The 47112-nt window shown below is 54.1% G+C and carries 33 protein-coding genes and 1 pseudogene; 16 read left to right on the top strand and 18 right to left on the bottom strand.

The features are described from left to right. Window positions 1-598: 598 nt before the first annotated feature. From ACZ1HK_RS00005 to ACZ1HK_RS00035, 7 genes are all read right to left on the bottom strand, one after another. Window positions 599-856 carry a hypothetical protein gene (locus ACZ1HK_RS00005; RefSeq protein WP_472626925.1) on the bottom strand — a complete coding sequence of 86 codons (258 nt, stop codon included), beginning with the start codon at window positions 854-856 and terminating at the stop codon, window positions 599-601. Window positions 857-868: 12 nt separating this feature from the next. Beyond that, the gene (locus ACZ1HK_RS00010) at window positions 869-1069 is read right to left on the bottom strand and encodes a hypothetical protein (RefSeq protein WP_472626926.1); all 201 of its coding nucleotides are present in this window, start codon (window positions 1067-1069) and stop codon (window positions 869-871) included. A 52-nt stretch (window positions 1070-1121) separates the two neighbouring features. After that, entirely contained in the window at window positions 1122-1466 is a 345-nt protein-coding gene (locus ACZ1HK_RS00015) for a hypothetical protein (RefSeq protein WP_472626927.1), read from the bottom strand. Between the two features lie 286 nt (window positions 1467-1752). Then, window positions 1753-2034, bottom strand: coding sequence for a hypothetical protein (locus ACZ1HK_RS00020; protein ID WP_472626928.1), 282 nt, complete (start codon window positions 2032-2034; stop codon window positions 1753-1755). A 477-nt stretch (window positions 2035-2511) separates the two neighbouring features. Continuing rightward, a complete protein-coding gene (locus tag ACZ1HK_RS00025; RefSeq protein ID WP_472626929.1) occupies window positions 2512-4047 on the bottom strand; it encodes a recombinase family protein in 1536 nt (511 codons plus the stop codon). 164 nt (window positions 4048-4211) lie between these two features. Continuing rightward, window positions 4212-5366, bottom strand: a complete 1155-nt coding sequence (locus tag ACZ1HK_RS00030) for a type IV secretory system conjugative DNA transfer family protein (protein WP_472626930.1) — start codon at window positions 5364-5366, stop codon at window positions 4212-4214. A gap of 177 nt (window positions 5367-5543) precedes the next feature. After that, on the bottom strand, window positions 5544-6125 hold the full coding sequence (locus tag ACZ1HK_RS00035) for a tyrosine-type recombinase/integrase (RefSeq protein ID WP_472626931.1): 582 nt from the start codon (window positions 6123-6125) through the stop codon (window positions 5544-5546). A 480-nt stretch (window positions 6126-6605) separates the two neighbouring features. Here ACZ1HK_RS00035 and ACZ1HK_RS00040 point away from each other — a divergent pair, with 480 nt between their 5' ends. The 3 genes from ACZ1HK_RS00040 to ACZ1HK_RS00050 all read left to right on the top strand — a co-directional run bounded on the left by ACZ1HK_RS00040 (window position 6606) and on the right by ACZ1HK_RS00050 (window position 7806). Then, window positions 6606-6953: a helix-turn-helix transcriptional regulator gene (locus tag ACZ1HK_RS00040; protein ID WP_472626932.1), complete on the top strand. Its 348-nt coding sequence runs from the start codon at window positions 6606-6608 to the stop codon at window positions 6951-6953. Next, window positions 6934-7386 (top strand): hypothetical protein, encoded by a 453-nt coding sequence (locus tag ACZ1HK_RS00045; protein WP_472626933.1) that lies wholly within the window; start codon window positions 6934-6936, stop codon window positions 7384-7386. Before ACZ1HK_RS00040 ends, ACZ1HK_RS00045 begins: the two co-directional genes overlap by 20 nt. Before the next feature lie 75 nt (window positions 7387-7461). Continuing rightward, window positions 7462-7806 (top strand): DUF3768 domain-containing protein, encoded by a 345-nt coding sequence (locus tag ACZ1HK_RS00050; protein ID WP_472626934.1) that lies wholly within the window; start codon window positions 7462-7464, stop codon window positions 7804-7806. A gap of 490 nt (window positions 7807-8296) precedes the next feature. Here ACZ1HK_RS00050 and ACZ1HK_RS00055 read toward each other — a convergent pair whose 3' ends face one another. Then, window positions 8297-8683: a hypothetical protein gene (locus tag ACZ1HK_RS00055; RefSeq protein WP_472626935.1), complete on the bottom strand. Its 387-nt coding sequence runs from the start codon at window positions 8681-8683 to the stop codon at window positions 8297-8299. A gap of 260 nt (window positions 8684-8943) precedes the next feature. Between ACZ1HK_RS00055 and ACZ1HK_RS00060 the strand changes: the two genes are divergently transcribed. The 6 genes from ACZ1HK_RS00060 (at window position 8944) to ACZ1HK_RS00085 (ending at window position 25740) form a co-directional block, all read left to right on the top strand. Beyond that, a complete protein-coding gene (locus ACZ1HK_RS00060) occupies window positions 8944-9564 on the top strand; it encodes a tyrosine-type recombinase/integrase (RefSeq protein ID WP_472626936.1) in 621 nt (206 codons plus the stop codon). Between the two features lie 558 nt (window positions 9565-10122). After that, a complete protein-coding gene (locus tag ACZ1HK_RS00065) occupies window positions 10123-10566 on the top strand; it encodes a hypothetical protein (RefSeq protein ID WP_472626937.1) in 444 nt (147 codons plus the stop codon). Between the two features lie 248 nt (window positions 10567-10814). Further along, window positions 10815-12554, top strand: a complete 1740-nt coding sequence (locus tag ACZ1HK_RS00070) for an EF-hand domain-containing protein (RefSeq protein ID WP_472626938.1) — start codon at window positions 10815-10817, stop codon at window positions 12552-12554. Window positions 12555-12904: 350 nt separating this feature from the next. Then, the gene (locus tag ACZ1HK_RS00075) at window positions 12905-22690 is read left to right on the top strand and encodes a calcium-binding protein (RefSeq protein WP_472626939.1); all 9786 of its coding nucleotides are present in this window, start codon (window positions 12905-12907) and stop codon (window positions 22688-22690) included. A 15-nt stretch (window positions 22691-22705) separates the two neighbouring features. Next, window positions 22706-24439, top strand: a complete 1734-nt coding sequence (locus tag ACZ1HK_RS00080) for a type I secretion system permease/ATPase (protein WP_472626940.1) — start codon at window positions 22706-22708, stop codon at window positions 24437-24439. Next, window positions 24436-25740 carry an HlyD family type I secretion periplasmic adaptor subunit gene (locus tag ACZ1HK_RS00085; protein ID WP_472626941.1) on the top strand — a complete coding sequence of 435 codons (1305 nt, stop codon included), beginning with the start codon at window positions 24436-24438 and terminating at the stop codon, window positions 25738-25740. The genes ACZ1HK_RS00080 and ACZ1HK_RS00085 overlap by 4 nt, the downstream gene beginning before the upstream one ends. A gap of 65 nt (window positions 25741-25805) precedes the next feature. Here the strand turns inward: ACZ1HK_RS00085 and ACZ1HK_RS00090 are convergent, their stop codons facing one another. Then, the gene (locus ACZ1HK_RS00090) at window positions 25806-26120 is read right to left on the bottom strand and encodes an H-NS histone family protein (RefSeq protein WP_472626942.1); all 315 of its coding nucleotides are present in this window, start codon (window positions 26118-26120) and stop codon (window positions 25806-25808) included. A 214-nt stretch (window positions 26121-26334) separates the two neighbouring features. Between ACZ1HK_RS00090 and ACZ1HK_RS00095 the strand changes: the two genes are divergently transcribed. The 4 genes from ACZ1HK_RS00095 (at window position 26335) to ACZ1HK_RS00110 (ending at window position 30469) form a co-directional block, all read left to right on the top strand. Further along, complete coding sequence (locus ACZ1HK_RS00095) at window positions 26335-26985, top strand: hypothetical protein (protein WP_472626943.1); 651 nt, start codon at window positions 26335-26337, stop codon at window positions 26983-26985. 199 nt (window positions 26986-27184) lie between these two features. Continuing rightward, window positions 27185-27544, top strand: coding sequence for a hypothetical protein (locus ACZ1HK_RS00100; protein WP_472626944.1), 360 nt, complete (start codon window positions 27185-27187; stop codon window positions 27542-27544). After that, window positions 27544-29628: a type IV secretory system conjugative DNA transfer family protein gene (locus ACZ1HK_RS00105; protein WP_472626945.1), complete on the top strand. Its 2085-nt coding sequence runs from the start codon at window positions 27544-27546 to the stop codon at window positions 29626-29628. The genes ACZ1HK_RS00100 and ACZ1HK_RS00105 overlap by 1 nt, the downstream gene beginning before the upstream one ends. A gap of 19 nt (window positions 29629-29647) precedes the next feature. Further along, window positions 29648-30469, top strand: a complete 822-nt coding sequence (locus tag ACZ1HK_RS00110; protein WP_472626946.1) for a replication-relaxation family protein — start codon at window positions 29648-29650, stop codon at window positions 30467-30469. A gap of 137 nt (window positions 30470-30606) precedes the next feature. Here ACZ1HK_RS00110 and ACZ1HK_RS00115 read toward each other — a convergent pair whose 3' ends face one another. Next, complete coding sequence (locus tag ACZ1HK_RS00115; protein ID WP_472626947.1) at window positions 30607-33708, bottom strand: metallophosphoesterase; 3102 nt, start codon at window positions 33706-33708, stop codon at window positions 30607-30609. Window positions 33709-34477: 769 nt separating this feature from the next. Here ACZ1HK_RS00115 and ACZ1HK_RS00120 point away from each other — a divergent pair. Then, the gene (locus ACZ1HK_RS00120; RefSeq protein WP_472626948.1) at window positions 34478-35620 is read left to right on the top strand and encodes a hypothetical protein; all 1143 of its coding nucleotides are present in this window, start codon (window positions 34478-34480) and stop codon (window positions 35618-35620) included. On the opposite strand, the gene ACZ1HK_RS00125 is transcribed toward ACZ1HK_RS00120, so the two are convergent. After that, window positions 35598-35885 carry a hypothetical protein gene (locus tag ACZ1HK_RS00125; protein WP_472626949.1) on the bottom strand — a complete coding sequence of 96 codons (288 nt, stop codon included), beginning with the start codon at window positions 35883-35885 and terminating at the stop codon, window positions 35598-35600. The two genes, ACZ1HK_RS00120 and ACZ1HK_RS00125, sit on opposite strands and share 23 nt — an antisense overlap. 6 nt (window positions 35886-35891) lie before the next feature. On the opposite strand from ACZ1HK_RS00125, the gene ACZ1HK_RS00130 reads away from it, so the two are divergent. Further along, window positions 35892-37484, top strand: coding sequence for a cell wall hydrolase (locus tag ACZ1HK_RS00130; protein ID WP_472626950.1), 1593 nt, complete (start codon window positions 35892-35894; stop codon window positions 37482-37484). A 177-nt stretch (window positions 37485-37661) separates the two neighbouring features. On the opposite strand, the pseudogene ACZ1HK_RS00135 reads toward ACZ1HK_RS00130, so the two are convergent. Then, window positions 37662-37796: pseudogene (locus tag ACZ1HK_RS00135) on the bottom strand (transposase); the annotation flags it as partial. A gap of 443 nt (window positions 37797-38239) precedes the next feature. Next, entirely contained in the window at window positions 38240-39394 is a 1155-nt protein-coding gene (locus tag ACZ1HK_RS00140; RefSeq protein WP_472626951.1) for a hypothetical protein, read from the bottom strand. A gap of 1132 nt (window positions 39395-40526) precedes the next feature. On the opposite strand from ACZ1HK_RS00140, the gene ACZ1HK_RS00145 reads away from it, so the two are divergent. Then, window positions 40527-41444 carry a hypothetical protein gene (locus tag ACZ1HK_RS00145; RefSeq protein ID WP_472626952.1) on the top strand — a complete coding sequence of 306 codons (918 nt, stop codon included), beginning with the start codon at window positions 40527-40529 and terminating at the stop codon, window positions 41442-41444. A gap of 819 nt (window positions 41445-42263) precedes the next feature. On the opposite strand, the gene ACZ1HK_RS00150 is transcribed toward ACZ1HK_RS00145, so the two are convergent. From ACZ1HK_RS00150 to ACZ1HK_RS00170, 5 genes are all read right to left on the bottom strand, one after another. Then, window positions 42264-42824 carry a hypothetical protein gene (locus tag ACZ1HK_RS00150; RefSeq protein ID WP_472626953.1) on the bottom strand — a complete coding sequence of 187 codons (561 nt, stop codon included), beginning with the start codon at window positions 42822-42824 and terminating at the stop codon, window positions 42264-42266. Next, the gene (locus tag ACZ1HK_RS00155) at window positions 42825-43262 is read right to left on the bottom strand and encodes a hypothetical protein (RefSeq protein ID WP_472626954.1); all 438 of its coding nucleotides are present in this window, start codon (window positions 43260-43262) and stop codon (window positions 42825-42827) included. After that, a complete protein-coding gene (locus ACZ1HK_RS00160; RefSeq protein ID WP_472626955.1) occupies window positions 43255-45006 on the bottom strand; it encodes a sensor histidine kinase in 1752 nt (583 codons plus the stop codon). Before ACZ1HK_RS00160 ends, ACZ1HK_RS00155 begins: the two co-directional genes overlap by 8 nt. A gap of 559 nt (window positions 45007-45565) precedes the next feature. Then, entirely contained in the window at window positions 45566-45790 is a 225-nt protein-coding gene (locus ACZ1HK_RS00165) for a helix-turn-helix transcriptional regulator (protein WP_472626956.1), read from the bottom strand. Between the two features lie 43 nt (window positions 45791-45833). After that, a complete protein-coding gene (locus ACZ1HK_RS00170) occupies window positions 45834-46967 on the bottom strand; it encodes a tyrosine-type recombinase/integrase (RefSeq protein ID WP_472626957.1) in 1134 nt (377 codons plus the stop codon). Window positions 46968-47112: the final 145 nt, after the last annotated feature.

Below are 47112 nucleotides of genomic sequence, written 5' to 3' on the forward strand. Positions count from 1 at the left end.
TTCGATTCCGCCCCGGGCACCATTAAATCAAGGACTTAGCGAAAGCGGTGACTTCTTAGGCTCGCTATAGGCTCAAAGTGCACGCGAACCTCGAAAAGAATTGCACGGTGCCGAGCACACATCTGTTAATCAATTGGTCGTAGGTTCGATCCCCACCGCCGGAGCCAATAAAATCAATGCCTTAGAAGTATTATGCACTGTACTACGGTGATTTCAGGCTCAGAATAGGCTCAGAAATTCTTGCAAAAGTGCCCAACGTGAGTGTCGTACGCGAATTACAGCACCAGCTTTATTGCTCCTGGCAACATCCTAGGGTGTCGCTTTCACGACGATTGAAAGCCCCCATGTCGGTGGTTCGATTCCGCCCCTAGGGACCATTAAGGCAGTGACTTGGCAGAAGCGGTGATTTCTACGCTGTCCGGCAGGCGCACGCGCTTGACAGCTACAAATCAAGAAGAATGCAAGCTTGTGCAGAACTATTTTCTGCATAGCTCTTGAGCTCAACTCCATTACAATCGACGAGGGATACAACCAAACAGCGCAGAAGCTCGGTAGAGTGCGAACTTGAAGCTGGAATACTGAGGCAAATATTAGTCAGCTATTGCAGATACCTCTCAATTAGGACCACATTTTCCTCTTTCTCAAGGTCGCTTCTAAGGAGCGTCTGGTGCCCGTTGGAGGCCCCCTGTAGGGCCTCGATCACAATTTCATCCTCTTCACTGGGCTCTTTGAAGCCGTATAGGTCGCTGGTGAAGTCTACAATTTGAGGTTCGCGAAAACGCTCCGCTGAAAGTCTTAATACCAAATAACCGACGACCGCCAGACCGGTGATAAATATGAGAATGTACACACTCACGTCAGGCATGCTTCACCTCATGTTACTAAGATTGAGAAAGGCCCCGAAGAAACCAAGTATGCCAGCCACCAAAGCTAATGGATCTGGATGCTGGCTGTCGCTAAAGACTGGCCTGATAAATGCAAAGACAATCACGGCGACAGCTAAAGCTGTCAGCATCGTTGAAAACCACTTAACCCGCTCATTATGAACGGTTTTATCTATTTCAACCATTTTAAAAATCTCCTCCGCAAGTGCGAAGGGAGACAAAGCGCCAGCCCAAGGGTTAGAAAAGGCGCATCTCGACCGTTTGACGGTCGGCTCCGCGATGAAGAAGAAGCTTACTTCCATCATAGTTGAGCTCCTTCACAAGGACATCATAAATACGAAGCGCCTCTCGGAGTACTTGCGCGGCGCTCTCGGCATCAGTTTGATCGACCAGCTCAAACAGCCGATTTTTCGCCTTCTCCGAAAGTTGAATTTGGATTTTGTACTTCTCAGAGACAGCTTTTTGAGCACCTCTGTCGATCTGACTTGTCTTACCTCCGTCGTCGCCAGGTTGCGTGTTGGCAAGCGTGGTTTTGAGCTCTGCTTCGGTGCGTTCCGCAGCAGGAGTTGCAGTGAGAGCCATATCAGCCTCCGGTTCAAAAGATCACTCCCAGCAGCGATACCGCGACTTTGCGCGCGAGTGCGGCTCTTGAGGCCGCTAGAAGCCACAAGGCGCGAACACTATTACCGCTGTTGGAATAAGAATGTAACATTAAAGTAGATGTCAAGTCAACATTAAAAGTATGTAACGAATACATTCAAGTAGTGCTCAATACATGCTCTTGTCGAAAAGAAAACCACGCTGACATGCAGCGCGGTTTAATTGGGTGCGTGCGAAAATGATGCCGTGCTGCCGGAGGAAGAAGGCTTCAGTGAGTTGTGAACTTCTCCCAAGTCTCTGCCCCCGTCTCAAGGTCCGTTACGATTATGGCATAGCCCCCGCAGTCAAGTGGCACTATTGTTTCCTTCAGGAATGCGGTGGGATCAAAGTCTTCCGCGTCGTCGAAATCGCTTTCTCCAAAGAGAGCTAGGAGCGCAATCTCATCCGGATCGGCATCAGAGATATGCTGAATTTCCTCAGCTTCCTGACGCTCCCTGTCTTCGTTAAGTAGCTCCGTGAGGAGCGCTATGAACTTTTCTTCATCAGTCATTTCTATCTCCATTTGGATCTGCCCTATGGAGATTTCTCGCTCAAAATCCTGCCTCACTTTTTTGGCAAAATATACCGTGGTATGCAGTGCATGTCAACATTATATAACCATATAATCGATGTATCGGTCACATTGCTGCTCGCAGGTGCCCAATTGGTTACAAATATTTTGTCCACAATCTTTCCTGCGGTATGTACCGGCTGGCCAGACAAAAGGGGCAACCCGCTGGATCATTAACATCGGTTGAACAGATCACCGGCGCTCAGACGTTTCATGTTGCTGATCTATGAAACATGTAACTGGCAAAAGGTGACACTTTTCGAACTGGCGAGAGAGTTCACGACAAGATGTGCTCATCAATCCGCTACCAGCATTGGAAGATTTTCAAGGCCTCGGGCCGCCTCACTTATACTTTTCCTGCAGTTCCACAGTTCATAAAACCACTCGCTTCCTGCACCAAAGGGGACCCTGTGAGCCTCAATCATCGGGATATCGCTCTGTTGAGCAAAGAAATCCCGCGCACTCAGATTGTAGGCGCTCAAACTCGATGAGAAGTCTCTCCACACTTGTTCGAGCTTTGGACTTGTGTGCCTCACCACAGTGGACATCACCTGCATTTTGCAGGGTCCGCAACCAATTTGACGGCTCTATTTCGAGGTTTTTGCCGGAGATGGAGCAGTTCGAGGTCGCCAGTTTTGCCAAGGCGCGTTTTTCGGGTTTGGCGGCGATTTGGTAGATTTTGGGCAGCGATTGCGCCCATGATAGAAAGGTTTCCGCAAAGGCTTCCGTTCCGCTGAGCTGCTCTGCCCGTTCCGATATCCCGCGCCAGCGTTGCTGCTCTTCCAAAATGCGCGCTTTTTTGGCCTCGAAGAGGTCCGCCGCAATCGTTCCGTCGAGGTAGCTGTCTAAAAGGCGATCCAGCCGAGTCTCCAACTTGGTCAGCTCGAACGACGCTTCATCCACTCTGCTCTGCTGCCGTTTCTCAACAACATACTTGCTGACTTCCCGGGTGATGCGCGCAAGGGTTTCTTCAGGCAGCTGAGCCTTGTCGAGATTGGATTTGACGGCTGCCTCAACAGCATCTTCACGTACAGAGACGCCTGCGCAGGACTTCGTATGACAGCGGTAGTAAACAAACTGCTTCTGCTGCTCGCCGATCAGTGAGTGCCTGCAATCGGCACATTTAACTAGGCCACGGAACAGATGATTATGTTTAGTGCATTTCTGGTTGTCGCGTCGTTGGCGCATAGCCTGCACCGCATTAAACAATGATGTTGAGATCAGCGGCTCATGAACACCCTGGTACCGTTTGCCGCTGCGCTGGATTTCGATGAGGCCGGTGTAGAAAGAGTTTTTGAGGATCTTCTCTACGCTGGTCTTGTATATCTTCCCGCCACGCGAACTGGTCAGCCCGCGCCGGTTCATCTCCTCCGGCAGTGACCAGAGCGAGTACTCCCCGCTGGCATAGAGCTCAAACATCTCTCGAACCAGGGGACCCTTTTGCGGGCAAATGGTTTTGGGTTTTCCTTTGCCGTTGTCGAGATATCCAAGCGGGGCTTTGAACGGATAAAGCCCCTGCTGCAGGCGCATATCTAGCCCCTTCTTAGCCTCTTCGCGTAAGTTGCGGATGTAGTCAGCGGCGACGACGGCTTGGATGTCAGCGGCCAGACGCCCTCCACGAGAGCTGAAGTCCAGACTCTCGGTGGCAAAATGGATCTCCACACCAAGGTCCGCCAAATCCCCGATCAGCGCCCAGTCCCGGAAGTTGCGCGCTGAGCGGTCGATCTTGTGTACCACTAAGCCCCGCGCATGGCCGCGTTTCAGGTTCTTGACGAGCTCGCCAAAGACGGGCCGTCCGGTCTTTGCGGCGGTTTCACGTTCCTCGAACCAGCGTGAGATGGTGATGTTGTTTTGGGCGGCGTAGCGCGTGATTGCGGCTTGCTGTGCCTCCAAAGAGGCGCCTTCACCCTGCTTAGCGGTGGAGACGCGCGTATAGGCGTAGCATTTGGTCATTGTTGTGTTGCTAGGCTGGTAATTGGGGCGGGTCTTTCAGGAGACCGCGCCAGGCCCCGGTTTCTACTAGTCGCTCATAGACGCGCTTGCAGATTGCGAAGTATTGCTCGAGTTCAATTTGATGGGACATAGGATGAAGGTTAGCTGATCAGTTACCTGATCGACTAAGGTGGCAGCGTCTCCATCGAGAACGCGCGGGTTTGGCTGCCGTTCACCATCAACCGGCAGAAGGCACGATGGTTAGGTTGGGTGCGTATATCGGCCTCTGTTGGCCCGTTCAGCGCGCGCGTGAGGAGCGGCGCATCGTTGAGCCCCAGACGGAACGCAATCATCGTGCCAACGTTGCCGAGAATGGCCTCCTGGATAGCGGTACTGGATTGCGAGAGATACTGCCCGGCTAGGGTTAGCCCGAGACCATATTTACGGAGCTCAGACAGGCTCTCAGCGATGGTTTCTGATGTGAAGTGATGGAATTCATCGACGGAGACAAAGTAGCGATGACGCTGCGCCGCAGGCTGCTCTTGCCGCGAGAACGCAGCGTTGCGTAGGCCAGTGAGGATTAGGCCACCCATCACATTGGCCGCCTCCGATCCCAATCGCCCTTTGGCCAGGTTCACGATGAGGGGTGTCCCGTCATCGATGATATGACGAAAGCGCAATGGCATGCGGGGCGTTGTCAGTGCTGTGCGCAGGAGCGGGTCCGCGATCAACGCACCAAGCTTGTTCGCAATCGGCGCCACGCCATCAAAGGCGGTCTTGTATGACAGGCCGGGATAATCGACCTGCCAAAAACGCCGACATTCCTCATCTTCAATGTTGGCAATGATCTCTTTGCGGAAGGTGCGATCCGTATAGAGAGGCATGAGATCCAGAATGGTCGCAGCTGGCTGATCCAGAAGCGCTAAGATACCCCAGCGGAGAAGATTCTCCATGCGGGGCCCCCAGGCGGCGGCCCATTGATGACGAAGCGTGTCGATGAAGCCAGAAGCCACTAGCGGGCGCAGGGCTTGCGCCACACGCGGGATGGGATTGTATCCGTAGGGGGACGTCGGATCGGCCAGATCCCAGTAGATGTGATCAATCTCAATCCCGCCGCGCAGGTCTTCTGCCAGATCTCCATGGGGATCAATCAGGCAAAAGCCCTGCCCGTTCTTCGCGTCCTGCAACGCCACCGACCGCAGCAAGCTCGATTTGCCGGTCCCGGTTTGCCCCAAGACAATCGCATGCAGCAGCCGATCCAACGCGTGGATGCCGAAGGGCACCGAGTCATTGCGGCGGTAAGCCTGGCCAAGGGTTGTTGGTGGATCGGAGGCGGACATGCGGACCAGCCTCTCATGGCAGCGCTTCGCGCTATAGCAGCCGTCCGATGTTCGCTGGAGCACATGCTGAAAAACCAGAATCACCTAACGCTGCCTGAAATCAAAGATTTCAACACGTTAAGTGATGCGGGGTATTTCAGATATTCAGCATGATGCTTTATTTCCACATCCGTTGCGCTACCTCGCGCTCCTCAGGCCCAAGGCGGTCGCGTAAATCGCGGTGGTCTCCATCGAGGCGTGGCCCATCCACTTCTGCAGCATATGGAGCTGTACACCGCGCCTTGTGGCTTGCACGCCAAACCCGTGGCGCAGACCCTTGGGACAGGCTTGCGGGCCTTCGATCCCGGCCTCCTGCATCACCGCCTTCACCCAACGGTACGTCTTGGACCTGGGCGGCGGCCGGTTGGTAGGGCTCCACAAATAGGGACCCCGATGGGAGAGATGATTGCAATGTGCCAGGTCAAGCACTTGGGCAAAGAGCCTGGAGATCGGCACCTCCCGGATTGAACTAACGCCACGCTTCTTCAGCGTCACAAACGACACCAGCTGTTCTTCAAGCTGCAGATCAGCAGGGCGAAGGTTACGTGCCTCAGACAAGCGACAGCCGGTATGGGCCAGCATGAGGCAAAAGGTCCGAGGCAAGGGCGGCTGCAACATCGCTTTACCCATAAAGCGCTCGCGCTCCGTTGGGTTGAGATAGAGCCGTTGGCCGCTGGCGTTGTAGAGCCGCATGCCTTTGGTTGGATTGAGGTGGATCATAGGGTGATGGTTTTGAACCTGAATTAGGAATTCTGTGTCAGGTTCGCATGAGCATTATATATCAACGGCTTAGAGGCGTCGAATCTCGACTTTTGCTCTCCGCATGTGGCTTTGCGCGCCCCTAACGCCTTGATACGCTTGGCTTCGTCCACAATTCCTAATTCTGGGTCAACAAAACACGACGCCTGTGCGAGATGCATGGTGATTGCACAACGCTGCGAAGGGAACTTTTCCCGGCTTCTTTTGTATCTCTGGCGATTTGCTACTCTTCCTTTGACCCTGGAAACGGGGTGTTCGGGGCTCGCGGCGGGCGGTCCGGCGGGGCAATCGCCCCATGGCCACAGGAGACGGAGCGCCCTTCTCTGAGCCAGCGAATTCCCCGAACACCCCGTTTTCCAAAACGGAACACAGGATGGCTTCATGTGTGTTTTATCTCGGCTTGATAGGTTGTCTCGGCATTAGCCAATAAGACACATACATATGCAAAATGAACTTGCCACTTTGGTGGCACAGACCCGTGAGCATCACGGGCTCAAGCAAGAGGAGCTGGCTCAGTTTCTGGGATTGCCACGGTCAGCGATCTCAAAGGTCGAAACGGATGATCGACGTCTGAGTACCGACGAGCTGCTGACGCTGACACAACTGTTCGGAGACAGCTTTGAACTCGGCTGCGATCACATTCTCGGGGATCTGATCTCAAATCTTGTCGCGCGTTTGCGGACGTTTTTGTCTGAGACCGAGTTCGGCCCCGAACGCTTCGCCACAAAGGAATGGCTCACAGCCACGCTTCATAAGCTTGACGACACCTATGTCGCAGGGGCTGCGTAGACTGGCGGTCGCGGTTGCAACCGGACGGGTGGCGGCAGTGTTCTTGGAAGATGGCAAGCTGGTGGGTTGGAAGATGTCTCGCGTTGCTGCCGAAGACACGCAAAACGCCGCGCGGATCGTGCAATCTTGGGTCAAGGGGTTTCAACCGGACCATATGATTGTGGAAGACCCGAACACGGCGTCTCGCAAAGGAAAGACTGCGCAAGCCAATCTGGAAGCTATTTCTTCCGTTTTTGCGGAAGCTAAAGGTCTCGATGTGCGGCTCCCGCGTCTTCAAGTGTATCAAAACAAATACGAAGAAGCGAAAGCCCTGGCCAAACGCTACCCAGGGATCGCGCATCTCTGCCCAGGTCCTCGACCGATCTGGATGCCGGAGCCCCGGAATATCAGCTATTTCGAAGCCCTAGCCCTGGTCGAACAACTCAAGCGCTAACGCGCGCCAACCTCCTCGGTTGGCCGGCGGGTCTGCATTCTGCGGACCCGCCTTCAGCCAGAGGAGTTCTTTCACATGCATCCCGATACAACCAAAATCCGCGAGCTCAACGATCGGTTCCGGCGCGGCGATCCTGCCGTACCCGGGCAGATCCTGATCACACCCGGCATCACCAGTCTGATTGAGGGAAGCCTGTCCGCGCAAGCGCTGCTCTTTGCCACGATCCAAGGCTATGATCAGTTCACGAACGATAACGACCCGCATCGAGAACACGATTTCGGATCGTTTCTGTTCCAGGAGCATAAGTGCTTCTGGAAGATTGATCTCTATGATCCATCCCTTGAGATTGCCGCCCTTGATCCAACCGATGTTGCGTTATCCCGGCGGGTCCTCACCATCATGCTGGCCGAGGAAAACTAGAGCATACCGTGGAAGCAATGAGATGCGAGCGGCTGAGTTCGAGTTGGAGCCGAAGGCGACAAGCCGCGTAAGAGGCCTCAATCTAACCAGGAATTGCATTAGGGATGCCCCCGCCAGATCTGGCGGGGTTTTCTGTATAAGCGGGGCGTCCCAACGTATCAGTACTATGCGACAGGACAGCCCCTCTGCCGCGCGCGATCAATCACAGAGGCCCGTCGCACGGCCCAGGTGGGATTGAGGCGACCAAGCGCATTGTCCTCCAATCGCTGGTATTCCGCACGAAGCTCTGCACATGACATGGATTGGACTCGGTTGGCATGGTTGGCTGCGCCATCAACAACCGCATTCGTTCCCGCCACCGACGCGCCGGTGACCGCCAGGCCAGTGGCTATGGGAACTGCGGCAACGCAGGCTTGCAAACTGAAGAGCAAGCCGACGCAGAACGCCAGCCGTGGTAGCAAACCGAGATAGTCCTTACCCGCACCCCGCATCATTGGCGCGACACGGTTGTCTGGAACCGATCCCCGTTCTGATTGATCAGAATAAGCTGCCCACCATTCACGACGTAAATGTCGTAGCGCGGCTGGCCGTAGTTCAGGCAGCGGGAGCCATCGGCATAGAACTGATAGCCATCAGGGTCGTAGGTCGTACCCTGGCCGTCGTTGAACACATAGCTGCCATTGCGGCGGTAGTGTTCGAACGAGCCATCGACAAACCGAACGCGGTTGCCGCTGACAAGCTCAGCGACATAGTCACCAGACACTCTCTGGTCGCCGCTCGCAAAGTTCCAATTGTACGAGATGGCCGACGGGGCGCAGGCTTCGGCGGCAGGTGTCGCCAACATCAAGGTGGCGATTGCATACAGGAAGGATTTCATATGGTCTCTCCTCAAAACGGGGTTAGACCATTGTTTTTCAGCGCTATTCCGCCAACGCAGGTGAAACACTATTGCCAATAAGGTACAATGGTTATTGTCCTAAGGGATGTGGAGCTTGAACGGCCGGAGTCTTGGCGATAGGGTAGTAAAACACTTCAATAAGCCGTTGTTTTTAAGTGCTTATCCGGCCTCCGATGCAGAATTGGCAATACTGTATCAGGGACGCCACACTATCCCCTAGGGACAGATCCAAACGTCTCATGGTGGAGCGCAACAAGACCAGGCCATCGCTATCCTCGATGAGGTTGTACAACCGCGAGGCGCAACGTCTCTACATCAACGCTGAAGAGCGGGCGCGGTTCATTGCGGCTGCGGAGCAGGAGATGCCAGATATCCGCGCATTCGCGCTGACGTTGCTTTACACCGGGTGTCGGTTGTCAGAGGCACGGGAGCTGAGAGCGGAGTCGTTCCAATTGGGGTCGAAGCTGGTTTCGATACGGAGTTTGAAGAAGCGGAATGCGCATCACGTGCGGGAAGTGCCGATCCCACAGGAACTGGTTGAGTTGATCGCGGCACTGAAAAAACGCAGTGACGGGAATCTGTGGCAGTGTCGGGGCGAGATGATTCCACGGATCACAGCCTACAGGTGGATCAAGGAGATCATGGGCGTAGCTCACATCTCAGGACCCCAGGCGACACCAAAGGGATTGCGACATGGTTACGGAGTGCATGCGATCCGGTCAGGCGTACCAGTTACTCTGGTGCAGCGATGGATGGGACATGCGTCGCTAAACACTACGGCGATTTATACGAATGTCTTGGGCAGTGAAGAGCAGGAGATTGCGGGGAGGATGTGGAGTATGAAGGAACAACACGAATGAGGTCGACCATGTGCCGTTAGTAGTACCATTTCGTGCAGTGGCGGTCGTGCCTCGGCGCACCGCAACCTGAGTTGCGAAGATCGTTCCTGCAAGCTCCAAGCGACAACGCCCAGTGCTCGAATGGCACGGTTTCGATCTGGATCTTGCTGTCTTGATGGTCTTGCATCTTGGCCTGCCGGCTTTGAGTTGAACGGAGAGGCCCGCCTGATTTGGCTGAAAGGGTCTCGCCCATTCAAATCCAGAGAATTTTGGGGAAACGCCTACCCTGCCGTCTGCGACGCACGTGTCAACCGAGCCTGGCAAGCCTGGTAGGGACCCGCGGACGCGCAAGCGGGTGTGGGAGGAGCCGAGGGGTTGCAGACCGGCCGACGCGCAGCGACGCATGTCGGTTGGAACGGGTGACTTGAGATAGCCCTTGCAAGTGCGAGCAGGTACGGCTGGTGGTTCGGGGGCGTTCGAGAGTGGGTCATTTGCTACGGCGTCAAACGCAGTCGAGTTTTGAATTACGCTGCAGTGTGCAAGTTGCGACAGGCTGGGAACGTATTGGTAGGTTCGAGCGTGATCTACCGCCTCTTGCGAAAAAAAGCGATTGACTTCATTTTGTATCTTAATCAACATTATGCGGCAAAAGTTAAATACCGTCTTCTGCGGAAAGTCCTAATTGAAGGCTCGGGGCTGGAGCGGCAGTGCAATCTTAGCTTAGTGGAAATAGGTTTTGTGATGACATGGCTATTTCGCATCTTTTTAACAATTGGCATATCGATTTCTTCTTTGATGGCCCTGTCTGTAAATGCCAGCGGTCTTCAAGCGGTGCTTTCCGAATTTGACGGTCAGGTTGCGGCAATTTTTGCATTGGTTTCTGCTGTGGTTTGGATCTTCATATTGGTCGCTGGCGGAATATTCATGCTTTTTTGGAAAAGTTACGACCTCAATTCGTATCTAGCGGAGATTTTCGCTGGTACTTTGCTCGTAGTAATTTCCTCTTTGCGCAGCCGTTGCTAGTTTGGTCCGCCGGTGCGACGTTGCTGGACGGCAGCTGTCAATATGCGGTACACGGTCGGATTTCTTGGTGCGCTTGGGAGCGGTCAATTACGACATTTCTAATAATGTTTGCGCCTATCCCGCTTGTGTGGGTCGTCTTTTTTTCTTGAAGCGGGGAGTAAATAGTGACGGGCTGGACAATAGATAGAGAGACTAATTCTGCGTCTTTTCCAACAGTTTTTGGTTCAATATCGACTGCTACTACTGGCGTGAGTCCGGGAGTTTTTGGAGTATCAACGTCTGACGATCTCTATCATGAATACCACTTTGTTCAAGCGACGGGCATAACTGTCGACGATGTTTCATGGGATCAAGCGGCGGAGATTTTTCTAGAGAATTTCGTTCCTGGTGGGCTTGAGTCTCGCTCGGGCACTTATGACGCATCCCCAGGCCCATTTGGTGCGGCGATGTGGGTGGACTCACAGCTGTTTGTAGGCCCATCTACCGAGATGGCGTCGGCCGTCAACCACACAACGTCCGGACTCGGAGCGTTTGGTGCGGTCGATTTTAGACCATTTACTGGCAACTTTCATGTTCTCCACCCAGGAACGGTTGAACGAAGTCTGCTTGTCATCGATGGGACCTACGTGGTTCAGACATCCGGCGTTGGTTCGGGGGCGCTGGGTTGGGTTACCAATACACTTTCCGGTTTGATTTGGGGACAGGCAACCAACGCCGAACTAATTCTGGACCTAACCAACCAGGCGGTCGCGAATGGTGCTTTCGTATATGATCACGATCTGCGTGACGAGATCATTACCGGAGCTGAATACAGTTTTGGGTACAGTTTTCGCGACACCGACATGTCACCGGAAGTTCATGGATATTTGAGTCATCGCTTTCACGACAGTCAGCCGGATCGCCCTGGTCACCAGATCCCGGTCCTAAGCGTAGAAGCGTTACGCGAAGCAAGAGAGCGTCAAAATGAAATTACGCTTAACATCATTGGGCGTGACCCCGACGCGCTCGAGCGTGGAATAAGGCCGAGGGGGTTTGGAGAGGGCAGTATTCCTAATCCACTAGATTTTGGATTCGGCACTGCACCCACAAATCTGTTCGACAAATACGATCCACGGGGTCCACATCAACTTCCTGGACGCAGCGATGACCGCGGCCACAACCCTAGCCAAACGACGTTGGCTCAACATGACGGAAATTTCGGCGGCGCCAACGTAAGTGGATTTAAGCCAAACCCCTCGCCACGGCCTAGCCCTGGCGCTCGACCTGACCCACGCACAGAGGACGAACAAAGCACCCCGTATCTCGACCCCGACAAACCAGGTGTCCAACCCATCCTCCTCGACCTAGACGGCACCGGCCTTGCCGTCACCGAACTCGACGCCTCAACCGTCTACGTCGACTCTACCAATGACGGCCTTCTGAACCGCACAGCCTGGGCTGGCACTGGCGACGGCGTGCTGTTCTACGATGCTGATGGCGACGGCCAGATCACCTCCACCCGCGAATTCGTCTTCACCGAATGGGATCCGACGGCGGCGACCGACCTTGAGGCGCTGGCCTCGGTCTTCGACACCAACGGCGACGGCAAACTGACCTCGGCGGATGACGGTTGGGCCAATTTAAAGGTCATGGTGACACAGGCGGATGGCTCGCTGGTCGCGCAAACCCTAGACGATTTGAACATCGTTGAGATTGACCTGACCGGGAATGCCACTCAGATCGAGCTGCCCGATGGTTCGGTCATCACCGGAACCACAACCTTCACAATCGAAGACCCGAACACGCTGGTGCAAACCACGCACACACTTGGCGAGCTGACCCTGCAATCAGACGCCATGGGCTACGACGTTGAGCAGGTCGAAACCACCAATGGCGCCGGCGACCGAGTCCAAACGACAACGGCCTATTCTGCCGACGGCTCGATCGCCTTCACCATCGAAAGCACGGTCACGCCGAACGGCTCGCTGACCACCAATCGACTACGATGATGATGGCGACGGCGTTGTGGATCGGGTCCAGACGATCTCGGTCACGCCGATCGCTGGCGGCACGGAGAAAGTCCAGGAGCTCTATCGCGGCTCGGACATCGCGACCGGCATTCTGCTGGAAGCCACAAAGACAACAATTGTGGAAGTGACCGGCGTCTCCCGCACCGAAACCATCGAACGGGATTCCGTTGGCGGCGGTTGGTTCGATCAGATCGAAGTGCGTGTCACGGACTTGGTGACCGGTGCGCTGACCATCACACTCACGGACAAGGCCCAGGACGGAACTCCCGCAACGGATCATCGACGAAACCGTCTCCGCAGATGGCCTGACCCGCACAGAAGACTGGGATTTGGATGCGGATGGGACCGTGGAGTTCACGCTGACCCATGTGATCTCGGTGGATCCGGTGACAGGTGTTCGCACAGAGACCACTACACGCCACAACGCGGATGCCTCTCTGCGCGACACACGGTCGGAGAGTTTCGACTACGACGCCGTGACCGACACAACAACCCGCACAATCGCAACGGATGCCGATGGCGATGGCGCATTTGAGACGACACAGGTCTCCGATATCGTCGTGAATGCAGACGGATCGACGACCTCAACGGTCAATACATTCAATCAAAATGGCTCTCTACGTGCGAATGCGACGCATACGCAATCTGCTGACGCGCTGATCAAGAGCGTTGCGCGGGACATTGATGGCATTGGTGGCGCCGACGTCACCGAGACCGACGCGACGGTGATCGCAACGGATGGCAGTCGCACACAGACCCAGACGGTTCTGAATGGCGATGGTTCGCTGCGCTATGCCAGCGAGACCTGGCGCGCCGAAAATCTCATTGAGACGGTCACCCATGTGGATCTGGACCGCGATGGCACCTTTGATGCTGACGAGATCCTGAACGACGTCACGCTGGATGGTGTGACGGGTGAAGTGACGGCTTTGAGCTATGAGCGGGCGGCGGATGGGCGGATTCTGTCTGAAGAGACACGGGTGTCGTCTTCGGATGGGCTAACCACCAACACGACCTTAGATGCGGATGGGGATGGCGACATCGACACTTTCGTGTCCGATGTTACCACGGTGGATGGGGCCGGCGTGGCCACGCAAGTGGTGACAGTTCGGAATGGCGACAATTCGCTTCGCTCAGAAACAACAACCACTTCGAGCGCGGATGGCCTGACCCGGACGATCGAATACGATACGGACGGCGATGGCGTTCTGGATCAGGTCGATGAAGAGGTTCGGGTTAACAACCCGGATGGCTCAACGACAACGACGGTCCAGAGCTTCGCGGGGGATGGCACGACCCTGCTCTCAAATATTGTCGTGCAGCAAAGCGCAGACCGCCTGCAGACGACTACCACCGAAGATCGCAATGGGGACGGTGCCACGGATTTTGAGACCGTGCGGAATGAGGCTGCCGACGGCTCCATCACGGTCACAGAGACCGCCTTCTTCGAGGATGGATTTATTGCCTCAACGGCCACCTCCATCATCAGCGGCGATGGGCTGACCACAACCACGACGCGTGATGCGGATGGTGACACCATCTCGGAGACGGTCACAGAAGTCTCGACCAGCTATGCGCTGGACGGCTCCACGATCCGGACGACCCGTGTCGAGAATGGCGATGGCTCCTTGCAATCCCTGACCGTCCTGACCACCAACGACGATGGGTTCTCGACCGTTCTGGAAGAAGATTTTGACGGCAACGGCGTCTTCGACCGCCGCACCAACACAACGACCACCTATGCGGCCAATGGCGCGATGGTGACATTGGCGATTGTACTGGCGAGTGATGGGAGCATTCTTAACTGGACTGAGACGACCGTCAGCGATGATGGCCTCGGCACAAGCGTGGCGACGGATGCTGATGGAGACGGCACGTTTGATCTGACCACCAGCACGACAACCACGCTGATGGCTGATGGCTCGACCGTGGAGGTAACGGAGCTGCGCGATGCCGGCGGAGCGCTGCGCAGTCGAACCGAAGTCACAACCAGCGATGACGGACGGCAGGTCACGACTGCTGTCGATATCGATGGCGATGGGTTGGTGGATGAGCAGACAGTGACCATTGTGGCCGATGATGGGTCAGTCACGTCCACCACAACGCAGCTCGCGCCAGATGGCAGCACACAAGCGGAAGCCGAGACTTATTCCGACGGGACTGGGCTCTCAAACGAAGAGCGCTTTGACCTGGACGGCGACGGTGTCTTTGACCGGGTGGAAAGCCGCAACGTTGTTTTGAACGCGGATGGCTCGACAACCGTCACAGAAGAAATGCGGTCGGCTGATGGGACACTGTCGTACCAAGAAGTGGTCACGACGTCCGATGATGGTCGGCTTGTCACGACGACCACCGATGTCGACGGGGACGGCGTCGTGGACTTCTCGTCCACGGAAACCGCAACGCTGGCCATAAACGGCGCTGAAACCTTCGTCTCCGAGAGCTTCTCAAGTGATGCCAGCTTGATTGCGCGTACAGAGCGTGTGGTGAGTGCCGATGGCGGCACTGTCACTGAGACGATCGATGCGGACGGCAATGGCATAGTGGATACGGTCCGCGTCACGCTTGTGGGCGCTGACGGTGTCGTCACGAAGACCACAACGCATTACTCGATTGGCGGTGGGCTTGAGGGCATCTGGACCAAAATCACAAGCGGCGATGGCCTTGATATCCGCACGGAATATGACCGCAATGGTGATGGTCGCGTAGAGCTCTTCAGCCACGATGAAACGGTGCTGAACGCCGATGGGTCGGTTGAGCGGGTCGTGACCTATCGCGACGGGCACTATGTCTCTCTTGGTCGCGAGGAATATTTCACCAGTGCCGATGGCCTCGTCTCGCGCGCTAAAATCGACCTTGATGGCGATGGTCTGTTCGACGTGTCGAATGTGTCGACCACCAGCTATCTCGCAGATGGATCGATAGAGACCGCAACACAAGCGATTGATGAGACTGGTGCGCTGCTGTCGAGTTTGCTTGCGACGGTCAGTGGCAATGGGCTGATTGAGACAATCACGTCGGATCTTGATGGTGATGGCCAAACGGACCGGATCACAACGATCACACGCGGCGCTGAAGGCGGCTTCACCGAGGTTGTTCAAGACTATGATCCGGGCTTCCAGCTCGCCAACAGTGCCACTTTGGTGGTGAGCGCAGACGGGCGCACCCAAACCACAGTGTTTGATTTTGACGGAGATAGCTCCAACGATCAGGAGTTGGTCCAGGTCGTGAATGCAGATCAATCGGTCTCGATGACCTACAGCGATCTCTCTGGCAGCAATCCCGATGCGATCATTCAAAGTACAACCAGTGCCAACGGACTGTCCACGGGTGCGACCTTTGATCTCGACGGTGACGGCACGGCGGAGTTCACCCGTGCCGTTGCAACTTCCTTCGCTGAGGACGGCACGCAAATCACCACACTCACGGAAACCGGACCAACCGGCGGTACCATCTACGAGCAAGTGAGCAGTACCACCGCCGATGGGCTGACTACCACGACAACATATGACGTTGATGGCGATGGCGTGACTGATGGCACGCAGATCCAAGACAACGTCATAAACGCCGATGGAAGCACAACGGAAACCATTCGCTCGACCTATACCGATGGGTCGCTCCGCGCGGAAACCATCATTGAGACCAGTGCCGATGGGCGCAGGATCGAGACACGCTCTGACTATGACGGGAATGGTATCGCTGATCAGATCTCGCAGACTGTGATCGGATCAGACGGCGAGCGGGTCGAGACGATCACATCCTTCAATGAAGCGGGGTATGAGAACAGCCGGTTTGTTACGACAACCTCCGCCGATGGTCTTACCGTCGAAACCCATCGCGGCAACAGCATTGAGACCACGACGTACAACCCTACCAATACCGCCAGCTATACTTGGGAGATTGCGTCTACGTTGTATCAATCCGGCCAGGCCTCGGTTCACCATGTCGGAGCGGATGGCATTGAGACTTGGACCTATACAGAGAAAAACACCGGCGGTTCTGTCATAGCATCCTACGAAGTTCGCCTCGATGAGGCGGCCAAGCAGGCCATCTTTGAGGAAGCCGCGCGCATTTACGATACAGTACTGGACCGAGGGCTCGACTCGACCGAATATGAGGCCCTGATCGAGTTCATCTCGGACGGCACGCTGGATGAAATGGCGCTCGCAGATGATTTGCGCACCAGCGATGAATTTGAAGCAAGGTATGGCACTCAGACCGACGCGGAATACATCACGCAGCTGTTCCTCAACAGCTATGGCCGGGCACCCAGCATGGTGGAAATGGCTTCAAGCCTGGCGTCCCTAAATGGGGATGCTGACCCCTGGACCGGCGTGATGAATGCGCAAGACCGGACGGGCTTGGCGGTCGAACTGGCTGGGTCCGCTGAACATGTCCTGACCGGCAACACGCATCTTTCGACTAACAACTTCGACGTGATCCGCAACCCGGCGCAATTTGAACGGTTCCTGGATGAGGCTTATGTCGAAGGCATCGTGAAGAGCCTCGTTGATGTGGTCTATGATCGCGATCCCAACACTCAAGAATTGGCGCATTTAACTGAGCAACTTCTCGAGAATGCCTCTAATCCGGAAGACCTAGCTCAGGAATTGCTGGACACAAATGGTGGTGTTGCGGGTCAAGCTCAGAACGCTTTGGCGGGCCTTACAGGGTCTGCATTTGTCACCCAGGCCTACCAGAACGCTGTTGGGCGTGATCCAACCGCTGAAGAGCTGCAGGTGTGGGGTGGATTGCTGGCCAGCAATGCTCTGACACAGGCTCAGTTCTTGGCATCACTGGCACAAAGCCCAGAGCATTTGGAGACAAATAACGCACATCAAGCGACGGTTTCGGACCCGATTTCCTACGCCACCGGCGATGGAACTGCTCAGACAATCACTGGGTCCGTCGGGATCGACATCATCGAAGGCCATGCTGGCGCCGATGTACTACAGGGCCAGGGCGGTTCAGACACATATCGTTGGTCCGCGGGAGACGGCAACGATACGATCAATGATACCTCCCAAGAGGTTCTTGAGACCGACACGCTGCAACTATCGGATATCGCATCCAACGACGTGGTGTTGCGCCGGGCCTCGGGTTCAAAGAACCTTGAAGTTGAGATCACCAGCACAGGCGAGGTGATAACAATCGTCGCACCGCCACAGGCCGTGTCTCATACAGTCAATGAATGGGTCCCTGTTCGGTCGGTTAATTGGTTCTCAGACAGTGACGAGTACATGTGGGTCACGCGCACCTACTATGCCGACCCAACGGTCGGAATCGAGAGCATTGAGTTTTCGGACGGCGTCACGTGGACGCAAGCGGACATCCTTGAAAACACTCAAACCGAAGGAACCTCCGGAAACAATTCACTCTCAGGCACAGGCAACTTCACTATTCACTATCAGGGCCTCGATGGTGCCGATACGATCACGGGTCAGATAGGCGACGATACCCTGGAAGGCGGCACTGGCAACGATCTGCTGAAAGGCGGTGAGGGATCTGATGTCTACGTTTGGCACTCAGGTAGCGGCAACGATACGTTGGAAGATGGCCATTTCGACGGTTATTCAGAGCGAGACAAGCTGGTCTTATCTGACATCAATTCTGACGATGTTGAAATTACCAGGGCCGCTGGATCCGATGATATTGAACTGCGAATTCTGAGCACTGGCGAGATCATCACCGTTCGAGACCATCTTCAAAGCACGTATCAGCAGAACCAGTATTTCCAGAATTGGTTTAACAATGGTGGCTACTGGGCAATGGTCACGAAGTATCGAGAAGCCGCCGGCGGAATCGAAGAGATTGCTTTTGCCGACGGAGTTGTCTGGTCGTTGAACGATATCATCGATCGGACAGTGACGGCTGGTGATGCAAACAACAACACGATGACGGGCCTAAAGTACCAAGCAGACGTCTTACACGGCCTCGCAGGCAACGATCTTCTTAAGGGTTTGGGTGGTGCTGATACGCTTGTTGGCGGACTTGGAGACGATGATCTGCAAGGGGGCGACGAAAGCGACCGATACGAATTGTCGTTAGGCGACGGCAATGACACCATTCGTGAAACGTCGATTTCGAAGAGCGACACGGATGTTCTTGCACTTCTCAACGTGGACTCAAGCGATGTATCCCTCGCCCGTGCGCATGGCAGCTACCACCTTACGATCACGATCGTTTCGACGGGTGAAGTCATCACGGTCGAAAATCAGTTCTACAACTCAGGTCAAGGCAAAGGCGTAGAGATCCTCGAGTTCGGCGACGGCGTGCGCTGGACAATGGATGACATTGTCGACTTAACGTCGATGACAGGCACATCAGGCAATGACGCTCTTTCCGGCGCAGGTCAGTTCGATCAGAACTACTTTGGGCTGGAGGGCAACGATACGATTACCGGACAAAACGGTAACGACCTGCTTGTAGGCGGCCTCGGCGCGGACTTGCTCCAAGGTGGCCACGGTAGTGACTTGTACCTTTGGTCGCGCGGCGAAGGTGCAGACACCGTCAATGACGGCGGCACGGCAGCGCTTGAGGTCGACAGGCTGGACTTCAACGACGTTGCGTCAACGGATGTCGATCTCACGCAGTCCGGCAGCAATATGATTGTAACCGTGCTGGGAGCGAATGGAGCGCCGATTACGGTGCAAAATCAGTTCTACAGTCTACAAAACGGGCAAACAAATAGTGGCATCCATTACACGTACGGCATCGAATTCCTAACCTTTAGCGATGGAGTTACTGTTGAGGTGCTCGCCAGTGATATCGCCCAGACCCTTGTGACCGGGACGTCCGCGGCTGAGAACCTCGCAGGCTGGGGCTTCCACGATCACATACTGGGTCTGGAAGGCAATGACACGCTTCAAGGCAATGGCGGCAATGATACGATTGATGGCGGAGACGGAAACGACCTACTTCGCGGTGGTCATGGAGCAGACACCTACATTTGGCGCAAAGGCGACGGCCACGACACAATTCATGAGGCGTACGGAACCAATGGACCGCTAGCGACGGATTTGGACCGTTTAGAACTAGTCGATGTGAACTCTGATGATGTTCAGCTCACACGCGCCAATGGCTCGCAACATCTTACAATCACAATTCTCAGCACTGGCGAAACCATCACTGATAACTACCAATTCCATGACAGCTATCCAGCTGAAGGAATTGAGGTGATCCAATTCGCGAATGGCGCGGTTTGGGACCTTCAAGATATTCTTGCGAACACTCGTGTTGAGGGTGGTCCCGGCAACGACAACCTGGCCGGAACCAATGGGTTTCAAGACAATCTGTTTGGCTATGAGGGCAATGACACACTACGTGGCTACAATGGCAATGACGTGCTGGACGGCGGACTGGGGGCAGACCGTCTAGATGGCGGCAATGGGAGCGACACCTATCTGTGGCGCACAGGTGACGGCAACGACACGATTGATCACGGCGGCGCATCCCTGGCTGAGGCCGACATTCTGCGCCTGTTGGACGTTGGGTCCGACGGCGTCGAACTGACCCGCGCTCAGGGCAGCCATATGTTGACGCTTACAATCCTTGCAACAAGTGAGGTCATTACGGTCAGCCATCAGTTCTACAACGTGAACAACGGCTATGGTATTCAAGGCATCGAATTTGCCGACGGTGTGACCTGGTCGTTGGCTGACATTGTGGACAACACAAGGGTTGTTGGCACAGCCGGCAATGACAATCTCTCCGGCTACGGTCACTTCGCGCAGCACTATTTGGGCGATGCTGGCAATGACACAGTCAATGGACAAAATGGTGATGATACAATCGACGGTGGTACTGGCAATGACTACGCCAATGGTGGCCATGGCGAAGACCGCTACCTTTGGCGCAAAGGGGACGGCAACGACACGATCCTAGACGGAGGCACCTCTACGACAGAAGTCGACACGCTCGAATTCATTGATGTCTCGTCCGATGACGTGGTGCTTAGCCGTGCGCAAGGGTCGATCCACATCACAATCACAATTGTCAGCACTGGAGAGGTGCTCACCTCACAGTACCAGTTCCGCGACGCCTATCCTGGCCAGGGATTGGAACGGATTGTCTTTGCGGATGGCGTGACTTGGTCGCATGCGGATATTCAAGAGCACACGCATGTAACAGGCGGCGCAGCAAACGACTACCTCACAGGAACAAATCAATTCACCGACCATCTCATCGGCCTGGAGGGAAATGATCATCTGCGTGGCCATAACGGCAACGACATCATTGATGGTGGTATTGGGGATGATCTTCTCAAAGGTGAGAATGGCAACGACACCTACATTTGGCGTGTCGGTGATGGCAGCGACACCATCACTGATGGCGGCGCTTCACTTGTTGAGGTGGATGTCCTGCGATTGGACGGTGTGTCCACCTCTGATGTGACCCTTACAAGAGCATCTGGCTCCAACAACTTGATCCTTTCAATCGGAAATCCGGGGGAGGTAATCACGGTCACCAATCATTTCTATCATGCCTCATACGGTTATGGCATCGAGGCCATTGTGTTCGACGACGGCACGGTTTGGGACACCAGTGAGATTGAGGACCTTACCCGTATTCAGGGAACATCCGGAGCTGAGAACCTTTACGGCCTAAATCATGTCCAAGACCATATTGTTGGAGACGCGGGCAACGATACGCTGCACGGTTACAATGATGATGACGTTCTCGAGGGTGGCATTGGCGCCGATGTCTTGAATGGCGGCAATGGCCGTGATGCGGCGAGCTATGCTTTGTCGACGGCAGGTCTGATCGTCGATCTGAACAACGCGGCGAACAATACCGGCGATGCGGCAGGCGACACGTTCAACTCCATTGAAAACGTGATCGGCAGCGGCTTCGACGACCAAATCACAGGTTCCGCTGAGGTAAATTTCCTCCTCGGCGGGGCGGGGAATGACACTCTCGTTGGCGGTGCTGGATCTGACACACTTGATGGCGGAGCGGGCAACGATCTTCTGTCCGGCGGGGACACGCTCTTCGCTGATGAGTTCAGATTTGTCGAAGATTTCGGCAACGACACGATCACGGACTTCGATCAGAGCAATCCACTAGAACGCATTCGTCTGATTGATGTAGCTGGGATAGACGATTTTACCGATCTAATTGCGAACCACATCTCAATTGTCGGCAATGACGCGGTTATCACCGATGATGCAGGGAATTCGATCACCATCCAGAACGTAGATCCGCTGACGCTCACGGCGGACGACTTCCTGATCGATGCGAACACACAATCAGTCGGTGGCATAGCAATTGTAGGAACAGCGGCAGACGAGATACTCATCGGCTCCGCGGAGAGTGACACGATCAACGGAGCTGGCGGCAATGACAGCATAATGGGGGATCTTGGTGCGGATACGCTCTTGGGTGGTGCTGGAAACGATACGCTGATCGGCGATGGGTCCGACCTCCTGGAGGGAGGCGACGGAGATGATCGCTACGAGCTGTCAGTCGGCGATATCGTGCACGATAGCAGCGGTGGTCAAGATTCAGTCTTCTTCACGCGCGACAACACCGAGATCATCGATCTGACCGGTTTCACCGGAATTGAGGCTGTCTATGCCAGCCACCTTAGCGCTGACCATATCGATGCATCCTCGATTGGCTACGATATCAAGATCTACGGCCGCGACGGCGACGATACGATCATCGGAGGAAGCGGCAATGATACAATCAACGGCCAGGCTGACGATGACAGCCTGTTCGGTGGCGCCGGCGACGATCGCATTTGGGGCTCGTCTGGCAACGATACGATTGATGTCGGGACCGGCGCCGGCGGCTGGCAATATGCGTATGGCGGCTCCGGCGATGACACCTATCACTACCAGAAGGACTCCGGAAATCTGTTCGTCCACACACTACACGAAGGTGTCGGAGATGGAGCCGCCGACCGCATCGTATTCGATGATCTGATGCTGAGCGACTTCACCTTCGCGACAACAACATATTCCAACCCCGACATCGGCGTAGCGAAGCGGTTCCTATGGGACGACGGGGTGGATTCGGGTGAAGTCCGGATTGGATTGGAAGCCACCACCATTGAGAGTTTCGAATTCGCAGATGGATCCGTCTACACGTGGGACGATCTGTTTGGGCCATGATTTGAGGAACGGCATTTGAACCAACCGAGACTTGGTGGGGCCGACGAACTCGCCGCGTTCCGCCGTCGCAACGCCTGGCTGTTGTGGTCGGTCCTACTCTTCAGCCTATTCGTGAATGTGCTGATGCTGACCGGGCCTCTGTACATGATGCAGGTTTACGAACGTGTATTGGGATCTGGCAGCGAAGAGACGCTTCTGGCTCTGACCATGCTGGTCGGCTTCCTGTTTGTCATGATGGGTCTGCTGGATTTCGCGCGCGCCCGCGTAGCGGCGCGCTACGGCGCAAAGCTGCAACAGGCGTTTGATGCACGGGTGTTTCGTGCGGCCTTGATGCGTGCTCAGCGGACCGGGCAGGCGCAGACAGCTTTGGCGGATTTGGCGTCTGTCCAACGACTGACCTCCTCGCCCGTGTTCATGGCCATTTTCGACCTGCCGTTTACGCCGCTTTTTATCGCTGTCATCTTTATCTTTCACCAATGGCTTGGCTGGCTCGCGCTTGGTGGCGCGGCTTTGTTGGTTGTGGTTACTATCCTCAACCGTCAGACGACGGCAAAGCCGCTTGGCGATGCGGCTGAGACGGGTCGCATGGCGGACCGAATGGCCGGTGAGATGCAGTCGCAGGCGGAAGTCATTCGATCCCTCGGCATGCAGGATGCAGCCTTCTCACGGTGGCATGGCCAGCGCAGGCGTGCGCTGAATATCTCCATGCGGGCGGCAGATAAGGTTGGTGGCTTCTCTACGTTGTCCAAAACACTGCGTCTGTTTCTGCAATCCGCCATTCTTGGTCTGGCGGCGCTGTTGGTATTGCGGGGCGAGCTTAGAGCGGGTGCCATGATTGCAGGGTCTATCCTGATGGGCCGCGCATTGGCGCCGATTGATCTTGCCATTGGACAATGGTCGATGATTTCGGAGGCTGCACGTGGCTGGGGCCGGTTGCAGGGCTTGCTGGCGAATGAACCCGTGCCGTCTCCAAAACTGGACCTGCCCCGTCCGAAAGCGGCGCTCGAAGTTGCGAGCCTATCGGTCGTGCCGCCCGGGGCGAGCGTGCCCACATTGCGGGGCATATCGTTCCGTGTGGAACCCGGAGAAGCAGTTGGCGTGATTGGGCCTTCCGGCTCTGGCAAGTCCAGCTTGGCGCGTGCGATCACAGGTCTATGGCAACCGTCGGGCGGGTCTATCCGGCTCGACCGGGCGACGCTTGATCAGTACGATCCGGATCGGCTTGGAAAGCTGATCGGGTATCTGCCGCAAAGCGTCACACTCTTTGATGGATCTATTGCACAAAATATTGCCAGGCTCGAGGCTTCTCCAAACGCAGAGTCCATTTCGACGGCAGCCGTGGCGGCGGATGCCGATACGATGATCCGAGCGCTTCCGGATGGTTATGAAACGCAGGTCTCTGGGATCGGGCCCATGCTGTCGGGCGGACAGGTCCAGCGCGTCGGTTTGGCCCGTGCGCTTTACGGAGATCCTGTTCTGCTGGTTTTGGACGAGCCGAACTCCGCATTGGACAGCGCAGGCTCGGACGCCCTCAACAAGGCTGTACAGGGCATGAAGGAGCGTGGCCTCGGAGTGATCATCATGGCCCATCGTCCGAATGCCATTCAGCAATGTGACAAGCTCTTGGTGCTTCGCGATGGGATCGCGCAGGCCTTTGGACCACGTGATGAGGTCTTGGCGCGCGTCTTGAAGAACACGGCGGACGTGCGGTTGGTGTCTGACAATCCAGGCAAGGGCGGTCTGACGTGAGCGAGAGTGACACCAGTTGGTCCGTAGCCGGTCCGATGCGCCTTGGCATTCTAACGCTCTTCGTGCTCGTTGGCGGTTTCGGAACCTGGGCTGTGACAACAACTCTGTCCGGGGCGGTCGTGGCCTCTGGACAGGTCGAAGTGGACCTCAATCGACAGGCCATCCAGCATCCCGATGGTGGATTGGTGGCAGAGCTTCTCGTCGATGAAGGGGAACGTGTAGACGCAAGGCAAGTCTTGGTCCGTCTCGACCCCTCAGAATTGCAGACAGAACTTACTATTGTCCGAGCCAACCTTGCTGAGGTCCAGGCGCGCAGGGCACGGCTGGAGGCTGAACGCGATGGGAGCGAGACCGTCACCTTTGCGCAAGACCTCATCGCGTTGACCGAAGCTGATCCGGAGATTGCCGATCTCCTGGACGGACAACAAAACCTCTTTACGGCACGTGCCGAAACAACAGCGCGCGAGATGGAACAACTGCGTGGGCGTGTCACCCAAATCAATGCGCAAGTACGTGCGCTTGAAGCACAGCAGGACGCATTGGCCGGGCAGGTTGCTCTCGTCGAGGAAGAATTGGAACGGCGGCAAGCCCTGCTAGACAGCGGGGGCGGTACACGAGAACCAGTGGTCCGATTGCAGCAGGAACTTGTTCAACTTCAGGGTTCCACTGGGGAAGTTGCTGCGGGCCAGGCTGAGGCCGCAGAACGGATCATCGAAAACGAACTGGCCATCCTGCAGCTTCAGACGGAGCGCCGTGAACAAGCGATCACCGAGCTTCGCGAAATCCGCGTCACCGAACAGGAGCTGACCGAACGCGCCAGCAACCTCGCCTCACGTATCTCGCGGTTGGACCTCCGCGCGCCGGTGGCAGGACGTATCCATGGTCTGACGATCTTTGGCGAAGGATCCGTGCTGCGTCCGGCTGATCCCTTTGCCTATCTAGTGCCCGAAGGGCGCCCGCTGGTGATCTCAGCCCGTGTGCCCGCAATCGACATTGACCAGGTCTTCGCAGGCCAAGAGGTCACCGTCGTGTTTCCGGCTTTTAACCAAAACGAGCTGCCCGAGATCACGGGCTTGGTCAGCCAGGTCTCAGCAGATGCCTTTGTGGATGACGTCAGCGGCAGTAGCTTCTATCGTGCCGAAATCACTCTACCAGAAGACCAGGCCGCCCTGCTTGGGGACCGGGCGTTGGTGCCTGGTATGCCGGTGGACGCGTTCATCCGAACTGAAGATCGGACGCCAATGACATATCTGATCGAACCATTCACGGCGTATTTTGGTCGAGCGTTGCGAGAGAGCTGACGACGTAGTCTTTACATCCGCCGTCAGCTCAAAAATCCTTGTCTCTGGTTAATAATGATGCGGGCCTAAATCGCAAAATCCTCGAGCGCCTTCCCTGCCTCGAGACCTTCCTTAATCCAATTGGGTTGGCGTCCGCGTCCGGTCCAGGTCTGAGACGCGTTCTCAGGATGGCGGTACTTAGCTGGCCCCTGTGCTTTTCCCGTTCTTTTTCCGCCAACTAATTCTGAAAGCTTGAAGCCGTGTTTTTGAGCGACCTGTTCCAGTTCCACGAGCGCTTCCTCGCGTTTGCGAGCCGTATAGTTTTCAATTGCTTTTTCGGTGTCTTTTTGCAGCTGCTTCAATTCCGCTACAGACATTTTGTCCAAGTTGGGCTGTGCCATTTGTTGTTCCTTCTTGTTGCAAACGTGGCACTAGCCGTTTCGGTGCCTGCTGGCAATCTTGCCGAACGAGATCTTCCTACGGAACGAGAAAGACCGCCAAAATTTGATCCATCGTTAGCGGAGCGTCAAAAGCGCATTGCTGGCGCGTAAGGGTTTTGACGCAATCGTCGGTTGTGCGGTTCAATTTCTCTGTGGGACATACGGGGGAAGTATCATGAATCTCAAAACAACCAATTACGGCGCCGCTCGAGGGATCTTGGGACTTTTCGAAAAGGTCAGCTGGGTCGTAATTGCGTTCGGCATACTCTTGGTGCTGAGCGCAGGTGCTGGCGCATCGCAGGCGTTCGCCATGCCCTTTGTCTTGGCAGCGCTGCCAGGCTTGTTCATTTGTCTTGTCGGCTTTGTCTGTCTCGTGCTCGTTCAGATGGTCAAAGCCAATGTGGATACGGCCGACTACACCTATCAGGTCTTGAGCGTGGCCCGAGACCAGCTCGAGGTCTCGCGCCAGGCCCTCCAGAAATCTGAACAGGCCATCACCTACGCCGCTCGACAAGCCACACGCACGACGGCGGTGGCGAGCGTGCAAGCCGACCCAGCAGAAGCGAACCAACGAGCCTCCTATGCGACACGACCTGAACCACCCCAAGCAACGGGTGAGGCTGCGATCCCCTCGTTCATGCGAAGTGATGCAGGGCCTACTAGCGCCAACAAAATCACCGACTACCGTGGCGCGCAGATTGAGCGAACCATTCACGGCTATTCTGTTCGAAATAGAACATTTGCCACGCTGGAACTGGCGAAGAATGCAGTGGACGCCAAGCACCTCCAGGCATCGTTGGAGGACAGTCTGGGATCGGCCCGATGACCCCCATACTCACCCCCAACCTCTATGGGGGTCCAGTGTGGGGGTACGTGGGCACTCTTAGCGGAACATGCCGGCACGCAAAACGCACCTTCGCCTCCGCGACATCTCTCCCTCTCGGTCGAGATCTGCCGATTCCCCGTACGGCAGAGCCCCAAAAGCCATTCCGCCCTTTTTGTCTGTCCAGCTTCAGGAGAAGTAGATGCGGGTGTCACTTTCTCATGAAGCTGTTCGTCGCGGCTTGCTCCTCAAGAAGACATACTACGAGGTCCATCTCGACGTTCACTTCAGCCATGAAGAGATGCAGGTCATACGCGAACGGAACCTAGGCAAGACAAAGCTCTTGGATCGGCGTCCGGCGGATGCCCGCGTGGATGATCGCGACGAGAAGTTTGAGCTTCGTTTGGAAGATTTGATGCGCGCGAGATCGGATCGGTTTTTGTGTGCCACACCGTCAGCCGCCAAAATCTATGGAGAGCAACTTCTGGCAGCGCTTGCACAGGTCAAACTCTGGATTGGCGACAATGCAGAGGTCGCCGGACGTACCGTGGTTGAGTTCTGATGGCAGGTCGCTCGCTTGGCGAGAGCTGGGAAGGCATGGTCCTCCTGTGGTCGGCCGTCGTCGGAGGCTTCCTGCTCTTGGCGCTTGTGGTCACACCCATCGCCATGGTCGGGGTCCCAGCCTATATCGGGTATCGCTTGTGGCGGGACAGCCCGGCGCGCGCTGAGAAGATAGCCCGAGAAGAGACCGAGGCACTGTACAACCATGCGTTGCGCGGGCGGGTTGAGCTGACGGATGCTCAGATCGAGCGCGGGCTCACCAAGCACTGGCCCTCCGACCTCCCGGATGTGCTCCGCATCCAGCTGCTCGACCTTGGGAAAGCAATCTACGCGGCTGAGGGGCTCTCCCCGGACATCCCGTCTCCACCTGCGCTCTGCAACACGTTGGAGGGCGGTCGCTACCGGGATCAGCTTGCACGCTTGGGCCAAGTGCGCCACGACCGTGGAATGGCCGAGACGGCGTTGGATATCATCTCACAAAGCCTTGCACCCATCGCCCACGCCGCGCCTCCCTTAGACGGAGAGGTGCTGGTCGAAGTTACGCAGTTCGTGGATCCTCTCGGTGAGACCGTGGAGGCAATGGCCGCTCCGTTCTTTGCCGATACGCCCTACGCGCTCTTCAGGTCGCTTCAAGCCCAATTGGACGCAAACCTGCGCTCCACCGCCCGCTCTGGCAATCCGATCTTCCCGCGGGACTACAAAGGGGACGATCTGCTGGAGACCTATCTCAAAGGCACGCCGCTACGAGACGCCTTCCGACTGCGCACGCCGTTCTCCATCCCAGAGGATCGACGGTTTGAGCATCTTCATATGGTGGCAGGGTCCGGCCATGGCAAAACGCAGACGCTGCAATACCTGATTGCGCAGGATCTCCCGCATATCGCGCAACAGGACCGGTCCGTCGTTGTGATCGACAGTCAGGGAGATCTCATTGGCACGATCCTCAAGCACTCCGATTTGCCACCAGATCGCATTGTGCTGATCGATCCTGAGGACATTGCTTGGCCGGTCAGCCTGAACCTTTTCTCCGTCGGCCAGGAGCGTCTAGAGGGCTATGATGCGCTGGAGCGCGAGCGGCTCACCAACTCCATCATTGAGCTTTACGACTTTGTGCTTGGCTCACTCCTAGGTTCCGGCATGACGGCCAAACAATCGGTCGTCTTCCGCTATGTGACCCGCCTGATGTTCCACATCGAATGCGCGACGATCCACACGTTGCGTGATCTGTTGGAGCCGGAGGGCTCGGCTCAGTTTGCCGATGACATCGCCAAGCTTGATGGCACCGCGCGGCGCTTCTTTGAAACTGAGTTTGACGGCAAGGAGTTTGCGACGACCAAGAGCCAGGTGCTGCGCCGTCTTTATGGCATTCTCGAGAACCAGACCTTCGAGCGAATGTTCTCGAACCCTGAGACCAAGTTCGACATGTTCTCAGAGTTGAACGCTGGAAAGCTCATTCTGATCAACACCGCGAAGTCGCTTCTAAAGGAGCAAGGCACGCAGGTTTTTGGCCGGTTCTTCATTGCTCTCGTCGCGCAGGCCGCACAGGAGCGCGCGACGATACCAGACCGCGAGCGGCTACCAGTCCATGTTTATGTGGATGAGGCCCAGGATTACTTCGACCACAATCTAAGTGTGATACTGAGCCAAGCGCGGAAGTATCGCGTGGGAATGGCCATGGCCCATCAATATCTCGGCCAGCTGGCCCATGGGTTGCAGGAAGCGTTTGAGGCGAACACGTCGATCAAGCTGGCCGGTGGGGTGTCACCGCGCGACGCGCGGGCGTTATCGGGCATGATGAATGCTGATCCAAACAGCATGAGCAATCTGCCGAAGGGAACGTTCGCCACATCCATTCGTGGGGTCACGAATCGGGCCGTGCCACTGTCCTTTCCGTTCTTCGTTTTGGAGAAGAGGCCAAGGGCGGATGCTGAGGCGCTGGAAGAAATCCGAAATCACAGCCGAAATTCGTATGCGGCCCCATGGGAAGCCAAGACAAACCATGGTCCGTCAGGAGAAGGTGATCAGGATGGCAATGGTCCTGATGATCCCGATGATGACACGCTGAAGCCCTCGACAGAGCTATAAGTACGCGTACGCTTGAGGCATGAGTCATCATGATCGCCGTGGGCGCGCCACCTTCCATGCCATTGCCAAGCGCGACGATATCTCACCAAACGAGCGGGATATACTTTGGTTCAAGCATCTGGAGCGGCACGGGCCGCTCACATCTTCGCGGCTTATTGCTTGGACTGCTGATACGCATCGATGTAAGGACACGGCGTTGCGGCGGCTCCAGGCGCTACGAGCGGCCCAGTTCCTCTACCTTCCCGAACAGCAGCGAAAAACTGAGCGAGCGGAGTTCAAACCGTACGTCTATGATCTGGCCCCGCTGGGGAAGATGTTTCTTCGGGACATTGGGCTCGCAGAGAAGACCGTACGCCCCAAGGGTCATTGGTGGCATCTTCACGAGACGGCGATGTTTACGGCTGAGATCGACTTGGAAGTGCAGCTGAGGGGGTATCGGTTCATTCCGGCGCACGAGATACTGGAGCGCAGCGGGGCGACCCTCGCGATCCCGATGGGTCGCAGGAGACTCATTCCCGATCAGCTTTTTGCGATCGATTACGGCGGGTTATTCCGAGCCTTCATGGTGGAGGTGGACCGCGGAACCGAGCCGTTGGCGTCAAGCGCGATGCGGAAGTCGTGGGTCGCTTCACTGAAGCAATATTCTCAGGTGTTTGAAACCGGTATTGCAAACCGACACTACGGGCTCCGGGCGCCGATACAAGTGATTTGGAAGCATCACACTAGTGTTCGACTTTCGGCATTCGAACAGATTTTGCGGGCCAGCGCTGCTCACTGGATCAACCGGCATCTGCGCCGCGTTCGAGGAATGCCGGGAGAGCTGTTTGACGGCTTGCCTTAGCAAAAATGGGCGGAAAGCGGTCCTTCGTTGCAGGAGCGCATTTTTATTAACGAGTTAAAGAAAGCGGACGTTCGCTAGAGATGTTCTCACCGCAACATCCAATAAGCTTCAACGCTTGCCGCTCCTTAGAACTCGTGTCATGTGCTTCCGCGTTTCTTCTCTGCTGCGACGGCCTTCATATCTCTTAGCAGCCTTTGTTTGTTCAACGAGTCTGGATTGCCGAGTGCTTTATCACCTACGGACTTCCGAATGCCCTCGACGATGTACTTGGTGTGAGATCGCAGTTCCGTGTTCCGTCCGCTACCCAAGTACTCGCGCTTCAGGGTGCGCATAGAGGCCGTGAGAAGTGTTTTGTCTTCACACGCTTTGATACTTTCGAGATAGGCCTGTTGGTTGGGTTTTGCGGGTAAAGCAAGGAGCGCGTCACGAGCGAAAAGCGCGCCCATGCTTGACAGTTTGGGTAGAACCGTCCGCAAGGCGACTGAAAGCTGTGGGTTCTTGGTGGCCTCAGCAAGGATCCTCGAAACAGAATTTGGTGCGTTGAATTTGAAATCCGCGACGGATTTTGCACGATCAGTTGCCGCGCCATAGTTGATGAACCTTACCCCACCAGCGACTGTCACAGGGGAGGTCGCTATGTGAGAGCGTGCAGCACTCATGAAGCCCACCCAGATCTCCGCCGCACGATATAGCTTCTCAAGATGCCGCAGCTTTTCGTCCGCGGGTATGTGGAGAGCGTTTCGGATAAGTTGCGCGTATAGCCGCATTGCGACCAACAGCTTCGCTTCCAACTCAGAAACTTCTGTCCGCCGACTGATGCCACGCCTCCGAAGTACGTTTGCTAGACGTTCGTTGTTGCGGCTATCGGCCACTTCTGGGTCTGGTTCGGTACGGTCAAACTCCGCAAGTTCCTCCAGTACTTCTGCTACTTGCTCGGGGTCATCCTCAGTCGATGCTTGCCACTCGCTTGTTAGATCAATGCCAGCCCTTGAGTACTGCTCCAACAAAAGCTCCTCTAACCCATCAACTTGCGTAAACAGTTGATTAAGTACTGCGCCCGTATCAGTGCCTTCAAGCTCACCGTAGAAAACGATTTCGTGGTGATGCTTGAAGAGGTTGTCTTCCGACGTAATCTCTGTAGCAAACGCCGGATCCGACTTCATCTGGCGGGCTACGAAGTACGAGAACAAATAGTCCGCTCTAAAGGTAATTTGGTGGCTTTCGCTCACCAAAATGCCCTTTTCTTCAAACTCTTTGAGCAACCCTCGCGGGAGCTCCATCAGAAAATTTGACTCGTAGTCACTTCTGACCTGTTTCCATTCTGCGTCTGAAAGACCCCCGTTGTCTCCTTCGAGAATTTGCCGTGCAACAAAACTCAAGAATTCAATCTTGTCATGTGACGAAAATGTGCCCTCGCGCACATCTTCAAGTTCAAAGCGACCCAAAAGGCACTCGACATATCGATCCAGAAGCCTGGCTTTGTTTATCGGACGAAAATCATGATCTTGAACCAGTGTTTCGACAAGAACTGCAACTGTACTTGGGAAAACCGGCTCATTGATTTGTGAAAGGGATTCGACCGCGTGGTTGGCCAGCCGGTCGATTATTGCTTTGTCCGTAATGCTCTGTCGGTGCGTAGAAATGACTTCTCTGATTTCTGCCACTCCTAACTCGCCAAGCTCAAAAACATCATCGTCTATAAGTGACATTGCGGGGTAGTCAGCGCTTGAGACGGCTTGACCGACTTTTTCAGTCCGGACAAACGCCGTGATGGGAACTTTTGGGAAGAACTGAAGCATAGTTTGGCGGAAATTATTGAAGTGTTCCGCATTGCTTAGGTTCAACCCGTCCACAATCAGGCGGATTGCTCCTTGGTGAGCAAGGTGTTCCATTTCAGAAGTAGAAAAACGTGTCAAACAGGTCTGAACCATCGACCGAACAATTGACGCTCGGTTCACGCTAGCCTCTCCAGCATCGAAAAAGACTGGAAATACGCCAGTAGTTGCAACTCTCTCGGCGATGCCCTTAAACGTCAGAAATGCAGAGGTGCTGAGGCCTGAGTCGGCGGGCGCGATCACAAATCTGTCTCTAGCGCTTTCTTCGTAGAGAACGGAGAGTGGCACGGGTGCTTCGAGCCATTGGTCTTCTTCATCAAACGCCACTTTTTGAATCTGTGGGGTTATGAAGCTTTCAATGTAAGTCGACTTTGCTCGAACATTGCGGCGATGCCAATCAACAAAATCATGCGGAGTGTCAGCGAGAAATCGCTGCGTTAACGCGGGAAGAGATGGGGATTTCTGGAAGAACTCGCGATCAGCATCCTTTGGGTATGCAACGCCTCCTGGAGCAAAGTCCTCGCCGACAACAAACAAGCGTTGGTTTTTTGAGTACGATCTGTAACATATTTCCGCTGCTTTGCTTCGGGTGTTGCAGCGAATAATTGCATAGCCATTCGTACCCTTTGACCAATCTGCCCGAAGCGGTGGCGACTGTATCAAGCCAGCACCTGATCGATTGCGTATGAGTTGGGTCATATCTGCTGTGTGCACGTGCCCGTACAGGACTAGGTCAAACTTCTCCGTCGCAATGGAAGTGACCGCATCCCGTGTCACGTCTTCCAGCCAATCGAACGGATGGTGCAGCAGAAGAACTCGAAATCCTTCCGTGGGTAGTCTGTCCGCATATGTGGAGAGAATGTGGGGTTCGACCCTAAGTTTACCACGATCACTGTCACCCTTGTCACGCTGGAGGGAAAGCCAAGTGGAGTTCATTCCGACAATTGAGACTTCGCCGACTTGTTTGATGTAGCCGAAGAAAGACTGCGCCGCGTAAGGAGAAAACAGGTCTTCCAGTGCTTTGTAGTTCTGAAGAGGCCCATCTGTGTCTCGCTCAAATGGCGATGGAATAAGGCTGTTTTCAGAAAATAAGTAGCTGCTAGCACGATCCTTTAAAAATTTTGCGGCCTGTTGCGGGTCGGTAAGTTCTCTTTGAATGTCGTGATTGCCAGGGACGACGGCAATTTGGTGATCAGCTTCGATCAGCGGGGCAAGAAGAAGCTCGAAGAGGACATCGTACTGCTCCCTGTCGCCTGACTGAACGAGGTCTCCAGAGAATGCAGTGATGGTGTTTGATCCAAGCGGCAACTTAGTTAAGTCATCGCGCAACTTCTCGATTCGAAAACGGTTTTCTACGTCATTCTTGAAGTGGAGATCGCTCAAATGAACAATCGAGTATTCCATCTATCGTGACCTTTTCTGCTCGGTTTCGTGGCCGCCATCGAGGGAAGTTATCCTGCCGCGCAAAAGGAAACCATAGATAAAATTGGATTTGGGTATGCGACGTTTACCTGTTCACAGAGGTATCCGGCAGAGTTGCGGAAAGTTCTAGGTTCGCTTGAAGTTCGACTCGGATCTCTTGGGCGATGGGTTTGAACGGGTGTAAATGTCCGCTTGCTGAAGGCCGCGCTACAGCATCTCCAATTGATGCCAATGACGGGTTGGGGCCTGTGTTCTCGGAAGCGTTTTGGGGACGTTAGCATTGGGGCACGGCAGTAACTATTGTTTGACCATGGCGGCCACCGAAACGATTGTGTCGCTCGTCTTGCGGCTGTGCTCCACAAAAGAGATGGAAGGCGCGCCCAAACGGAAAAACAGCAGAACGAAAGATCTGTCCGCTGCGCTATAGGAAAACACCGCCGAGCCACAACAATGCAGTTTCTTTCGCCAATGCTCTTTGTACTAGCAGCCTGAGTGACCGCAGACGCCAATCAGTACAAAAAGGGTTGCAGCCCGGCCAGAATTTAGCAACCTTCCTATCAAGTAAAATGGTACTTTGGAATGCTCGGCATATGCGGTGAGATGAATTCTGAGGATAAAAATGGTTTTTCGAATATATTTGATACTGTTGGCGATCTTATGTGCTGCTTGTACACCGGGCAGTGAAACGTATCGCTTTAGCGGACCAGGGACCGGTCTATTCTCCGAACGTATGCCGGACGATTCAGACCGGTTGGAACGGTATTTGGCTGAACTTTGTATTCAAGCTGGAATTGGTGAGGTGACGGACCAAACACGTGGTTGCAGGTCGGCATTGACCTCACGTGACTACGGCTTACTGACAGTGACCGGATTCAACGACATCGACACGCGGTGCGACGAATATCTCGCTTGGATTGATCGCACCCGTACGGATCGACGTGTAGTTCAGGGCGGGTTGAATTCCGTCTCCTCTATATTGACGAATACCTTAACCACCGCAGGTGCTGCGGCAGACACCTTGGCCTACACAGCGCAAGCTTTTGGGTTGATCGGTGTCCTCCACGACGCATCAACGACGACCGTTTTGATGTCGATGGAAGCCTCGACAATCCGCACGGTGGTGTTCGAGCGCCGCCTGGCGTTCCGTCAAGCTACGCGGACAGCGACCATCAATACTCGCCCGGAAATGATATATTCTCTGCAGAGTTATCTGCGGATTTGCACGCCCCAGACGATCATGCAAAACATAAACGAATACAGCCGAGGGGCGGCTTCGGGCAACCCCGTGGACGTCGCCGCTCAGGTGCGTGCGGAGGTCGCAGCGGCAACACCGTTAAGCGCTGGAAGCGGTGGCGACGAAACCAATCCGAACTTAGTTGCGCCGTCAGATTGCACCACAGGGACTCGGCTTATGTTCCACTCACCGGCAGGCTATGGGTGCGAAGATATCGCCGACGTCCAACGCGCGATTTGTACGCAAGTCGATCAGAGTGTCGGGCCCGTCACGCGTGCCGCGATCACGGTGTGGGAACGCGTCGCAAGCGATGACAATGGTACGCTTGTGGTGCGCGATGGAAGGCTCTCAGACGGCGAGGTGCGGCAACTCTTGGAAGGCCCGCGGTGCAATTCGCAATCTTACCCAACGTTCCAAAACTACTTCGAATTTCAACTATTATTGCAACAGCCAAATGTCCTCCCCTCGCTCATTGCATTTTTGAACGAACGCTACCCTGACGGGGGTGCGGTGCCAGCCACTGCGAACATGGCCAATTTAGAGCTTCGCCGAAAATTCGATGCGGCTGCGCTTGATTTGACTCCCGAACGCGCTGCGATTTTTCAGGGACAACTCACGCCTGATCTGTTCTTACAGATCATTCAAGCTGCCCAAAATTAAGGGATCTGAGCATGAAGATATTCAAAATGCCTGCGGAAGTTGGTCTTGGTAACTTTCCGGAGATCTTTGAAAGTCCAGACGCAGAAGATCCGATCAAGACGGTGTTTTTGGGCAGCGCAATTTTCTTGGTGCCTGATCCAACGGACGTCGAAAATGATAGGACGCCCGTAGAATACATGACATCCGCTGCTTCTTCGGGGGGATAACGGGTTGGATTGAGACGCGGTTCCTGACGGAAGAAATCGATGCTGAAGAAATCGCGCAAAAGGCGATGTCCTTTGATGAAAAGATCTTTGTCCGGGCGTGCCTTCGGTATCAGTTCAAGGCTCAGGCGGGATCCCCGACGGCGTTTGCCGCATCGGCTGAGTTCGTCATCGCATTGGCGATGCTGATGAGCGGGCTAAAGTCGGAGAATTTTAATCGCCCCGATGGGCGGGCCGGACCATTTCGTATTTCCGAGCTGGATTGGCAGCGATACGCAGTTGCTCATCCAGAAGGCAAAGCACATACACTCCGGCGGTTCGGGGCACTGTCCAACCTTCCTGCTTTCGACTGGCTCACGCGTCAAAATTACATCCAATATCAAACTCTCGCCGCCGAGGCTGGATTAAGCACCAACACCGGCCAGCCTGGCGTCGAAGACAAGCCCATCCCAAGCTTTCTAAACTTGCTACATTGCCACATGTTCGGCGCAGAGGCAGCCCTTGCACTGCAGATGGCGCATAGCGGTGACGATCCGAATGTGCCGTTACGAACGGCTCTCACGCAAAGTCTGCCAAATTTTGATGCAGCGATGGCGCCGTTCGTCGATGTTTTCCCAGTTGGCCCGACGACAACGGCGCACGCTTTTGTGCTTGCGACAGCGACCGCATTAACCAAGGCGATCAAGGACGCCTACAGCAAAAAGATCAAAACGTATGCGCCGGATTTTATTAGGCCGATCGTCAAAGGAAATGCGCCTTGGATGGCGGCCGCTGAGGCCGAACAGGCTCGATGGGAGGGCCTTGTCGAAAGCAATTCGGACGGTAGAGCCATGGTGGTGGAGTATTTCCAGTCCGTTGGTATCGTCGCGGATGGCACCGAAGCGTGGTGCGGAGCATTTGTTGGCCACAACGTGGTTCAGGCAGGGCTTGCGGACACAGTGATTGACCTACCTGGTTTGGCTGTATCTTGGAAGGCTTGGGGCAATCGCGAGTTGCCGCTTAGTATCAAAACCTCTGATATACCCAAAGGGGCCGTCATTGTGCTGTCTCCGACTGAGCCTGGCACCTCTGGGCACGTCACCTTCTTTGCAAATGCCCTGGCAAACCCAGACAAACTGGAATGCCTTGGCGGGAATCAAAAAAATACTTGCAAAATCTCAGAATATGACCGCAGCCGTGTTGTAGCGATCCGTTGGATGGAGAACGGCACTGGCAGTCATGCGGCCCTCCTGGAGCGCTCGCGGGTGCTTGGGGAGCAAATCGTCGTCGCTCAGACGCTCTATGGCGAAGCGCGAGGTGAGGCGGACAGGTCAGCGCGAGAGGCTGTTGCAAATGTTATAGTGAACCGGGTAGCGGCCAATCGACCACATTTCGGGTCCGGTTTTGTTGGAATCTGCCATCAGCCCTGGCAGTTTTCATGCTGGAACGAGGGCAATCCAAATGTTGACGACATGGTGAATGTGGTCGATGCGCCAACGCCGATCTTTGAGGAATGCCTTGAGATTGCGGCGCTTGCAATTGCTGGTGATTTGCTGGATTTGACCGGCGGCGCCACGCATTTTCACGCAGTGAATATTGCGAAACCCGATTGGGCAACTGGGCCAGGGGCTCGACTGTCGGTCCAAATGGGAAGCCATTTGTTTTACACTGGCGTGCGTTAATAAGGGGACGATCCCAACGGGATTGCCTCCCGATCTCGGGTTGACTGCAGCTCGGCATTTAAAGTGCTTAACGAACTGAGGTAGGCGAACAACGGAAAACAGAATTGCCCAATCCAGTTCTTTGGTCAGCCCTGATCAGGGTTTGATACATATTAACCGTCGGCAATACTGTTTTGCGAACTTCGCCTTCCATCTTAAGAACATCGCCAAGCCAATCCCGTGCTTACGGCACACTTCAGCCGTCGCCACACCGCTCTCCTGCCGCTTCGGGTTGGCGACGATCTGCTCTTCGATTATCCGTGATCTCTTCATTCTGTTCATCTCCTTCGTTGGTACGAACTCTGCCGCAAATCGGAGGACAAAAAGGGACTCAGCTCAAAGAGACTATTCATTCGCCGGATTGAGGCAGAGCCCGAAAGATCTGATTGGAGACATCGGTGGCCGACATGCGTAAACTCTAGGAATGCAATTGGGGGGAACCCGTGCAATTGCATAGAAACTATTCACTACGCTTCGCTTTGCAGCGCCAACATAGTGGGATAACAGCACGCCGCTTCTCCTTCACTTCTCTGAGCAGCGGACGGCTCAAGATAGATTGACGTAAGCGCATCAGTTGAGGAGGAGACGAGCACTCGCAAGCAGAGACTTGGCCTCTTGTCGCGCGTCATTGTTGTTGGCTTCTCGGGCTCGGGCAATCAGCGTCTGCGCTGCGGATTTCCGCTCATCTGGCACCACGGTTGTAGCCAGTACCGCCCCTATCGCCTGTAATTCAATCTCAAAATCAAATGCGTCTGTTGGCGGCACAGCCATTGTCTGACCGGTATCCTGCTGGGCTCGATGCGCCGCCGCACGGCCAACTCCTTGCGAGAGAACGTACCCCCAATTCCACCAAGAAGGGTTCCAAGTGTATTTTCTTGGAGGATACCGGACAACCCAAGACTCATCACAACGCTGAGGATTATGGTCACCGTTACAAATTGAATAACCTGCCCGGAGCTGACCCATTCGTTCACAACATGTTCTGGGAAAAACCTAACGATCCAAATACTGGTAATCCCAAAAATGCCAAAAACTGCTACAAGCAAAAATATTCTGTCGTCAAGGTTCTCGCGGAGGCGATTCTGCTCGATTGCCTGACTTATCTCATCGCCGTCAGAAGTCAGTTTTTCTTGCGCTCGCTCGATTTCCTCTAAGAAAGAGACAAAACTCTGCAAACGATCTTGGGCAGATGTTTGTGCTGCAACCATTTCCGCCGATACTTGTTCAAAAAGAGATTGCAGATCCGTTCTAAGTCTCGTGCATTCCCGAATATCCGGCACCCGTGACGCAATTTGCCGTAGTTCCTGCTCCGAGAAATAAAGATCGTAGCCTGGGTACTGAGCTCGCAGCCTAGTCACCAGAGACTCGGTAACAGATTGACTCCTCACGAACTGATCGATCAGTGTGATCCAATCATCGAACGACCTGAGCACTTCCAACAACTGAGCTTCGTCAAAAGACTCTGTCTCACAAACCTGAAATAAGGTGCCTTGAGCATTAGCGTTCTGCAAGAATCGCCTAATTTCCTCGAGCTCCGAACCCAGCCTCGCGATAGATCTCTCGTACTCAATACCAACTCGACTGAGCTCATTCTCGAGGCCCGAAATTGTCTGAAGTAGCGCCGTGGCTTCTGAAACTGCAATATCGGAAACGTCTAAACCATTTGCTTGCGCAATCAATTGTCTATCAGTCGGAGAGATAAGTTCAGACTGCGCGGATAGAGGCAATGAGACAAGGGCAAGCAGTGCGCAGAGGAGAATTTGCGTCAGTGCTGTTTGTATCTTGCTTTGAAGGATGAAAAGACGTTTTTTACGATCAATGCGCATTATGAATACCGAGGATATCAACCACCATTCAAGGTACTCCTCCATTTCGATTATGTCCAGTGCCTGGACTCATCCCAACAGCGTTAGTCAATCACACCCTTTGGAAAACCACTAGCTTAGGGTTGAATTGGTGTTTGTAGCTCTGATGAAAAAATTGAGTTGCCGTGTAAGAAATATTCGTGCCCCTTTTTGAACTTAAGACCGAGCGTCACGGTGTTCGCAAAGTCGAATCTCTGAATACTAGTCTCAACTAAGAACGGTCCACGGTTGTGCTTGTTTTAGCACTGCAAGGTGTCAACGCAAGATTTTCTAATCCTCCAGCCCTCCAAAAGCCGTCATGAGTCCTGGTAGCCCGACCCTACTTCTCCTTACTTGAAAGACACGCGATTGGAGCGGAAACACACGAAGGTCCGGTTTTAGTGGCCCTGCTGAGCATACGAGCCCAACCGCGGTTGTCGGCTATTGGCCGTCAATTCCGGTGGCGAAAAGGCTAGCTTTGAGAGGCATAGACCACAACGACCGAGGTGCGTTGAACATCAGGCGGCGCACGTACGGAGCCCCTCGATATCGCAGCGCGTGAGCCGCCGGGCCGTTGCGCGAAAGACTCGTACAAATGGCATACATCTGTTTCCACAGTGCTTCCACAGGATCAAGAATTGGCCGAGCGCCCGACAGAGTGATCAGCCAATACCCTGAAAACAAATAGGAAAATGGTGCCCCCAGAGAGACTCGAAATCGTTAATTCTTTGTCTTTCAAATATATTTACTAATATATATCAATACTTTGATTGGCTTTGCGCTAGTTCAGTACATCGCTCCAACTAGCACAATTGCTAACACAGTTTTGTGACCCCCGAGCGATATCTGCCATAGTCACCATTGCCAAGTCGTTGCGGGTTGGTCTGTTCCACCGCGATGTTCGATGGCGCACTATAGAACAGTACGGTAGACCAATTCACGTGATGATTAACCGCTCAGGATATTTCTTCGTTTGTCCTCAAATTTCCTTAAGAAAACTATTGAGACTCTTGCGAAACGTGCTGCTTACCGCTGCTCGAACCCAGATTGTCGATGCGTTACAGTCGGGCCTAACGAGGAAGCTGACAAAGCGACACTGATTGGCGAGTCCGCTCACATCTTCGCCGCAAACCCCGGTGGCCCCCGTTATCGGGACGACATGACGGATGCGACGCGGAGTGAGATTACCAACGCGATTTTTCTTTGCAGTAACTGCCATACAATGGTGGACAAAGACCCAGGTAGGTACCCTGCGGATCTGTTGTTCTATTGGAGGGAGATTCATGAAGGCTACGCGGCAAGTGAGCTTGGGAGCAAGTCGGACGAGCTTCGTCATGATCTAGAAAACGAGCAACTTCGCGGGTTTGAGAACTATCCGCCGATCGTTCGCCGATTGGTGATCGACAAACCGGTGTTGTGGGAGCTTCAACTGACGTCGGAGCTAATGCACCATCTGAATGATCCGCTGTTCATGAAGATGCAGGAACTACGGTCAGGCCAATACACGCGACCTGTAGTGACAGTTCGGCCCGAAGAAGCCGGGTTGTGGATTGATTCTACGTCTCAGGAAATGTGGCGCCTGCTTATGCCTTTCGAGAAGCTATTGCCCCGTCTGGATGCAAGCTGGGGCGAACCTGGACAACCTGGCAATGCTCGAGAAATTCTCCGGTCATGTGAGCTAATCAGAGATGCTTTGGAACGCGTCGTGGAACATGAGGAACGAATAACCTTTGTTCACTTGCCAAGTCATTTCCAAGAGATGCGCGACATGATGGAAGACCTCGTTTCGTCGCAGGCGCAAAAAATGCAAGAGGTTCCGCAAACCTTGGACGAAATCTTTGTGATGTACGACCGGGGCGAGATAACCGAGGACAAACCCTACGAAGAACACAAAACAATCGTGTTTGAATTGCCAAAGGGCTGGGTGGAGCGTTTCAACAAAGCATGTGATAGAGCGGCAAGGATTGAAAACGAACCTCGCCTCGCTTTCCAAGATGCTTCGCGCAAATCCAGTATGAGTTGGGGTTGGACGCTTTTCATCATCGCATTTTTGTTAACGCTCGCGATAGTCCTCTAGCCGCCTTTACGGGTCTCACTTTTGGTGATTGCAGTAAGACCCATGTGGGTGGACGGATCGGGCGGACCTTGCGCGGCTTGGAAGGTCGCTGAGGCCGTGATGGCGGTGTCGGTATAGTGCGTTTATGCATCGTCACCGCCCCGCACGTCGATTGAGAATCCCGCCGGACATCGACGCCCCTGCGATCTCGTTCCTTGCCATGGCCCGGACGTTCTCGGCTACAGCACCGGCGACACTGGCGCCTAGTGCTTCGCTGTCATCGCTGTTCCGGCCTTCGACTGTGACTGTGAATTTGAATCGATACTACCGGCGCCTAGTTCGATCGGCGCGAACGCAGAGAAGGTCGGGTTTGAGCCCACTTTGACCGATGCTGCGCCGTGCACGAATGTCCGGTTCTTATGAGGCGGTAAAAAATGTGACAAAATCATACTGGATTTTGTAAAAGATCAGCGTCACAAGAATTTCCAACGAATTCGGCAAATCGATGAACGGTGACAAAAGCGACTATATTTGGCACAGAAGGCGCGGCAACTCGCAACCTAAAGTTGCATTAGGGGGACGGTTTTCGAGCACACGCTTCAAGCGGTGAGTTCAACCAACCATCGCATAACTCTTTGAGATTCATAATCAAAAGTGTGGTTTGATCAATTAGCGAAGCAGGTAATATGCTAGATGTCGGCTACACGGGCTAGGCAGCTCAAAGTCGTGACTGAAGTTCAGTCTGACCGAACACGTTCAGAACGCAACCAACGAGCTCACTTCGCGATCAGAATTGGCGCCAAAACTATTGGCGGACTTCTTGATGAGCCGTGTCAAGCGTCACTTCGCACTCTCCAATCGTCCCCTGAGCCGACCAAGTTGTTGGTCGAGCAAACTTCGACTTTCACTATCGGCAAACACGTTTTTTAAGCTTTCCAGAAAACGAACGGTTTCGGAGTCGCCAATCTCCGCCGACAGACCATACAGAATTGCGCGGCCATCATTGAGCCCAAGTGACAACAGTTGCATCTCGGCGTCTCTAATCGAGCGAGAGATACCGATCTTCCGAAGCTCATTTTTGAGCTTCACTTTTTGAGCGTCAGCTATCTCTCGATCACTAAAGAACTCTTGGATTTTTTCCTTAGCTGCTGAGAGAACCTCTTGCGATTGGAAGATTCTTATCGTGATCTCGAGTTTAGCGATCAAGGCAGAGCTTGGAAGATACTGCTCCTGGAATTCCTTGTCGCGCCGTTTCATTTCCAGTGATATGTTGCTCATTTCTTTTTGATACTGAAAAATGTTCTTTCCCAGCAGCCACGCTATTAGTACAGAAAACGCAGCTAGAACAAATGTTGAAAAAGCAACAGCTAGCGCAATTGCATCAGCGACGTCTATCCCCATTTAATCCTCCAGAAGCTCAATGATTTCCTCTAGATTTGGAACTGCAGTTTTTCGCCAAAGTCGAACATTGTTCTTTTCCGAATATGCTTCCATTTTTGGCCAGATTTCTGTCGTGTAATTTGCAGTATACAAGATAACTCGTTTAGCAATACCCTCAGTAAAAATACGATCTTCTAACAATAGGTTGGCCAATGTAGTACCTGTCACAGTAAAGTTCTCAGTGATGGATCGACCAAAGCGGCCAGAGTCTTTGCCACCTGAAAGAGTCACATCAAGTAGGATGCGCGCTTTCTGCGGATCAAACTCCGATGATGTGAAGTATTCATATGCGGTAGTCGCATCGTTAAACGAAGTCACTTCGAAATCGAGTATTTCAAGGACACTTGCTAACGCAGTGCAAAAAACCCTTTCATCATCTACAATATAGATCTTATCCATCTAACAAAGCTACCCTCACTCCAAAAACCGCACCGCCGTTTTTTGCTTTCCCAAGATACAAAATCTCTCCTCCCTCTGCTTCTAAGGCAGACCTGCAAACGGCAAGCCCCATTCCAGTCCCGCGTAGACTGGCGATTACTGCCTTTCTCGATCTCCATCCTTCGCGAAAGATATTGCCTTCGTCGTTAGCATTGACGCCAATACCATTGTCAGAAAACTGAAATTCCAACAATGATTCTTGAACGGACCAAGAGATAGATATCTTTGGCCGTGAGCCTTCTTTGGCATACTTGATTGCATTCTCAGCGATATTTCTGACGGCGAGGTAGAGCGATTCTCCGGAAACTTTAAGCGGTGGTATTTTTTGGATGCCTGCTTCGGACGGCTCGGTTGTCCATATCATCCGAGCCGAGCCCACCGTGTTCCCGTGATACATCTTGGTCATTAGCGGCAGCGAGCCTTCGACTCGTCGAAATACTTCAACGAAGGGTTTGTGACATGCAAGCATTGGGGTGGAACCTTTGACAGCCTTTTGCCTCCGTTCACCGTGGAGCTTAACCATCTCAAGTTGAAAGCCCATACCGTCGTGAACCGAAACACTGTCGCGCACAAGCAGCTCTTGTCTGTCCATCAAACTACGAATGGATGATATTACTCTTCTCAATTCACTAGCATCTTTGGCAGTTGCCCCACCTTGATCAAGTGCTCCTGCGCACAAAACTTGGCACTTCTCCATCAACAGGCTTTGACCCTTCAGGTGCAAGCCCAGCGTGGCCAAATCGGTTGTATAGCCGTGAGTGGATCTTTCTAAGTCATGCGCTAACCTAAGGGTTGCCATGTAACGTTGACCAAGGAACGCTATATGTTCGCAAAAGTGCTTTATTATACAGTAGTTCACTCTACCTAGCTGAGTGGGAATTCCAAAATTTCTGACATTCACAATTCTTAACACACCAATTGTGCTGGTAGAAACTTCCTTATGCTCATCTTGTCCCTCTTTCTTGCTGATCAGAGCATCTCGAAACTGGATTGGAAAATACCCTCGTCCGAAAATTGCACCTGTGTCTTCGCCAAATGTATTTTTCTTAAGTTTTGAATCTCGTGAATACTCCAAGACATGAGATCGATCCTTAAACGATCGTACTGTGTAGGACTTGTCGTATTCATAGTATTTCACATCACTGCGCCGAATACGTTTCCCGTTAATAGGCCGAATTCCCGTACTGGCACTCAGTGATAAAGAGTCGGATGAATCATCCCATAAGAATACGGACGCACCATCAAAATCTATATACTTTGGGAGTACGCGTGTTAGGCATTTGAATGTAAAGCTATTTAGGTCGCGAGTTGACGCAGATATTACTCGAATATCATCTGATAGATTTTCCATAATTGTTCTGAAGGCAATTTCCAAATTGTTGCTGCCTTCTCTCTGTAATCTAATGCGCTCGTTTAGGTCGATCACGCCAGCGAAAAACATTACGAAATCAATTGTCTTACTCTTGCTCTCTTGGAAAGAGAATTTAATTTGGTCGAACTTTTCAGCTAGGCCCTCAAATATGTCATCACTAATGAAGCGCTTTCCGGAAAGTTCAGGGGCATCGTAATTTTTGCAGATATTGAATGCCGCGTTCTTTCTTACTAAGGGCGCGCAAGGAGTGGCAACCAAAATTGGTTTGGCTCCAAGGCTCTTAGCTCTTGCCTCAATGTTTGCAACAAACTCTTGGAATGGTCTTGTCCTCAAGCTACGAACCTCGACAAGGCGTTCGCCGCACAGGTAATAATCATGTCCGTCAAGCTTTCTTGTTAGACCCTAAGATCATCCGATCCAACCATCTGGATGCAACTCCTGCAAGTCATTCCTTGGTCGAGGTGACACTTAACGTGATTGATGGGCTTGGAGCATAGTTTGGCGGTCCCTTCCGGCTTCCAGTGAAATTCGAGCTTTGAGAGGCGGTTTTCCTGTAAAGTTATGCGGCCAAATTCTGAAATCTCAATTTGTGGTTTTAGGACACTGATCTATTCCGGCGATCGCGTGCTCGCGGCAAAGTTGCAGGCCAAGTTTCGCCGTAAAAGGCCGTTCTTGCCCAGCTCCGAGCACTGAAGCGGACTTTGATGTAACTGCAGCGAAATGATGCTTTGCCCTGTAAAGCAGACTATGGACTGTCCGGGCTACTGTAGCGGTGCAAGAGTGACCGCTTTGGATAAGCTGCGTCGTAGCGAATTGAACCCGACAAAAAGTAGCTAAGGGCCGAAAGGGTCGGGTGGCCAGGTTTGCAACCCCGGCCACCCAGCTCCTGTAATCAGGAGTGTCTGTTAGGATCTTCTCTGCGCCGAATGCGTTCTTCAAGCCACTTCAGTATCTCTTCCTCAATCCAGCCCACCCGGTTCGGGCCCAACGGTACCCGCTTGGGGAATTGGCCTGCCTTCTCCAGTCGGGCAATATGTTGAGGCGAATACAGAACCAACTCCTTCACCTGACGTTTCGATAGTATCCTCATCACGATCTCTCCATGATTGAAGAGCATCGCGATGCTCGGGTTTCGACGAGTCTCCCGAGAGGCCACAACTTTAGCCTGTATTCATCAGTCTGGCGAGGAATTCGTCATGTGCCGTCATTGCGGCTCGCATCTCGTCAAGGTACGAATGGCGATTGTAGACGGCGGCAACACCGCTAATCGTACCTGACACATGGTTTAGAAGCTTCTCCGTCACATGGATCGGCGTACCAAGTTTAGCATGGTTGGTAGCAAAGGTCCTGCGAAGGTCATGTAGAGTGAATTGTGCAACGTCTTCCAGGGTTCCAAAAAACCGTTCGAATGACTTGCCCCAACCGTTGAAAACCGGTCCTTTGCCGCCGTTTGAAGGAAACAGATACGCACCAAGTTCCGGCACACCAAAAAGCGCATCTGCAACCAATTCCCCGTAAGGTAGCGAATGCGTCCGGCTGTTTTTCGTTAGTTCGGCCGGCAAGGTGATCAGCCTTTCTGTGCTATTGATCCAATCCCACTGTAAAGCAGCAACCTCACTTCGCCGCATTCCCGTCAATGCAAGTAGTGTAACTATGTTGCCGAAGGGGTAGGGAGCCTTTTCTGCCTTTCTGAGCACCTCCCGTAGCTCGTTGTCACTGAGGACGCGCTCGCGCGCCCTAGGCGGCTTAAACCAGCGCATCCCGGCCAATGGGTTGGCCTCCAGGTATTCTTCGCGCACGGCCCAGTTTAGCAGCGTTCGCGCGGCCACCAGCGCATGATGTTGTTCACCAGGTGTCGCCGGTCCGCCTCGGATCTTCGCCTGAAAGTCTTGCCGGGTGATTTCGGAGAGCTGCCGCTTTCCGAACCGAAAGTGCGTATTCAAGCGGCTTTGGTAGTACCTGACGGTGGAAGGTCGAAGGCGATGCTCACAATCCTTTAAGAACCGATCACGCGCGTCGGCCCAGGTGATCGACCTCTGACGATCCAAACCCAAGACGAAAGCGGCTTTCAGTTCCTTCGCTTTGTCACGGGCTTGCTTGAGGGAAATCGAAGGGTAACGTCCGATGGTCTTGCGAGTGCGGTTCGGACCGTAGACAACGACGAAGCTTTTCGTACCACCTTGGGATACCCGGACACCGAACCCTGAGAGGGCGCTATCCCAATGTGTCTCTTGCCCAGTTTCAGGTGCGGGCAGGGCCTTAAGCGTGCGATCGGTTAGTTGGGTGATGGGCATCTTAGGCTCGCTATAGGCTCTCAAAATACGTGTGCTTAGGGGTGTTTCGGAGATGCGCTATGTTCACCCTAATCGCATAAAATCACATTAAATCAATGCGTTGTACATGTCTATGCTCACCTATGAAAAACTATGTATTTTTCTT

It is taken from the genome of Gymnodinialimonas sp. JB5-7, from assembly GCF_055693405.1.

Excerpts from the sequence above, each read along its gene's own strand:
- ACZ1HK_RS00010 (WP_472626926.1), bottom strand. The coding sequence starts at position 1,069 with ATGGTTGAAATAGATAAAACCGTTCATAATGAGCGGGTTAAGTGGTTT.
- ACZ1HK_RS00015 (WP_472626927.1), bottom strand. The coding sequence starts at position 1,466 with ATGGCTCTCACTGCAACTCCTGCTGCGGAACGCACCGAAGCAGAGCTC.
- ACZ1HK_RS00020 (WP_472626928.1), bottom strand. The coding sequence starts at position 2,034 with ATGACTGATGAAGAAAAGTTCATAGCGCTCCTCACGGAGCTACTTAAC.
- ACZ1HK_RS00025 (WP_472626929.1), bottom strand. The coding sequence starts at position 4,047 with ATGACCAAATGCTACGCCTATACGCGCGTCTCCACCGCTAAGCAGGGT.
- ACZ1HK_RS00030 (WP_472626930.1), bottom strand. The coding sequence starts at position 5,366 with ATGTCCGCCTCCGATCCACCAACAACCCTTGGCCAGGCTTACCGCCGC.
- ACZ1HK_RS00035 (WP_472626931.1), bottom strand. The coding sequence starts at position 6,125 with ATGATCCACCTCAATCCAACCAAAGGCATGCGGCTCTACAACGCCAGC.
- ACZ1HK_RS00040 (WP_472626932.1), top strand. The coding sequence starts at position 6,606 with ATGCAAAATGAACTTGCCACTTTGGTGGCACAGACCCGTGAGCATCAC.
- ACZ1HK_RS00045 (WP_472626933.1), top strand. The coding sequence starts at position 6,934 with ATGTCGCAGGGGCTGCGTAGACTGGCGGTCGCGGTTGCAACCGGACGG.
- ACZ1HK_RS00050 (WP_472626934.1), top strand. The coding sequence starts at position 7,462 with ATGCATCCCGATACAACCAAAATCCGCGAGCTCAACGATCGGTTCCGG.
- ACZ1HK_RS00055 (WP_472626935.1), bottom strand. The coding sequence starts at position 8,683 with ATGAAATCCTTCCTGTATGCAATCGCCACCTTGATGTTGGCGACACCT.
- ACZ1HK_RS00060 (WP_472626936.1), top strand. The coding sequence starts at position 8,944 with ATGGTGGAGCGCAACAAGACCAGGCCATCGCTATCCTCGATGAGGTTG.
- ACZ1HK_RS00090 (WP_472626942.1), bottom strand. The coding sequence starts at position 26,120 with ATGGCACAGCCCAACTTGGACAAAATGTCTGTAGCGGAATTGAAGCAG.
- ACZ1HK_RS00095 (WP_472626943.1), top strand. The coding sequence starts at position 26,335 with ATGAATCTCAAAACAACCAATTACGGCGCCGCTCGAGGGATCTTGGGA.
- ACZ1HK_RS00100 (WP_472626944.1), top strand. The coding sequence starts at position 27,185 with ATGCGGGTGTCACTTTCTCATGAAGCTGTTCGTCGCGGCTTGCTCCTC.
- ACZ1HK_RS00105 (WP_472626945.1), top strand. The coding sequence starts at position 27,544 with ATGGCAGGTCGCTCGCTTGGCGAGAGCTGGGAAGGCATGGTCCTCCTG.
- ACZ1HK_RS00110 (WP_472626946.1), top strand. The coding sequence starts at position 29,648 with ATGAGTCATCATGATCGCCGTGGGCGCGCCACCTTCCATGCCATTGCC.
- ACZ1HK_RS00115 (WP_472626947.1), bottom strand. The coding sequence starts at position 33,708 with ATGGAATACTCGATTGTTCATTTGAGCGATCTCCACTTCAAGAATGAC.
- ACZ1HK_RS00130 (WP_472626950.1), top strand. The coding sequence starts at position 35,892 with ATGTCCTTTGATGAAAAGATCTTTGTCCGGGCGTGCCTTCGGTATCAG.
- ACZ1HK_RS00140 (WP_472626951.1), bottom strand. The coding sequence starts at position 39,394 with ATGGAGGAGTACCTTGAATGGTGGTTGATATCCTCGGTATTCATAATG.
- ACZ1HK_RS00145 (WP_472626952.1), top strand. The coding sequence starts at position 40,527 with ATGACGGATGCGACGCGGAGTGAGATTACCAACGCGATTTTTCTTTGC.
- ACZ1HK_RS00150 (WP_472626953.1), bottom strand. The coding sequence starts at position 42,824 with ATGGGGATAGACGTCGCTGATGCAATTGCGCTAGCTGTTGCTTTTTCA.
- ACZ1HK_RS00155 (WP_472626954.1), bottom strand. The coding sequence starts at position 43,262 with ATGGATAAGATCTATATTGTAGATGATGAAAGGGTTTTTTGCACTGCG.
- ACZ1HK_RS00165 (WP_472626956.1), bottom strand. The coding sequence starts at position 45,790 with ATGCTCTTCAATCATGGAGAGATCGTGATGAGGATACTATCGAAACGT.
- ACZ1HK_RS00170 (WP_472626957.1), bottom strand. The coding sequence starts at position 46,967 with ATGCCCATCACCCAACTAACCGATCGCACGCTTAAGGCCCTGCCCGCA.